Annotated in this window: 55 protein-coding genes (2 of these 55 cut by a window edge); 13 read left to right on the top strand and 42 right to left on the bottom strand. The window is 44.2% G+C overall.

Annotated features, from left to right (window positions below):
• From OEV42_02395 to OEV42_02305, 19 genes are all read right to left on the bottom strand, one after another.
• Window positions 1-870: the 5' portion of an ATP-binding protein gene (locus OEV42_02395; GenBank protein MDH3973106.1), read on the bottom strand. The gene continues 516 nt to the left of window position 1, outside the view; 870 of the gene's 1,386 nt are visible here — the first part of the coding sequence; its start codon is at window positions 868-870; the stop codon falls past the left edge of the window.
• Window positions 871-877: 7 nt separating this feature from the next.
• Window positions 878-1,549, bottom strand: coding sequence for a response regulator transcription factor (locus tag OEV42_02390; GenBank protein MDH3973105.1), 672 nt, complete (start codon window positions 1,547-1,549; stop codon window positions 878-880).
• A 105-nt stretch (window positions 1,550-1,654) separates the two neighbouring features.
• Window positions 1,655-2,998 carry a Na+/H+ antiporter NhaA gene (gene nhaA / locus OEV42_02385; protein ID MDH3973104.1) on the bottom strand — a complete coding sequence of 448 codons (1,344 nt, stop codon included), beginning with the start codon at window positions 2,996-2,998 and terminating at the stop codon, window positions 1,655-1,657.
• A gap of 268 nt (window positions 2,999-3,266) precedes the next feature.
• A complete protein-coding gene (locus OEV42_02380) occupies window positions 3,267-3,668 on the bottom strand; it encodes a carboxymuconolactone decarboxylase family protein (GenBank protein MDH3973103.1) in 402 nt (133 codons plus the stop codon).
• A gap of 62 nt (window positions 3,669-3,730) precedes the next feature.
• Window positions 3,731-3,898 (bottom strand): hypothetical protein, encoded by a 168-nt coding sequence (locus OEV42_02375; GenBank protein MDH3973102.1) that lies wholly within the window; start codon window positions 3,896-3,898, stop codon window positions 3,731-3,733.
• A gap of 22 nt (window positions 3,899-3,920) precedes the next feature.
• A complete protein-coding gene (locus OEV42_02370) occupies window positions 3,921-4,748 on the bottom strand; it encodes an arsenite methyltransferase (protein ID MDH3973101.1) in 828 nt (275 codons plus the stop codon).
• A gap of 143 nt (window positions 4,749-4,891) precedes the next feature.
• Complete coding sequence (locus tag OEV42_02365; GenBank protein ID MDH3973100.1) at window positions 4,892-6,091, bottom strand: hypothetical protein; 1,200 nt, start codon at window positions 6,089-6,091, stop codon at window positions 4,892-4,894.
• On the bottom strand, window positions 6,088-6,876 hold the full coding sequence (locus tag OEV42_02360) for an outer membrane lipoprotein-sorting protein (GenBank protein MDH3973099.1): 789 nt from the start codon (window positions 6,874-6,876) through the stop codon (window positions 6,088-6,090). The genes OEV42_02365 and OEV42_02360 overlap by 4 nt, the downstream gene beginning before the upstream one ends.
• Entirely contained in the window at window positions 6,812-9,184 is a 2,373-nt protein-coding gene (locus OEV42_02355) for an MMPL family transporter (protein ID MDH3973098.1), read from the bottom strand. Before OEV42_02355 ends, OEV42_02360 begins: the two co-directional genes overlap by 65 nt.
• Before the next feature lie 243 nt (window positions 9,185-9,427).
• Window positions 9,428-9,973, bottom strand: coding sequence for an iron transporter (locus OEV42_02350; protein ID MDH3973097.1), 546 nt, complete (start codon window positions 9,971-9,973; stop codon window positions 9,428-9,430).
• A gap of 82 nt (window positions 9,974-10,055) precedes the next feature.
• Window positions 10,056-10,817: a hypothetical protein gene (locus tag OEV42_02345; GenBank protein MDH3973096.1), complete on the bottom strand. Its 762-nt coding sequence runs from the start codon at window positions 10,815-10,817 to the stop codon at window positions 10,056-10,058.
• Entirely contained in the window at window positions 10,807-11,346 is a 540-nt protein-coding gene (locus OEV42_02340; protein MDH3973095.1) for an FMN-binding protein, read from the bottom strand. Before OEV42_02340 ends, OEV42_02345 begins: the two co-directional genes overlap by 11 nt.
• Entirely contained in the window at window positions 11,346-12,527 is a 1,182-nt protein-coding gene (locus tag OEV42_02335; protein ID MDH3973094.1) for a porin, read from the bottom strand. The genes OEV42_02340 and OEV42_02335 overlap by 1 nt, the downstream gene beginning before the upstream one ends.
• A gap of 162 nt (window positions 12,528-12,689) precedes the next feature.
• Window positions 12,690-13,130: a hypothetical protein gene (locus OEV42_02330; GenBank protein MDH3973093.1), complete on the bottom strand. Its 441-nt coding sequence runs from the start codon at window positions 13,128-13,130 to the stop codon at window positions 12,690-12,692.
• A gap of 73 nt (window positions 13,131-13,203) precedes the next feature.
• On the bottom strand, window positions 13,204-14,613 hold the full coding sequence (locus tag OEV42_02325; GenBank protein ID MDH3973092.1) for a 4Fe-4S binding protein: 1,410 nt from the start codon (window positions 14,611-14,613) through the stop codon (window positions 13,204-13,206).
• Window positions 14,614-14,746: 133 nt separating this feature from the next.
• On the bottom strand, window positions 14,747-15,970 hold the full coding sequence (locus OEV42_02320) for an FTR1 family iron permease (protein ID MDH3973091.1): 1,224 nt from the start codon (window positions 15,968-15,970) through the stop codon (window positions 14,747-14,749).
• Window positions 15,971-16,101: 131 nt separating this feature from the next.
• Complete coding sequence (yaaA, locus tag OEV42_02315; protein MDH3973090.1) at window positions 16,102-16,872, bottom strand: peroxide stress protein YaaA; 771 nt, start codon at window positions 16,870-16,872, stop codon at window positions 16,102-16,104.
• 17 nt (window positions 16,873-16,889) lie between these two features.
• Window positions 16,890-17,291 (bottom strand): hypothetical protein, encoded by a 402-nt coding sequence (locus OEV42_02310; GenBank protein ID MDH3973089.1) that lies wholly within the window; start codon window positions 17,289-17,291, stop codon window positions 16,890-16,892.
• An 18-nt stretch (window positions 17,292-17,309) separates the two neighbouring features.
• Entirely contained in the window at window positions 17,310-17,486 is a 177-nt protein-coding gene (locus OEV42_02305) for a PCP reductase family protein (protein MDH3973088.1), read from the bottom strand.
• Between the two features lie 209 nt (window positions 17,487-17,695).
• On the opposite strand from OEV42_02305, the gene OEV42_02300 reads away from it, so the two are divergent.
• From OEV42_02300 to OEV42_02290, 3 genes are all read left to right on the top strand, one after another.
• Window positions 17,696-18,355: an SDR family oxidoreductase gene (locus OEV42_02300; protein ID MDH3973087.1), complete on the top strand. Its 660-nt coding sequence runs from the start codon at window positions 17,696-17,698 to the stop codon at window positions 18,353-18,355.
• A 1-nt stretch (window position 18,356) separates the two neighbouring features.
• Window positions 18,357-18,872: a hypothetical protein gene (locus OEV42_02295; protein ID MDH3973086.1), complete on the top strand. Its 516-nt coding sequence runs from the start codon at window positions 18,357-18,359 to the stop codon at window positions 18,870-18,872.
• 216 nt (window positions 18,873-19,088) lie between these two features.
• Window positions 19,089-19,526 carry a nucleoside 2-deoxyribosyltransferase gene (locus OEV42_02290; GenBank protein MDH3973085.1) on the top strand — a complete coding sequence of 146 codons (438 nt, stop codon included), beginning with the start codon at window positions 19,089-19,091 and terminating at the stop codon, window positions 19,524-19,526.
• An 86-nt stretch (window positions 19,527-19,612) separates the two neighbouring features.
• Here the strand turns inward: OEV42_02290 and recQ are convergent, their stop codons facing one another.
• Window positions 19,613-21,418: a DNA helicase RecQ gene (gene recQ / locus OEV42_02285; GenBank protein MDH3973084.1), complete on the bottom strand. Its 1,806-nt coding sequence runs from the start codon at window positions 21,416-21,418 to the stop codon at window positions 19,613-19,615.
• Window positions 21,419-21,835: 417 nt separating this feature from the next.
• On the opposite strand from recQ, the gene OEV42_02280 reads away from it, so the two are divergent.
• Together OEV42_02280 and OEV42_02275 are read left to right on the top strand one after the other, a co-directional pair.
• Complete coding sequence (locus OEV42_02280; protein ID MDH3973083.1) at window positions 21,836-22,888, top strand: L,D-transpeptidase family protein; 1,053 nt, start codon at window positions 21,836-21,838, stop codon at window positions 22,886-22,888.
• An 81-nt stretch (window positions 22,889-22,969) separates the two neighbouring features.
• Complete coding sequence (locus OEV42_02275) at window positions 22,970-23,368, top strand: hypothetical protein (GenBank protein MDH3973082.1); 399 nt, start codon at window positions 22,970-22,972, stop codon at window positions 23,366-23,368.
• A gap of 58 nt (window positions 23,369-23,426) precedes the next feature.
• Here OEV42_02275 and OEV42_02270 read toward each other — a convergent pair whose 3' ends face one another.
• Entirely contained in the window at window positions 23,427-23,804 is a 378-nt protein-coding gene (locus OEV42_02270; GenBank protein MDH3973081.1) for a response regulator, read from the bottom strand.
• A gap of 251 nt (window positions 23,805-24,055) precedes the next feature.
• Here OEV42_02270 and OEV42_02265 point away from each other — a divergent pair, with 251 nt between their 5' ends.
• Window positions 24,056-25,321: a diguanylate cyclase gene (locus tag OEV42_02265; protein MDH3973080.1), complete on the top strand. Its 1,266-nt coding sequence runs from the start codon at window positions 24,056-24,058 to the stop codon at window positions 25,319-25,321.
• Between the two features lie 37 nt (window positions 25,322-25,358).
• On the opposite strand, the gene OEV42_02260 is transcribed toward OEV42_02265, so the two are convergent.
• The 4 genes from OEV42_02260 to OEV42_02245 form a co-directional block, all read right to left on the bottom strand.
• Entirely contained in the window at window positions 25,359-26,114 is a 756-nt protein-coding gene (locus tag OEV42_02260) for a cytochrome b/b6 domain-containing protein (protein MDH3973079.1), read from the bottom strand.
• 69 nt (window positions 26,115-26,183) lie between these two features.
• Window positions 26,184-27,407 (bottom strand): cytochrome c3 family protein, encoded by a 1,224-nt coding sequence (locus tag OEV42_02255; protein MDH3973078.1) that lies wholly within the window; start codon window positions 27,405-27,407, stop codon window positions 26,184-26,186.
• Window positions 27,408-27,417: 10 nt separating this feature from the next.
• Entirely contained in the window at window positions 27,418-27,990 is a 573-nt protein-coding gene (locus OEV42_02250; GenBank protein ID MDH3973077.1) for a hypothetical protein, read from the bottom strand.
• Window positions 27,991-28,033: 43 nt separating this feature from the next.
• Window positions 28,034-28,468, bottom strand: coding sequence for a PepSY domain-containing protein (locus OEV42_02245; protein ID MDH3973076.1), 435 nt, complete (start codon window positions 28,466-28,468; stop codon window positions 28,034-28,036).
• A gap of 647 nt (window positions 28,469-29,115) precedes the next feature.
• Between OEV42_02245 and OEV42_02240 the strand changes: the two genes are divergently transcribed.
• A complete protein-coding gene (locus OEV42_02240; GenBank protein ID MDH3973075.1) occupies window positions 29,116-30,000 on the top strand; it encodes a response regulator in 885 nt (294 codons plus the stop codon).
• A gap of 357 nt (window positions 30,001-30,357) precedes the next feature.
• Here the strand turns inward: OEV42_02240 and OEV42_02235 are convergent, their stop codons facing one another.
• From OEV42_02235 to OEV42_02160, 16 genes are all read right to left on the bottom strand, one after another.
• Window positions 30,358-30,627 (bottom strand): diheme cytochrome c, encoded by a 270-nt coding sequence (locus OEV42_02235; GenBank protein MDH3973074.1) that lies wholly within the window; start codon window positions 30,625-30,627, stop codon window positions 30,358-30,360.
• A complete protein-coding gene (locus OEV42_02230; protein ID MDH3973073.1) occupies window positions 30,624-31,136 on the bottom strand; it encodes a peroxiredoxin family protein in 513 nt (170 codons plus the stop codon). Before OEV42_02230 ends, OEV42_02235 begins: the two co-directional genes overlap by 4 nt.
• Complete coding sequence (locus OEV42_02225) at window positions 31,123-32,091, bottom strand: hypothetical protein (protein ID MDH3973072.1); 969 nt, start codon at window positions 32,089-32,091, stop codon at window positions 31,123-31,125. Before OEV42_02225 ends, OEV42_02230 begins: the two co-directional genes overlap by 14 nt.
• A 43-nt stretch (window positions 32,092-32,134) precedes the next feature.
• A complete protein-coding gene (locus OEV42_02220) occupies window positions 32,135-33,808 on the bottom strand; it encodes a hypothetical protein (protein MDH3973071.1) in 1,674 nt (557 codons plus the stop codon).
• A 202-nt stretch (window positions 33,809-34,010) separates the two neighbouring features.
• Window positions 34,011-36,620: a cytochrome c3 family protein gene (locus OEV42_02215; protein MDH3973070.1), complete on the bottom strand. Its 2,610-nt coding sequence runs from the start codon at window positions 36,618-36,620 to the stop codon at window positions 34,011-34,013.
• A 436-nt stretch (window positions 36,621-37,056) separates the two neighbouring features.
• A complete protein-coding gene (locus OEV42_02210) occupies window positions 37,057-39,963 on the bottom strand; it encodes a 4Fe-4S binding protein (protein ID MDH3973069.1) in 2,907 nt (968 codons plus the stop codon).
• Between the two features lie 172 nt (window positions 39,964-40,135).
• Entirely contained in the window at window positions 40,136-41,065 is a 930-nt protein-coding gene (locus tag OEV42_02205) for a hypothetical protein (protein ID MDH3973068.1), read from the bottom strand.
• A gap of 167 nt (window positions 41,066-41,232) precedes the next feature.
• Complete coding sequence (locus OEV42_02200) at window positions 41,233-42,225, bottom strand: hypothetical protein (protein ID MDH3973067.1); 993 nt, start codon at window positions 42,223-42,225, stop codon at window positions 41,233-41,235.
• 1 nt (window position 42,226) lies between these two features.
• Window positions 42,227-42,817: a hypothetical protein gene (locus OEV42_02195; protein ID MDH3973066.1), complete on the bottom strand. Its 591-nt coding sequence runs from the start codon at window positions 42,815-42,817 to the stop codon at window positions 42,227-42,229.
• Window positions 42,814-44,064 (bottom strand): hypothetical protein, encoded by a 1,251-nt coding sequence (locus tag OEV42_02190; GenBank protein ID MDH3973065.1) that lies wholly within the window; start codon window positions 44,062-44,064, stop codon window positions 42,814-42,816. Before OEV42_02190 ends, OEV42_02195 begins: the two co-directional genes overlap by 4 nt.
• Window positions 44,061-44,297 (bottom strand): hypothetical protein, encoded by a 237-nt coding sequence (locus OEV42_02185; GenBank protein ID MDH3973064.1) that lies wholly within the window; start codon window positions 44,295-44,297, stop codon window positions 44,061-44,063. Before OEV42_02185 ends, OEV42_02190 begins: the two co-directional genes overlap by 4 nt.
• A gap of 299 nt (window positions 44,298-44,596) precedes the next feature.
• Window positions 44,597-47,707: a cytochrome C gene (locus OEV42_02180; GenBank protein ID MDH3973063.1), complete on the bottom strand. Its 3,111-nt coding sequence runs from the start codon at window positions 47,705-47,707 to the stop codon at window positions 44,597-44,599.
• 276 nt (window positions 47,708-47,983) lie between these two features.
• Window positions 47,984-49,120 carry a DNA/RNA nuclease SfsA gene (gene sfsA, locus OEV42_02175; protein ID MDH3973062.1) on the bottom strand — a complete coding sequence of 379 codons (1,137 nt, stop codon included), beginning with the start codon at window positions 49,118-49,120 and terminating at the stop codon, window positions 47,984-47,986.
• A gap of 267 nt (window positions 49,121-49,387) precedes the next feature.
• The gene (locus OEV42_02170; GenBank protein MDH3973061.1) at window positions 49,388-49,990 is read right to left on the bottom strand and encodes a hypothetical protein; all 603 of its coding nucleotides are present in this window, start codon (window positions 49,988-49,990) and stop codon (window positions 49,388-49,390) included.
• A 164-nt stretch (window positions 49,991-50,154) separates the two neighbouring features.
• Window positions 50,155-50,781, bottom strand: coding sequence for an endonuclease III (gene nth, locus OEV42_02165; protein MDH3973060.1), 627 nt, complete (start codon window positions 50,779-50,781; stop codon window positions 50,155-50,157).
• 14 nt (window positions 50,782-50,795) lie between these two features.
• Window positions 50,796-51,572 (bottom strand): DUF481 domain-containing protein, encoded by a 777-nt coding sequence (locus OEV42_02160; GenBank protein MDH3973059.1) that lies wholly within the window; start codon window positions 51,570-51,572, stop codon window positions 50,796-50,798.
• A 90-nt stretch (window positions 51,573-51,662) separates the two neighbouring features.
• On the opposite strand from OEV42_02160, the gene OEV42_02155 reads away from it, so the two are divergent.
• From OEV42_02155 to OEV42_02145, 3 genes are all read left to right on the top strand, one after another.
• On the top strand, window positions 51,663-52,310 hold the full coding sequence (locus OEV42_02155; GenBank protein ID MDH3973058.1) for an HAD-IA family hydrolase: 648 nt from the start codon (window positions 51,663-51,665) through the stop codon (window positions 52,308-52,310).
• 117 nt (window positions 52,311-52,427) lie between these two features.
• Complete coding sequence (locus tag OEV42_02150) at window positions 52,428-52,634, top strand: AbrB/MazE/SpoVT family DNA-binding domain-containing protein (protein ID MDH3973057.1); 207 nt, start codon at window positions 52,428-52,430, stop codon at window positions 52,632-52,634.
• Entirely contained in the window at window positions 52,631-53,011 is a 381-nt protein-coding gene (locus tag OEV42_02145; GenBank protein ID MDH3973056.1) for a type II toxin-antitoxin system VapC family toxin, read from the top strand. Before OEV42_02150 ends, OEV42_02145 begins: the two co-directional genes overlap by 4 nt.
• A 30-nt stretch (window positions 53,012-53,041) precedes the next feature.
• Here the strand turns inward: OEV42_02145 and OEV42_02140 are convergent, their stop codons facing one another.
• Entirely contained in the window at window positions 53,042-53,749 is a 708-nt protein-coding gene (locus tag OEV42_02140; GenBank protein MDH3973055.1) for a 16S rRNA (uracil(1498)-N(3))-methyltransferase, read from the bottom strand.
• A 344-nt stretch (window positions 53,750-54,093) separates the two neighbouring features.
• On the opposite strand from OEV42_02140, the gene OEV42_02135 reads away from it, so the two are divergent.
• From OEV42_02135 to lepB, 3 genes are all read left to right on the top strand, one after another.
• Window positions 54,094-54,954, top strand: coding sequence for a DMT family transporter (locus tag OEV42_02135; GenBank protein ID MDH3973054.1), 861 nt, complete (start codon window positions 54,094-54,096; stop codon window positions 54,952-54,954).
• Between the two features lie 93 nt (window positions 54,955-55,047).
• Window positions 55,048-56,886, top strand: coding sequence for a translation elongation factor 4 (gene lepA / locus OEV42_02130; GenBank protein ID MDH3973053.1), 1,839 nt, complete (start codon window positions 55,048-55,050; stop codon window positions 56,884-56,886).
• Between the two features lie 243 nt (window positions 56,887-57,129).
• Window positions 57,130-57,671: the 5' portion of a signal peptidase I gene (gene lepB / locus OEV42_02125; protein MDH3973052.1), read on the top strand. 73 nt of this gene lie beyond the right edge of the window; only the first 542 of its 615 coding nucleotides appear in the window; it begins with the start codon at window positions 57,130-57,132; its stop codon lies beyond the right edge, outside the window.

The following is a 57,671-nucleotide window of genomic DNA, read 5'->3' as shown; positions in this document are numbered from 1 at the left end:
TTTTCCCATTTTTTCAGAAGTCTGCTCAATGGTTTGCAATGTCTCAATATATTCACCGACTGTTCTTTCCCTCCCCAGGGTAACGTCGCAGTGGCTTTTGATGACTGAGGCAGGAGTTCTCAAATCATGTGAAGCATCGGCAAGAAAGCGTCTCTGCTTTTCGAATGATTCTTCAATTCTTTCAAGCATGGTATTAAAGCTTGACGCCAGGGGTTTGAGTTCACTCTCTACAGCCTCTTCATGGAGTCTTTCATTGAGGCTCTTTTCCGTAATGGTTTCCACCTTTTCAGAGAATTTGTCGATCTTTTTTAGTGAAAGCATCGTTATTATTATAATCCCCGTTAGTGAGAGAAGAAAGAAGGCGGGAAAGAAAATAAAGATGATTGTCCTGAATCTTTCCAGCAAAAACCAGGTCTCTTCCAGTGATTCTCCCGCCTGAATAATTATATCCCCTGATGGAGTCGGGAAAGATTGTACCAGTATCCTGATCGGTCCTCTGTCAGGACCGGTGGATGTTAGATAGAGCGCAGCCTGCGAGCCCTCACGTATGGGGAGCGCTGTATCGACGATAGAGAGGGAAGGGGAGCGGGTGATAATTTCACCGTCGGGCCTGTTGAGTTGGTAATAGTGGCCTGACAGAGGTCTGGCGTATTCGCCGATGGCCGCCTCCGACAATTCTCTGCCGCTTTCCTCCTTTTCAAGAGTAAGAAGGCCTGCAATAAGCTGAACTTCCGAATGAAGGTGACTGTCGACGGACCCCATAAGAATACTTTCAAGACTTTCGTAGAGGAAGTAGCCGAAGGTTGTAAAAAGCAGGGAAAAGATGAAGAAAAACCATATGGCGAGTTTTGATTTAATGGAAGAAAACATTTTTCATCTACTCCTCTTTCAGGATGTAGCCTGCGCCGCGTACGGTATGAATAAGTTTGCTATGGAAATCCTTGTCGATTTTTTTTCTCAAAAAATTGATGTACACGTCGATTACATTGGAGTCGAGATCGAAATCCTCGTTATAAATATGCTCGGTAATATCGAAGCGGCTTACTACATGCTCCTTGCGGTAAGCAAGATATTCGAGCAATGCATACTCTTTGGCTGAAAGGAGAATAATCTTTCCGGCTCTCCTTACTTCATGGGTGGCAGTGTCTATCTCCAGGTCTGCAATTTGTATGATTGCTTCCCTGACTTCCCCTGACCTCCTCATGAGGGCCCGTATTCTGGCGAGCAGTTCCGTAAAATCAAAAGGCTTGGTCAGGTAGTCGTCGGCGCCCGTATCAAGACCCTTTATCTTGTCGGGCACCGTATCTTTAGCTGTGAGCATGAGAACAGGCGTTTTGATTTCCTGGGCCCTTAATTTTTTAAGGATAGTAAGGCCATCCATGAGGGGGAGCATGATGTCGAGAACAATTACATCTGCCGGATAATTTTCCGCCATGTAGAGACCTTCTTCTCCGTCATGGGCCATATCGACACTATAGCCGTTCTCTTCAAGGCCCTTTTTGATAATGGAAGCCAGGTCTTTTTCGTCTTCTACAATGATGATTCGCATGGTTGTAAGTATATTACAGTAAATGAATTTGTAAATAAATTTCTCATGGCGAGGGACCATGCCGGTAATGCAAGTGACAGTAAGGCAGAAAGCTTAAGCTTGCTCTCATGTAACTTTTTTCAATACAAGCATGCCTAAAATGCCGGAAAGAATAGACGCAACCAGGATGCCCAGCTTTGCCGTCTCAAGCATGGCCTGATTATCATGGAAGGCGAGGTTGCCTATAAAGAGGGACATGGTAAAACCGATACCGGCCAGTATGCTGACGCCGTAAATATGGCTCCACCGAACCCCTTCGGGAAGACTGGCAATGCCCGATTTAACGGTAAGCCATGAAAAGAGAAATATACCTATCTGTTTTCCTGCGACAAGACCGAGAATGGTGCCTAAAAATACAGGGTGAGCAAGTGAGCCGGTTAGGCTTTCCATGTCGAGTTTAAGTCCCGCATTGGCAAAAGCAAAAAGGGGCATAATGAGGTAAATCACCCAGGGGTGAAGGGAGTGTTCGATGTGTTCCAGTGGCGCTTCTGCATCGGATATAGCTTGCTCGAGGGATTGAATGACCGATTGTTTCTCTGCCTCATCAAGTTCGAGGGCACAGTATGAAGCATTTTCATCCTTTCCCTGAAGAAAGCAAAGTTGCTCTTCAATTTTCCTGATGAACTCGGAATGTCTGATTGCAGTAGATGCCGGGATAGTCATGGCTAGGAGTATGCCTGCAACCGTAGCGTGTATGCCTGATTTTAAAAGCGCAAGCCAGAGGAAAAGGCCCACAAGCACATAGGGGAAGGTTTTTCTCACGCCAAAGCGGTTCATCATAAAAGAGAGGGCAAGGAGAATAAGGGCTTCAATGAGGGCCGAGATCGAAAGCTGGTCAGTATAAAAAAGAGCGATAACGAGGATACCGCCCAGGTCGTCAACAATGGCAAGGGCTGTCAGGAAGATCAGTATGCCAGAGGGAATTCCCTTGCCAAGGAGTGCAAGGCAGCCAAGAGCAAAGGCAATGTCGGTTGCCATAGGGATGGCCCACCCCGGGGCACCTGCTTTACCGGTATTAAGGAAAATATAGAAGGCGGCAGGCATGACCATTCCTCCAATGGCCGCTGCAATGGGCAGGGCTGCCTTGCGGGGAGATGCCAGTTCCCCTATAAGGATTTCCCGTTTGATTTCAAGGCCCACAACAAAAAAGAAAATGGCCATAAGACCGTCGTTGATCCAGTGATGAAGACTTTTTTCAAGTGTAAAAGAGCCTAAAGAAAAGCCGAGAGACGTTTCCCATAGATGGTGATAGGCATCATGCAGTGGTGAGTTGGCAATAATCATGGCAGCAGCGGCAGCCAGTATGAGGATAATACCGCTTGTGGCCTCTCTTTTAAAGAATCGTTCAAAGGGCCTGATAACGGATTCAGTGATTTTTTTAATTAATTCGTCCTGAGAATTTCTGTTCACCGGTGACTTTACTCCTTTTTTTGATGTTTTATGAGTGACTTTTATCCGGCTATGGATAGCAATCTCTGGAATATAAGATAAAATAATGAATGGAAGGTTGCAGGGATTATGGAAAAAATTAATGATTTCAGCTGAATAAGCGTGCTATAAAGTAAGTTGCCTGATGACATAAGGGAGTATGATGTTAAAGTTATTACCTTCCTTTAACTTTTAACCTTCCTCTAGTGCAATATTGGATGAATGCTCACGGCATTCATAGCTTTTACCCTCAGCCATACCATGGTTTTTCATCGGGTTCTACCTGAAGGCCGTCCATGAGCTTGTTAAAACCGGCAAAGAGGTCGACAACGGCCATTAGTTCCAGTATTGCTTCATCATCCAGCCCTAACTTCCGCACCGCGGAAGTATGAACCTCCAGTCAGTAATCGCAGGCATTGACAGCTGAGACTGCGACGGCGATAACTTCTTTCGTCAGCCGGTCCAGCTTTCCCTCTTTGCCCATGATCTCTTTGCTTCGCTGCCAGTTGAGTTCAAGGTAAGCCGGTTTTGCAGCCATTACTTTATAGAGATTGGGAACAAAGTCAATACCGAGTTCAGATTTTATCTCTTCGTATATCTCCTTGACCCTGCCTGTGGCTTCCTCTTCGGGAACCATCTTGATGGTAGCCATGATCATCACCTCCTTTCATTTTAATTAACCTTTGAGATTTCCTCCTCTGGTCTGGGTCAGAGTTAAAAGGCTGAAATGGCATGCATCCTGTGATCACATCCAAAGAGGTAGTGACACACGGGTATGATGTCATGCAGCGTACAGGAGACCAACACAGCAAGAATGATTGTTGTCTCTACGATAATGATGAGTTTGTGGTTCTTTTCAACTGTTTTACTTAGTGAAGCCATAACAATACCCCCAATTAAATATTTAAGGTTTTACAGCCTCTATAGAGGCCGAAAGGATGTAGTCCTCGATCTTACTGCCAGGTACCCAATACCTTATAAATTCCTTACTCTCATCCCTTGATTTGATCTTTATTTTACTAAACCCGACTCTTTCCAGTATTTTCTTTAAATGATCCATCTGTGTTGCCCCAGCAACGCAGCCTGTAAAGAGGGCAATATTCTTCCTTAACTTTTCAGGAAGTTCCGCTGTGACGACAATATCCATAATTGCCAGTCGTCCTCCCCCTTTCAAGATACGGAAGGCCTCACTGTAGACCTTCTCCTTATCAGTTGCCAGGTTGATAACGCAATTGGAGATAATAACATCGACAGAACTGTCATGGACGGGGAGGTTCTCCATCTCCCCCAGACGAAATTCCACGTTATCAAAGCCGCTCTTGATTACATTTTCTCTTGCCTTGCTTACCATCTCAGGTGTCATGTCGACGCCGATGACCTTGCCCTTTTTACCGACGGCCCTTGCAGCCAGAAAGCAGTCAAAGCCACCACCACTTCCCAGATCGACAACGGTTTCTCCTTTTTTGATCGCTGCAATGGCCTGAGGATTTCCACAGCCGAGCCCCATATTGGCTCCGATAGGAGCGCTTTTAAGCTCTTCCTCGGAATAACCGAGCCGGGCCGATGCACCTTCAGCTGTGGAGGTGGGCGCTGTGGACACCCCGGGAGCACAGCAGGAGGAGTTTTGTGACGTAGAGGGATGCCAGCAGGCGCAGGAATCCTCCGCCTCTGCGATCTTTCCGTAGGTCTTACGTACCGCCTCTTTGATTTCTTCGTCATTCAAATCTTTCATTTTTCCCCTTATATTTAAAAGATAGAAAAATATTATATGTCTGTCATTTCGAACGAAGCGAGAAATCTTAAAGATCTCTCATTGCATTGGAAACAAGGATTTCTCCCTCTGGTCGAAATGACAAGATAATAGTGAAAGGAGTACTAGAAATAGTAAGCCAGTTCAAGCTTCATATAATCATCATCACGCAGGCTGTAGACCGGATCGTCAGCAGGGATTGACGAAAAACTCCTTCCTTTAAGGCTTATTTTCACGTGCTCTCCAAAACGACGGCTTGCCTCTATACTGATAATATGAGCCGAACTCTCCAGATCATCCATATAACCGGCTAGAATCTCCGAGCCGGCGGCATCATTAAAGGCTATTCTCAACCCCACCATGGCGTCATTTTCATAAGCTGTTGTCGCCTCATCACCGCGATCATCGTAGGCATATTCGACAATGACACCTAAATCAAGGGGACCGTCGGCAATACCATAAAAGGTATATTCAAAACCTCCGATACTTGCATAAAAGGCTTCTCCCTGGCCTGATCGATGGAGGGTCTCCAGCTTCCAGAGCCACTCTCCAGCTACGAACTGGATATCAAGGCCTGTTTGTTCGATCTGCTCGTAAAAAGGGATGAGAACCAGCTTTCCTGATTTATTTATTCCGGGATGCAGAGCAGGTTCACGACCTGTTCCCATAAAATGATAGATCCCCATATCCATATCCCCCAAAGTGTGACTGTATCGGAGCGCGTAATCAATATGACGCTCCCTGGAAGAACTCTCATACACCACTTCATCGGTATCGACCATAAGCCCTGTTCTGAGACGACCTTCCTCGCCGGGAAAAGTTCGTTCACGGAAATAGGGAAGAAGAAAGAATTCTGCCGTTCCCCAGCTTTTAGGCATCGTTAGCTGAAGCATAGGCTGGCCCAGTTTCTCTTCTTCATCCATATTCTCCACAAGGTCCGTTTGGTTTATTATGTCAACAAGGTGGACAAACTCCGTTGCCCCCCAGAAGACCTTTCCCAACCCTATGCGGAGTTCATAATTGTCTGATAGGAAAAGGTAGTTCAGCTCACGAATGTCAACATGGCTCCGCTCTTCATCTGCACTGTCCAGCCTTCCGAAGGGAACAAAGGTAAAGCTGGAGCCATTCTCCCACTCGTGATAAAACTCGGGCTGCAGGGCGATGGATGCGGTATTTCTTTCCTGTTTGTCAAAGAGCGGCTTCTTAAAAAAGTAAATCCCTTCTGTAGAGAGGTAGCCTGAGAACTCTGCTGAAAAAGATGCCGGAGTCAATATGATCAGGTTACAGAGAATAAGTGTTTCTATGACAAGGAAGTTCCTTTTCATCTGGCCCGTTTAAGACTGCTCTTGTTAAAATCACTATCTTTCAGGCCTGTACGAAATTGATAATTGTTAAAGAGAAGCTGTGTGCTTTTACCGTTCTGGTGGTTGATCATGTTCATTTCATCGGGCCGCCAGTATCTATCGAGGTACTTTTTATATGCCCTGAAGGTGAGTGTTTTGAGATGTGATTCCTTACGGTCGTAATATTCCACTTTTAAAGTACGAAATTGGGCCTTATCGATCCAGTTGACCATACGCGTATATCCTGAGTTCTTTTTATCAACGGGATAAGACTCGGTAACGAAGCAGTCCTTACCGTCGTAGCTTTCATCTTTAATCCACTTATAGGAATACTTTTCCACCTCCTGGCTGGAGATGTCTTCATAGGAAAATTCGCTTCCCATGAAGGAACCCGACTTGTTCCTGGAACTGATTCGTTTGACCCTTTTGAGCGCCGGCAGGTAGAGCCATTGGTCATCGTCACCCTTCTTATGGGTAAAATTAAGAAATGCTGTTCCTTTCACATCTTTCGGCGTGTCGAAAATGGTTAATGATTTGTCGCCATCGCCTGGTACTTCAAGAGATCGTCCCCGGATTTCCCTTTTGCTCTCCTCACCGTGGCGGTTTCTCAGGATCATGGTAAATTCCTGTTTTGAGTCACCCCAGCCGGAATCCCTTTTGTCCGCCTCTATGGCAATTTTAAGGCCCTTCTCTGCAGGTGTCTCAGCCTTTGCCGGCAGGGGAAAGAGTGTTGCAAGCAGGATCATCACAAGTATTATTCTTCTCATATTTTGAACCCTCCACTTTAATGAGTAATGTTGGTAAGAGTAAAAAGTCCATGGCCAGCGCAAGGACGATGGTAATGGCCGACATGAGTCCCATGTCGGCATTCATTTTATAGCCCGACAGGCTTAAGATCATAAATCCGACAACTAGGGAAAGCGTCGTAATCCACATGGCCGTACCTACTGTGTTAAAGGAATAGCGAACAGCGGCAATGGATCCTAAATTCTTTTCTCTCCTCGCCCGCAGGTAGCTGCTCAGAAAATGGATCGTATCATCGACGACAATACCGAGTGTCATGGAAACAATAACGGAAAGACCGAGACCGACACGTCCTACGAGGAGACCCCAGAGACCGAAGGCCATTGTTGCCGGCGCCAGGTTGGGCAGGAGACTGATTACGCCCATTTTAAAGCTTCTAAGGGCAAAAATGAGGGCAACGGAAATGAGGATGAGGGCCCCGAAAGAGGCGATGAGCATGCTCTTAATATTGCGGTCCGACAGGTGGGCCCAGATGATGGTCAATCCCGAACCGACGGTGAGCATCTCTTTGGGTGCATTGGCCTTCAGCCAGGCCACGGCCCGTTCATCCATGGCCCGCTGTTCCTGAGTTGTCATAGCCTTGAGACTAACTATGAGGCGTGTTGCCGATTTATCGACGTTGATCATGTTATTCAGATCGAGACCGAAGGGGAGGGACATTTCATAAAGAAGCAGGTACTGAGCTGCCAGATCGCGCCTGTCAGGAATACGGTACCAAGCAGGATCATTGTTATGCATGTTTTTATTGAGACGTTTCATGGTGTCTGTAATGGCACTGACATGGACAACATTGGGTTGTTTGCGGTACCAGTTAGCAAAATCCTCCACTATTTTCAGGTACTCGGGATCATTAATTCCTCCCGATTCACCTGCTTTCAGAGAATATTCGATAACATCCATACCGGTCAGGTTTTCATCCATAAAATCCATGGCATTACGGATCTCGTAACTATCATCAAAATATTTGGAAAAATTGTCGTTTAACTCAATGCGAAAAACCCCGGCTGTAACGATCCCCACGGCAATGAGAATTCCCCAGAAAAGGGGATTGCGGTACCTGGTAACTATATCTGCCAGCCTATCGCAGGAACAGCATTCATAGTCGTATTCACAGCCTGGCTCTACACGTGCTTTTACCCCGATGGGAAGAACGGTTACAAGAGGAGGGAGGAAGAGGATGGAATAGAAAAATGCCGCCGTTACACCGAGGGCGACCATGTTTCCAAGGTCTCGAAATGGCGGGGCATCGGAAAAATTCATTGTCAGAAATCCAATGACCGTTGTTATGCTTGTTAAGAAGACAGGCTTTAAATTCTCTGCCAGTGCATTGGCAATAGCCTCTTCTTTTGACTTGCTGAGATGGATCTGGTGGAACATGGAGGTGAGAAGGTGAACGCTGTCGGCAACGGCCAGCGTGAGTATAATGGTTGGAGCATTAGCAGAGGCGGCATTAAAGGAGATGCCCAGCCAACCGGCCAAACCCATTCCGGTAAGTGTGGAAAAGAGGATAATGATGAGCGTAACAAAAGTCCCCGTTAATGACCTCAGTGCCAGACCGGTAATCACTATGAGAGCAAGGAACATAATAGGAACGAGCGTCCCCATATCGTCTTGTGCCACTTCACCGTATGCGTTGTCCATCATGACCATACCTGTCAGGTAAAGGTCGATTTGAGGATGTTCCTGCCGGAAATTATGGGCCAGGTCACGAACAAAGTTACCTACCTCAACCACTTCATTATTTGACTTGCCCGGTTTGAGAATATTGACATTGATTCCCGTTACATGTCCTGATGGCGAGATAAGCCTGTTAACCAGTTGAGGTTCGGAAAGGGCAATATTTTTAATGCGGGAAAAATCCTCTTTTGAAAGGGATTTTGCATCTGCCACAAGGTCTTCCACAATCAGGTCATCCTCTTCGACGGTTGTATGCTGGAAGTTGCTAATGGAATCGACACGGCTTGAATAGGGTGTTTTCCATAAAGCCTCGGTCAAGGTTTCCACTGCTGAGAGAGTGTCAGAGGTAAAGACTTTACCATCTTTGGGAGCGAGGATAAAGAGTACGTTATCGGCTTTGGTATAGGTGTTTTCCAGTGCCTCCAGGGCTTGTAGTTGGGGGTTTTCGGGGCTAAAAAAAATGCGGAGATCGTTGTTGACGACTAAGCGGGAAATGCCCAAGGCTGATGCAATTAGAAAGAGCATGTTGGCAGCAATGAGCCAAAAGCGGTATTTTACAACCCACTGACCTATCCCGGTTTCGTAGCTATGCATGGATAGCTCCCCATTAAAGCGTTATCGTGGAATTTATGCGTTTTTCTGGAAGTAGAGAATATATTCAATAACTTATTTCTATTTATAACTCTACTATGCAATAGGGTTATGTCAAGTCAGGCAGGAGTATGATGTTCTTATTATAAATGGACATTCGGTCAATGTGTGGCATTACATTTATCATCCCCGACCTTATGGAAAGAAGGCCGGGGATGATTTGAAAAGAGGGGAGGTGAAAAGGGCTCAGTACCCCCCTTTTTTTCCTGCACCAAGAAAGTTAAAGGTCCACTCTAACTGAAAGGGCTCAAACCAGGGACCAACACCTGTCTCCCTGTCCGTATGCCTGCCAAAACCGTTAGCCATAGGATTAACGATATTTAAGACGAGTTTGTATTTGCCAAGCCCCGGCATTTTTACGTTGTCACCGTAGTGAGGGCCGTCATTTGCTATCATGGGCATCATCATTCCTTCTATCTTTTCATTGGTTGAAAGGTTAATGAGGGTATACCCGATGGAGAGGTAGGGAATCCATTCGCCTGTAGCAAAACCGTTAGGATTGTTCTCGTCTGCACTAATATCTGCTTCGATGTGAATATCCGAACCTTTCCTGGGAGACATGGCGTGAGGCCCTGAGGCAGGTTCCATTTCAATCGGTTGCAGATAGACGGCGGCAATCTCCATACCGCTATTCGTCTGAGGTAATCCTATGGGAGTTTCTATGGCGGCAGCCGGTAAGAAAGATAGGAATATTAAAGATATTGATGCCGTGACTGTTTGTATTGTTTTCATTTTTTATCTCCTTTTTACTTAATTTAATGGTTTATATTAGTTTCTTAAGTATTGATAAAGATTGCTGAAAATGGCGATTACGCTATGCCTTTCTTTTTATCCCTCTTGCCCATATACAGATACCAAAGAGGGAAAGGAGGAGAAAGAGGGCTGCAAAGGTATCCATAATGAATACGCCCCATTTACCCATAAATCGACCGCTGTGCAGATCGAGCAGGAATCGTTCATAGCTGGGACCCCTGCCCCGATAATTATGGAGGACATTTTTCCTGATATCTTCAGGTAATATTCGGGGTGAAGCCCAAAGGATTTTGCCCCCTGAAAGAGGGTCCCACTTAAGGAGGTTCATGTCCGATTTAAAGATACCCTTCTTCCCCTTAACTGCGATATATAGATCTTCAAAGATGCCGATCTTTACAATTCCTTCGGGCAGCCCATGTACCTCGTCCAGTTTCTCAATCAATTCTCCATCTAAACTGACAAGCAAGAGAGAATTATCATCAATTAAAAAGATAATATCCTTGAAAAGAAGTGCAGCCCCAAGTTTTCTGATTTCGAATTTTAGCTTCTCTTTTCCAAAATAGAGATCACTCCCGGCCTGATAAAGCCACTCCCCATTTACTTTAAACCCTTTTATGACTGGAGCTTCCTTAATGCCGTACCAGGTGAGGATGCTTTTAGAGCTTACATGCTTTGCCGCAAGTTTAAGGTCCTCACTATGATTAAGCAAAAAGGCCGTTATAAGCATAAGGAGGATAAAAGGCGCAATCATGAGCCCTATGTATCGATGCCAGATAAAGAGAGGACGCATCCTGAGTGATCTGCTTTTATTCTTATTTTTCATAACTGCCTGCTATCGCTCCATCAAGGTAAAGGGCGAGTTTTGCTATTTTTTTTAGGGCTCTAACGGAAAGCGTTGCCCCTGTAATTCCATCGATAGAGTGGGAAAGCTCTTTCCTTTTATCTAAAAAGAGCCCTTTAAACTGGTTTGTAAAAAAAGGATATTGAACTTCTCCTCCACGACTTTCACGATAGACAAGCACCTTTACCTGCTCAATCTTCCCCTCATTGATAATCACTGCTGTTGTAATCGGTTCCTCTTTTCCAATCTCTTCAAGAATCCAGGCCGTTCGCTCTCCTTTTTGCCAGTAGCGAACTCTTAAGACACCAAGATCACGCCCCAGTATCTTTTTGATACCGGAGCGGAGATCTTTGGTAATCCACATGGCTTTTCTTTGGGCTGTGGCACCGTCAAAGGCTTCTTTAATAAAGTTAGCCTGAGGTTGAAGTGTTTCCTGAGCAAAAGCCGTTAAGGCTATAAGGCAGAAGAAACCCGAAAGAAGGGCAATATATGTTTTTCTGCAAGGCACCATTAAAACTGGTAACCTACACCGATGTTATAACCATCTGTTTCATTACTGTCAGTGTCCTGGTTCTGTATATCAAATTTAATAACAACGTTCTCATCAGGCCAGATGTTGATACCGAAGTCTGTTTGCTTCATCTCGGAATCGACAACAGAGTTTCCAGCTTGATTGTCCCACTCACTGCGGCGGGCAAAAATGCCAATATGCTTGCCGAATTTATATGAGGCTTCCAGGTAACCACCTTTCTGCTCGTCATATCCGTCGGTTTCAAAGCTGTCATTATCAATATCCCACTTTGCATAGAGCGCTCTAAGTCCAAAGCCGCCTTTATTGATGACAGTGTGAACTTCTGTAAGCAGTGCTCCGGCAGAAGAGCTTGCTTCTCCTTGAGTAATATCTTCCTGATGTTGAAGGGTTGCCGCAACTTCTACACCGGGGATGCCTAGCCACTTGATACGACCTGTAATAGCTTCATTTTCAGCTTTGGCCTTTGCAACCTTTTGACGACCATCACGAACTTTGGCTGGTGAAGCACCTACATTGAGACCGCTTGTAAGCGCTAAATCATACTTAAGCCCTTTTACTATATTTCCTGTAAGGGCAAAACCACCCTCCCACCAGGTAGAAGGAACAATATTTTTCTCAACGGGATTTCTTTCTGTACCATAAAATGTAGGAGGCTCATGAGTTTCATTCAAAATACCTACAGGAACGAGGAAAAGACCGGCTCGGAGAGTATGGTTATCGACGTATTCCATATCGATATAAGCCTGCTCCAGTTCAACTTCACCCTTATGAGCCTTACTGGCAAGTGCATGCTCCAACTCAAATTCAGTGAAGAGTTTGATTTTTTCCGAGTAGCGATGACCGATAAAAAGAACAAAACGGTGAAAATCTAATTCTTTTTTATCGGCATCATCTTCAACATCCAGATTATTGTAATGAAGTTCTCCGTAACCACCGAGTGTCGTTTTGTTGGAACTGCCTCTGCCGGCACCTGCATCAACCATATCAGCTGTTGCATCCATTTGATTTTTGAGTTGATCAATTTCTCTTTCCTGCTGTTTTACGCGAGAGGAAAGTTCCTCCAGTGTCATGCTGCTTGCTGCTGCCGTAAAGGGCAGGGTAAATAAAAACAGGGTGACGAGATATAGGGTAATAGATAATATTGCTTTTCTTGATTTCATTTGATTATGACTCCTAGTGGGTGCTTTACCTGAAGTTTACTGCTATAGAGTTTTAACGCTGACATGGCGCTTATACCCCGGCAGCTTGCTGCGGTGTAATTTATTTTAAGTATGTTATCAGATCTCTTTCGGCTTTTAGCCGGTGTCCGAAAATATCTGTTTTTACCGGTTAAATTTCATATTCATTCCCACCCCCTTTCTATCCAGTTTAAGTGCAGCTTCCTTTACGTCGGCGATAAGGGTGGCTGTACGTGCTTCAATGTCTTTTATATCCTCTTTTCCGTGCATGGCCTTACGGAGTTTGTTAAAATTCTTTTCAATCTTTATTGCCACCTTGAAGGATATAAAGCGCCTTACAGCAATTTCCATATTCGCCTTTTCGCTTTCAAATATCGCGAAATAGGCATCTGCCACCATTTCTGTTGCTTCCTCACTTTTACCCTCACGGAAAGTTGTAAGGGCACCCTTTAACGCTTTTTCTATGGTCGTTGCAGCGCCAGTCCAATTTTCCGGGTTGCTCCCTGCCAAGCCGGGGCTGGAATAAAAGAGGGTGACGAGACAAAGTAGGGTAGTGATGGTCTTCTTTCTTTTTTTCATGTTCATATTTTCCTCCTGCAAATGATATTCAATTTCAAAATAGTGATAAATTTTTTTATTAACTCTATGAATCAGCTTCCTAGATTACGGGATACCATGCGCCCATGACAAGCAGGGCTCCAACAGAATTAGGCAGGGTTGGTAATATCCTTTTTCCTGTCAGTTTGTAATGGAGGTATATACTCCAGGTGACTGCTACTGTGAGGATTGAAATCCTGATATTCCTTACAAATCCTGAACTTACATTAAAAACTTCCATTAGTGCAAAAAGCTCTGCACCGAGACCGAGTATGAGAGAGAGCAGGGCAACAGGTGCATAGGCATATCCCAGTATGGTGACTTTCTCCATGACGGTCTTCCCCTTCTCTTCCATTAAGAGAGACGACAAGGTGGTAAGCATGAAGAGGGCGAGCCCTGTAATGATCATAAAGAGGATCATAAACGATGAAATGGCAATAACATCGAGCCAGTTAAAAACGTCTCCCGCTTCAGGATAATTGACTCCTAACCACCAGGGAGGATTTTGGCCGATTAAGGAGACAAGGCCGGTCTGGAGCATAAGTCCGCCCATGAAACCTTTGAATTGTACAAAAAGAGGACTTGTTATCCAGTAAAAGCCCCCCAGGGCGAGCCCTGTTGCGAGGAAGAGAAAGGCAACTTCGTAGATATGGGGTTCATAGCTTCTAATTTGTTCTATTTCTTTTCCCGGACTTCTCAGCTTGAAATGCAATGTCCCCTTCGATTCCGGATTAACGCATCGCATGCACTCGATACAGTGCCTTGCGCTGCTTTTTGTTGAAAGATTGATGTAGGTGGGGCATGCCGTTTTAAGGCCGCCCAAGTCCCCTTTTTTAATCTCTACCATGCCAAGTCTCGAAAAAATGCCGAGAAGAATCCCGACGGGACAAAGGTGCCTGCACCAGCCCCTGAACCCTTTTGTATAACGGTAGCCTATAAAGGCAGCAATGACGGTTGTTCCACCGAAAAGGAGAAGCATGGGCTTGGGGTAGTCTCTTACGCCGATAGTCTGTCCCAGTATGGTAATAATAATAAAACTGGCAATGGGCGTCCCTTCCCACTTGATCCATTTTGGCAGGGACCTGCTTTTCCCGTTCCTTTTGTTGAAATATTCACCGGCTGCTCCCTGGGGGCAGAAGATACCGCACCATGCCCTGCCGAAAAAAATGATTGATAAAAGGAGGAGGGGAAACCAGAGCCCCCATACGGCAAATTTGACAAAAAGGAAGTAATTGTCAAGCGGTGTGGCATCTTCTGCCGGAAGAGGCAGAAAGGGCGGCACAAGGTAGAAGAGAAGAAAAACAATAAACATGGCAAAGTGAATGTAAGCGAATTTGTCCCTGTTTTTCACGAGAAATTTTTCGAGACCTTTTTCAATGGGGCCTCTTTTTTCTTCATCATTAACAAGGGCCAATGGCGATGAATTCCCAGAACCAAATCGCCCTAATTTATCTATCTTAATATGTTCCATATTTGCACTTCTCCTGATGGATTGCTTCGCTTCGCACGCAAAGAGGCTCTCTTTTTTGTCATTACGAGGGAAGCAATCTATATTGCGCTCTGTTCAATATATCTGCCGTCACTTTTTCCGGCGCTTTCCTTACTCACCCATTACCCGCAAGCATTCTCTTCTCTTTCTGTGAAAGGAAAAATTTTGTTAATCCTGCAATGATCGCAGCCATGAGCAGAATTCCCTGCAGGGTAAGACCTTCCAGCGAAGGGTAGATGCCAAGCAGATGAATGGTCGGAAAGTTTACCGCCCTGTCTGAAATCCACCCTGCTTCCTGCAACTCCAGCACTCCTTTTCCTGCAAAGCTGAATGCCAGATAATAAAGGAGGGCGCTCGTTACGGCAAAGAAAGGACCCATGGGAATTCTTACGGTCGTGTATTTAAATATATAGTAGATAAGCACGAGGACAATTGAACCTGCAATGAAGCCGTAGTAAACGTTTGCTTTACCTTCTTCTCCGGCGCCGGAAAGTAGGGCCTGGTAGAAGATGATCGTCTCCGCCCCTTCGCGGTAGACAGCCAGAAATGCCGTGGCGCCAAGAGCAAAGAGACTGTTTTTACTTAAAGAGTCTTCAACCTTGTCTTTAATAAAGGACTGCCACCTCGTCGATTCGGCTTTGCTGATTAGCCAATAGCTTACATAGAAGAGCAAAGCCGTTGCTATAAGCATGGTTATACCTTCCATACCTTCTCTCGCCTCGCCGGAAAGGGAAAAAGCGCTATTCAGTACGATTGCAGTAATAACACTGGCCACAAGTGCACTGACAGCCCCGAGATATATCCTGTTAACTTTCTCTTTATGCCCCGATCTGACAAGATAGGCGATGAGTGCGCTTATAATGAGGATGGCTTCAAAACCTTCTCTTACGATGATAATGAATGAGTCGACAAAGCTTGAAAGGGGTGAATAATTCGGGGTATCTTTTCCCGTTTTTTCATTGAGGTAAGCAGCACTCTCGTAAATCTGCCTCATTCCCTCGACTATCATATCTTTTATTTGGGAAGAGTGGAGGCCTCTGTCGATGCCCCTTCTAAGCGAACCGAATAAGGACTCCAACTGGTAGGTACGTTCTTCTGAAATATACAGGCTCACGGCACTTTCCATTCCAAGCCCCTCAAAGAGATCAAAATAGGCGTCACTGACTTTTCTTTTGGCGCTGCGGTGATCTCCCTGCTCATAGACTGTTTTTGCCTCATACAGTTTGGCTTCAATCTGATTTGCGACACCATTCCAGTCTTTTTTTTCTATGGTGTCGGCCAAGGAGAAAGATGGCGCCAGGAGAAAGAATAAAATTAGTGCTGTGAATTTGATATTCATTATCAGTACTCCCATAAAAATTTTTTGGTTTAAGGGATATTGAAATTCAATTTCAATAAGAATATCTTTTCATGGTTTGTATGTCAAGATATTTTTTTATGTGGCTTGAGGTGACGGGAAAAGAGGCTTATCTATCTTTCCCTTGTAAAAATCCATTCATCACCCGAAGAGATTGATTCTTTAAAGGAGTAGCTACCGGCATGGAATGATTTTATATGATCTGCATCAGTTAAGCGGTTCTTGATGATATAGTTTGCCATAAGACCGCGTGCCTTTTTGGCTGAAAAGGAAATTATCCTGTATTTTCCATCCCTTAGTTCCTTGAAAACGGGAGTAATCAACCTGGCCCTGAGCGCATTCTTGTTTACAGCTTTAAAATACTCCTGCGATGCAAGGTTTATAAGGACAGGTTCTTCCTCGCCTTTTACAGAATCATTAATTGCATCGGTTATTGTATTGCCCCAGAAGCTGTAGAGATTTTTCCCCGCAAATGTGCACAGAGATAGTCCTATTTCGAGACGATAGGGCTGGATCAGGTCAAGTGGCTTTAGAATTCCATAAAGACCCGAAAGGATTCGAAGGTGGTTTTGAGTAAAGTCAAAATCTTCATCGTTAAATTCCCTGGCATTAAGGCCTTCATAGACATCTCCTGTAAAGGCCATAATGGCAGCCTTTGCATTTTCAGGAGTAAAGGGTATAGACCAGTCCTGGAATCGTTCGTAATTGAGGTCAGCCAGTTTTTCGCCAAGCTTCATTAGGGATGAAATATCGTCGGGAGTCATCTCCCTCAATTTCTCAATAAGGAGTGCTGACTTATGGAGAAAGAGAGGCAATGTATAGTTTTTGAAGGTTCTTTCCTTTTCGAAGTTAAGGGTTTTGGCAGGGGAGAGGAGAACAAGCATGAATGGAGAGTCCTTTTCTATTTTATAATTTCATTGATTTGGACAGCTATTTTTTTTGATGTGCCTACGCTAACAGCCTTTACAATTCCCTGTAAATCTCCAATGGAAGGCACGGCCTTTCCTGATTTTGAGACCCTCGCTATAACATTGACTTGCTTAAAGTTGGAAAGCCTGAAGGCAGGCGCCATTGCCATGGAATCATTGAGAGTAAATGATGCAGGGAGGTCTTTTGCCTGAAGGCGTACAATAGCAAGAGGCATCTTCGGCCCCCGGGCGGCCTGGGCAAAAATAAAAAGCGTATCAGTGGGGGAAACCTTTTTTAAAAGGGCGGGAGTAATCGTTACATTTCCTCTCAGATCATTTGCAGCCATAACCGGCGCTGCTGAAAATAGTACTAGTGCTATCAGTAAAGTTCGCATTTAAATCTCCTTGTTATTTTAGTGTTGACTCTTTTCCATCATTGCTGCTTTTATTTCTTTAACCAGGTCGACTTCTATTGTCGTAAAACCTTTCTCCCCGGCAATTTTTTCTATTTTCTTTTTTACCATGGGTCTTATAAACAGGGGGGCTTTATTAATAAGTTCTTCCGCATCAGGGGTCCATGTAATAGTCATATCTTTTCATCTGCTCCTTATAATTTATATTTTTTTTTTGCTTGCTTGTCATAAAAGGATGATTGGCAGATAAATCGGTTGCAAAAAAATATCTCCTTTTGACATTAGAAGAGCTGAAGGCTAACATTAGCCGTAGCAGGGAAAAAAATTGAATCGCCTTTACTGTTTTTTAATCATAAAAACATTTTGATTAAAAGGAAAAATCTACTATGTTAAATGTTTTAATTACCGGCGCCAACCGTGGAATAGGCCTTGAACTGAGCCGTCAATTTTCGGAAAGGGGAGATCAGGTAATTGCAGTATGCCGGAATTCATCGCCCGGGCTTGATGAACTTCATGTAGGCGTCATTTCCGGTATTGACGTGAGGGATGATTCCTCTGTAAAGTCACTGGCTAAAAAATTAAGTGGCAGGCGAATCGATATTTTGATCAATAATGCGGGCATTCTGCAAAGCGACAGTCTTGATAAACTCGATTTTGAAAGTATGAAAAGCCAGTTCGATGTCAATGCCCTTGGTCCGCTCCGGGTAAGCTCGGCGCTGCTTCCTAATCTCAAAAAAGGTTCCAAATTGATCGTTATTACAAGCAGGATGGGCTCTATAGCTGATAACTCTTCAGGTGCTTACTATGGGTACAGGATGTCGAAGGCTGCCCTTAACATGGCCGCCATGAATCTGGCCAGGGACCTTTATAAAAAAAGTATTTCCGTTGGAATACTCCACCCCGGCATGGTAGCAACTAAGATGACGGGAGGGCAGGGAATATCTCCCGTCGAGTCGGTAAGAGGTCTTATCAACCGGATTGAAGCCCTGGGCCTTAAAAAGAGCGGCACTTTCTGGCATGCTAATGGCGAGGAGCTCCCCTGGTAGCATGGAACCATTGACCAAGCGGAATAAATCTGCCGGGGAAGTAAAAAAGGGACTCCTGGCTCTCGTTGCTGCTTTTGTTCTCCTTATTCCTTCTGTAATTAATTTTATGGAAAGCCTGGACTTCTCTCGCAGTGCAATAAAAGGGGAAGCAAGGATTAAGGAATACGTCCCTGAAATTATGGGTAAGGCCGGCGGCAGAAGGGAGATCAAAGATAATTACCTCATTCACTACCAGGGAATAGAAAAGAAAGTTCAGCTAGGTTCCCGAATGGTCACGTCAAAAGAAAAGGTAACATTACCCGAAAAGGATGCTCCCTTTAAGGCAGGTGACTTCCTTCCTATTATATATATCCCAAAAAATCCTCAAAAAATGATGATAAACCATGAGAAAGATCTACTTGTTGCTGCCTACCATTCACATAACAGCATTGCTTTTTTATATCTCTTGAAATTAATATCCTTTCTTTTTTTATTCATGAGTATAAGACTGTTTACCCAATCTTCATCCCGCCAATAAGATAAGTTTTTTAAATTTATTATAATCCCGGACAAAGTTTGTAAAATATTGTTTTTTTGTCAAAATTTAAATAAATGGCAAAAAAATGAAAAAGAGCAATATATGTCGCACATTTCGCAATATATGTCGCGTATTTAAAAATTAAATGTGCTATAAAAAAGCTGTTTGAATTTTACTTTTATTTTTTTTTACTTTTATATAGGAGCGAGGAAAAAAATGGTAAGAAGGAGAACAGTTTTTACGTTAATACCGAAAGATGAGGATTTTAAAGAGATTTACAATGACAGTATTAAGGAAACCTGCAATGAGCTTGGCGCAAAATGTGAGAGGTTGGATGAGGCCCTCTTTGATGATGCGTCAAAGTGTAACACTCTTTCGAAAATTTCGGGAGCCGATCTTGTCATTGCCCATATGTCAGGCTCTAATCCTGATGTAGCCTTTAAAGCGGGCTATGCCAAGGGACTTAATAAAAAAATGATTCTGCTTTCCTCCAAAGAGGGTGATATTCCGCAAGATCTATCAGACTCAAAGCACATTGTTTATTCCGGTGATGTTGAAAGTTTGAAAAAAGAACTGGAGAAGGAAATTTCAGAAAGCCTGGAAGAGAAAGATAAAAGAGATGATGAAATTCTCTGGAATAAGTTAATGATGTAATAAATTTTTGAAGGCGGAAGAAATATATTGATCACAGAAGGGGAAGCATTGAGCTTCCCCTTCTTCATTTAGCATTCTGCATAGCTTCATTCCTCACAATGCTCCTTAATAATTTTTAAAAATACCTCCCCGTACTTGGCCAGTTTTTTTTCGCCGACACCGGAAAGCTCTCTCATCTCATTAATGTTTTGAGGAAGATGTTTAACCATTTCGGACAGGGTCATGTCGTGAAATATGACGTAAGGGGGGACACCTTCATTTTTTGCAATAGAAAGCCGTGCTGCCCGCAGTAATTCAAAGAAGCGTCTTTCTTCGGGGTCAAATATACGTGTTTTGGGGGATGGCCGTGGCGCTCTTTTTTCACGTTTTAACTCTTTTCTCAGATAAAGCTTTTCCTGCCCCTTTAAAATGGGCCGGGCTGCTTCTGTTAAAAGCAGAGAGCCATGTCCCTCCATATCGACGGCAAGGTAGCTTCCGGCTACCAGTTGCCGGAAGATGGAGCGCCACTGGTGAGATTCTATATCGGCACCAATGCCGAAAGTGCTCAAATTGTGGTGACCGAATCTTCTTATTCGTTCATTCTCTTTTCCAAGAAGAATATCGATAATGTAGTTAACACCGAAGCGTTGGTCAGTGCGATAGATACAGGACATGGCCTTGCGGGCCGCCTCTGTACCATCCCAGGTTTCAACGGGAGACAGACAGGTGTCACAGTTGCCGCAGGGTTCTTCCATTGTTTCACCGAAATATGCCAGCAGCGCCTGGCGTCGGCAGGAAGTCATTTCACAAAAGCCGAGTATTGCTTCCAGCTTATGCCGCTCTATTCGCCGGTGCTTTTCCTCGGCTTCAGACATTTCCATCATCTGGCGAAGCATTATGACGTCCTGCAGGCCGTAGTTCATCCAGGCATTGGCAGGCAGTCCGTCACGTCCGGCGCGGCCTGTTTCCTGGTAGTAGGCTTCCATGCTTTTGGGGAGATTAAGGTGAGCTACAAAACGGACGTTTGGTTTGTCGATACCCATACCGAAGGCGATTGTTGCCACAATGATGATTCCCTCCTCGTTAATAAAGCGGTCCTGGTTGGCCTGGCGTATATCAGTTGAAAGACCGGCGTGGTAGGGGAGGGCGGTACGTCCCTTTTTCGTAAGCCATCTGACTGTATCTTCCACTCTTTTTCGTGAAAGGCAATAAACGATCCCTGCATCGCCGCTATGTTCATCTTCAATGAAGCGAAATAGATGGTCCCGTGGATTTTGCCTGCTCGAGATCCGGTAACGTATGTTGGGGCGGTCAAAACCGCTTATAAAGAGTTTTGCTTTTTCAAGGGAGAGCCGCTTAATAATATCTTTACGTGTCGTATCATCTGCCGTTGCGGTGAGGGCAATCCGGGGAATAAGGGGGTATTTTTCATGAAGAATTGAGAGCTTCAGGTATTCAGGTCTGAAATCATGCCCCCATTGGGAGACACAGTGGGCCTCATCAATGGCAAAGAGGGAAATTTTTGATTTATCAAGAATTTGGAGCATGCGCGGCATCATAAGACGTTCAGGCGCAACATAGAGAAGATCGAGACTGCCGGTTACAAGCTGCTCCTCGGCATGAAAGGCTTCTTTGGCAGAAAGGGTCGAATTGAGAAAGGCGGCTTTTACGCCTGATTCTTTTAATGCCGTTACCTGGTCCTGCATAAGTGAAATAAGAGGTGAGATAACGATCCCCGTTCCTTCTCTTAACATGGATGGTATCTGATAGCAAAGTGATTTGCCGCCCCCCGTCGGCATAAGTACAAGGGCGTCACTACCATTGATGATCTCATTGATGATCTCTCCCTGATGCCCCCTGAAAGAGGGATAACCGAAGGTAGTTTTTAATATTTCAAGGGCTTTTTGATTCATGAATTTGCAGCCTTTAAGCTCTTTAATTAAGTAACAAATGAGTCGAAAGGTTAACACATTGAAACAGGACTTGGCAATGGCGGTAAATAATGTTTACTTATAATTTTTTTCAATTTCATTAGTGTGTTATCTCGAGTGTGCCCGAACAAAGTGACAAGCGCCCCTGGGGTGAAAGGAGACATCTTTACCCAGGGTATCTCCTCGTACTGCGTTGAAATGACATCTTTTTGGATGACTCACTTTCAATTAATGAGCGCAAATTTCTAAGCGGACCGCATTGATATTGTGCTATGTTTTACGTTGCAGTGAAGGATGGAAATATTGAGGAGATATTTCCATTAGGGGAAACAGGGGAGACAGTGGCGATGGTCACTCACTGCAAGAGGAGTATTAAAAGTACATAATAAGGAGACTCAAATGAGAGTCATTGGAACGGCCATATTTATCATTTTCACATCACTGGTGTTAGCATTCCAGGCTTTATCAGATACATTTACAATTGATACTGAACTGGACAGGGGCGCTTTTGCGGTAAAATTTCAAGCTAATATACCTGACGGAAGGGATGTAAAAGAATTTACCCTTTATCGAAGCACAAATTACCTGGAAGTATTTGGTGAAGGGGAATTAATTAAATATCCTGTTACGGTTATTAAAATAGCGGCGGAAAAAGCAGGGAATTCATACCTCGACAGGTATGTAGCGCATAATACTGCCTATTATTACAAGGTAAAGATGGTTGATACCCATGGGAATGTCACATGGAGTAATACCTCTGAAGTGAAAGTCCCCGACGTAAATCCCGAAATCAACGGCAAGGTATCAATACTGGTTGATAAAGTACATTACATTCTTGAAATCAGCGATGGCTCAAAGATGATAAAACGTTATCCCATCGCTCTTGGTGCAAATCCTAATGATCGCAAGCTGCACCAGGACAATGCGACGACACCCGAAGGAACTTACCACATCTACGGAGTGAAACCACAAGCGACATATTATCGGGCCTATGATATAAACTATCCAAATGCTGTGGATAGGGCAAGATACAGGATATGGAAAGAAAGAGGGTTAATAAAAGTACGAAACGGAAGTATTCCCACTATTGGCGGTTCCATACAGATACACGGAATGGGTATAGAAAAGAACTGGACCTGGGGCTGTATAGCCATGCGAAATAGAGATATTGATGAACTTTTTGAAAATAAACATATTGGAAAAGGGACGACGGTAACAATCATTGGTAAGGAAGTAAACCGGAAAGATGTTGAACAATGGACGGAAAACCATGGCGAAAATATGATCAGGTCCATTCAGGAGAAATTGATTAAATATAATGCAGGAGCCATAGATGGCGAGTTTGGCTTTAAAACCAGCCTGGCTATCGGACGTTTTCAATTTGAAAGGGGATTGCCGCTAACATGCGATGTTGATTCTCTTACGATAAGTGAAATTTTAAATCAACTTTAAAGGGAATTTTCAATATGAAATTGTCCTTGCTTTTGATAGAATTACCGGCATTATAAACCAGGAATATGAGGGATTTTAAAAATGTCCGTTTTTTTTAAAAGTAAAAAAATTGAAGTTCATTTGATGGATTACAGGAAGGCTGTCAATAAAATCCTTAAGGAGGACGGTTTTAATCCAATATGGCTAAATTCCCTCTTACCTGAAAATGCCGCTAAACTGGATAGACTTTACGGTATGCTTCAGGCAAAGGAACTGGAGCCTTCAGAGGCGGCAAAAGCGATTGAAGTGGGTACACACTTTTTTAATGAGCATAAGGATGATGCCGGGAAAGCTGACTGGCCCTTAAAATATACCGATAAAATCCCTGATGAGTATTCAAAAAAGGAATGTTTCTATTTAGAACAGGTAACGGAAGCGGTTACCAAAATTATCAAAAAGAGGAAAAAATCAGTTTTTGCCTGCCTGGGCTTCGGTAAATGAGCGCTATCTGATGCATAGGATTATCCTTTAAGCAGCAGTTGGATTATGGCTTCCGGAGCTATGGGGGAGAGCATAACCTGATGACCTTTTTAAGGTCAGCCGGTTCAAAGGGCTTTAATAGTAAATCCGTTGCGCCTGCCTTAACGCACTCCTCTACTCTTTGTTTCTCAAAATTGTCAGCCATGGCTATGATGGGGATTTTTTTGTGTCTCAATTCATTCCTTGTCATTCTTATCAAATTGAGACCGCCCGTACCGGGTAGATTGACTTCCGTTATAACGAGATCAAAGAAATTATTTTTGTTGTAAAGTTTAGTCAGACCTTCTTTTCCATTAAGCGCAAATTTAACGCTATAACCGGCATCAATAAGTATTTTGGTAATAATATCTCTTGTCTGGGTAGAATTATCCACCAGCAGGGCCTGTTTGGGTTCCATAGTTAAAACCTCCTGACAGAAATCATTTCCTCCTATTTGCAGAGTATAGTCAGCATAATTGGGTAGATCAAATTTGTGCTGAAAAAAAGTGCTTGACTTATAGCAGTTCGTGGCACAACAATAGTATCGTTACTCAACTATAGTAGCGTTTGTTCTGCCTCAAACTGTGGGGACATTAATAAGAGGCTATTCCTTCCTTCTTCCATGAGAAGCAGGCAAAACTTTACAAGAGATTCAACCGACGGCGGGCTATGAATCATAATCCTGATGTTGAAATAAAATCGTCTTCAATTTCTGTCAAGAATCATTTAAAAGTTATTTCTCTTACTTTTCTATTCATCTTACTCCTTATTTTCGGCGGCTATTATTACCGCTGTGAAAATTTAATCAAGGAACAGCTTTTAAACCAGGCCAGGGCCTTTTTCCAGGAAATTGTACTGACGCGGGACTGGATTGCCAATCATGGCGGCGTTTACGTAAAGATGAGAGAAGGTATTGAGGTCAACCCTTTTCTTGAGACCATTCCCGGTCTGAAGGTGGTAATCAGGGATGAAGAGGGACAAAAATATACCCTGAAAAATCCGGCTCTCGTTACAAGAGAAATTTCAGAACTGGGTCAGCATGAAAGAATCCTTAAATTTCATATAACAAGCCTGACACCGTTAAATTCTAAAAATACGCCTGATTCCTTTGAGGAAGAGAGCCTTAACAAGTTCAGAGAGGGCCTTAAAGAGGTTTATATATTTGAAGAGAAAGGTGATGAACATTATTTCCGGTATATGGCGCCTCTCATTACAAAAGGGGCCTGTTTAAAATGTCACGGCTTTCAGGGCTACCAGGTAGGTGACATCCGTGGAGGAATCAGCGTTTCCATTCCGGCCACAAAGACCTATCATGAGTTGAATGAAAATAAAGTTATTACTTTTTTCACCGCCAGCGCAATTTTTATTTCCGTGCTTATCGTCATTGTTTCCACTTCCAGGAAGAGCCTCGCCAAGCTCCATGAGAGCCAGGAAAAACTTTATAAACTTGCAACAAGAGATTCACTTACGGGTGTGCTGAACCGGAGAGAAGGCTTTCGCCGTTTCAGTGAAGAACTTTCCAGAACAAAGAGAACGGGAGATTCTCTTTCTCTCATGATGATAGATATCGACCATTTTAAAAGCGTTAATGATAACTACGGGCATCAGAAGGGAGATGATATTTTGAAAGAGGTCGTATCGACTATACTGAAGACGCTCAGAGATTATGACCTGATGATGAGATATGGTGGGGAAGAGTTTGCCCTTTTGCTTCCATCGACGGCAATGGAGAAAGCTATTGAAGTTGCTGAAAGGGCCAGGGAAAGCATTGAAAATATGGACAGCTTTTCTGAAGTTGGTCTTGAAAGAATAACAGTCAGCATCGGCGTTTCACAACTGATTCTCGATGATACGCTTGATATATTGATCTCAAAAGCTGATACGGCCCTCTATATTGCCAAGGAGAGAGGGCGTAACAGAGTTTATACGAATTAAGAGGGGGAATTGCAAAATCCCCCCTTGATTTATTTTCTTACTCTTCCTCCGCATCGACAGGCTTTTCTTTAAAAAATTTCCTCCCTGAAAACATGGCTGAAATGATGCCGTTTCTTTCCCTCATATCCGATACTACTGCTGCTGCAATATGGATAGCTATGAGGATGAGAAGTGCGTAGTAGAGGTTTTTATGGGTCCAGATGTAGGGTGATCTGAATTTCTTCATCTCCTTGTATTTTGCTGCATCTACATTCTCTTTTGAGTAGGGTTTTATGAGATCCAGCTTTGACTGGTCTTTGGCAATCCATTCCTTCATTTTGTTTCCAATGGGTGGGTAGTAGATATCTGTTCCGGCAATAATGAGCCCTGTGCCACCCTGAATGAGGAGCAGGGCCAGAAGGACCGCTACCATGAGCCTGCCTATGGGATTATGGCCGAGCCAGCCCGGAGCATCTCCTGAAATGAATCCCTTTGCATATTCACCAAGAGCACACATATAACCTTTGCCTCCCGGAAGAATAGCTTTAAACCGGGCATAGCGGTTTCCAATGAAACCCCAGACGAGACGCCAGGTCAGGTTTATGCAGAATATATAGCCTATGTATACGTGTATCGTCTTTAGCAGTATCTTACCGTCGGTGCTGATGCCGAGCTTCTTGTTATAAAGAATGACTGTTCCCACAGCTATGAGCCCGAGTACGCTTAAGAAGTTTATCCAGTGAAACCAGCGTGTCGTCCTGTCCCAAACCTTGTATTCCCTAAATCTTTTAATTTCTCTGCTGTTATCATTCATGTTGTCCTCCATGTTTGCGTTTGGATAGGGTAACCACGGGGGGTTACCCCTACGTTAATAAATCATCATTTAATCATCATCATCGTCATCATCATTGTCGCCGAACCATTTCCTGAATATGCCTCTGCGGTCTTTATGGTCATCGTCATCATCGTCGTCGTCATGATCACCTTTTCCCCTGCGGCCTTTACGGTAGTCATCATCAATCATGCTTTCATTTTCACCGGTTTTATCGGTACCGTAGGTACGCCCTTTCATATAGACCCTGTGGCATCTCAAACAGTCACGATATTCTCTTATTCCTTCTTCACGGTGTTCCGAAATAATTCCCCTGGTGGCATGGACATGACAGTTCATGCAGGTATAGACTTTGTAGTTCTTTGTTTCGTGGCATTTGTTACAGGCCACCCTGTGCTCTTTGTCGAGCGGGAAGTATCTGTCGTGATCGATGGTGGCCGGTTTCCACTTTTTCGTGCTGTGACAGGCTTTGCAGTCATTTCCAGCGGTGGTGTGAAGCTCATCTTTCGGTCCTTTGTGACAGTCCGCACAAGGTGTAGCCGTGACATTTTTGTGGCTGAAAGTGATCTTCTTCCAATTCTTGGTATTGTGGCAATTTTCGCAAGCATCGCCGTATTTGCGGGGGTGTGCTTTGTCTGCTGCCGACCTGTGACAATCAACGCAGGGAGTAGCACTTACCTTGTCATGACTGAAAGTAATGGCCTTCCAGTCTTTTGTGGTATGACATCCTTTGCAGGCGTTACCATATTTACCGGGATGTGCTTTTTCTCCTGCCCCTTTGTGGCAGTCTGCGCAAGCTATAGCTCTTACTTTTTCATGCTTGAAGGTAATTTCCTTCCAGTTCTTTGTTGTATGGCATGAACGGCAATCATTACCGTACTTACCCTTATGCGCCTTTTCCCCTTCCGTTACATGACAGTCCTTACACCGGGCCTTTGTTGGAAGCTGTTTATGGTCAAATTGATGAGTTACTTTTCCCTTACGTCCCTTATGGTCCGTATGGCAGACGAGGCAATCTTCTTTTTTCAGTTTTTCGTGTAAATCTTTTATAGCGTCCTTTTTGCCGATACTCTTACTATGGCAATCAGCAGCGAAGCATGATTCAGCAGGAACACGCTTAAAAGGCGCATGGCAGTCCTTACATCTCAGCTTGGAATGCTTTTCGATAACATCTCCCGGAGAGTAGAGGGGGGCAGGGTACTTCATGCCAAGCAGAATGAGTAGAGACGCTACCAATGCCCCGATCATCATATAGAATGAATAACTCTTTTTCATAATAACTCCTTCAAAATCCAGAATAGTAAAGGGCTGAAATGGCATGGTAGATAACCATAATGCCCAGAAATGAAATAATCGGCATATGGGCGCTTCTCCATTTTGACAGGGCATCAGATGCAACAGTCAAGGCCCAGAGCCGCTGTTCAATTTCATCATGGTCAAGGCCGCTTTCCTCAAGTTTTTTCTTTTTTGTCTTTAATTCCGCCTTGGCGTTATTGTAAACATAGCGCCCAATCAGACCACTTATGAAGGCGACGCACATAAAGATAAGGGTAATGACAGGTACTATTGCCGTGAAGTGTGTCCCCGTATGAACGAAGATGATAAAGGTGCCGAAGATAGAGAGCCACTCATGCCCCTGCAGCCAGTTTTTTGCTTTGCCGAAGGTAATCAGTTTTTTTCGTTTTCTCATTGAATAAAGAAAGGAGAAAATAATAAGTGATGTTCCAGCTATTCCTGTTATGAGCCTGTGCTTTACCACACCGAATAGGTCAAGAATAATCTCGATGAGTATGGCATTTGCCACGACGAGAAATATGGTCAGAAAAAGCCCCGACATCCTGGTAACGACTATTTTCATAATTTCATCCTCTCAGATTAAATTGACCCTGCAAAATAGTGTCTTAATAATCATCGTTTTCAACTTTCAGAACTTTACCGCTTCGGGAATCGATATAGACTTCCTTTTTTTCTCCTTTTGATGTTCTTATCTTAAATTCATACTTACCTCTTTCAAATTCAACCTTTATTACTTCTCCAGGCACCCTCTCAAGAGCGACTTTAGTTGCTTCATCAAGGGATAGACCTGCTTTTTCAATAACCTTTCCCTCTATGGCATCGATGTAGACCTTTTCTTCCTTTCCCTCTTTTGTGATGATGTTTACCTCATAGAGACCCTGCTTAAGCTCTGCCTTAATAACCTTGCCCGGCACTTTAGTCGTTGCCAGTGTCAAAATGTCGCTTAAAGGTAATATTGATCCTTTTTCTTCTCCCAAAAGGCTGCTTGTTGGGAAGAGCAGGGTAATGGTTGCTATTAATAAAAATAATCTTCTTTTCATTGTTAAGTCCCCCTATTTATTTATCAGTTTAATCATCCTATCGAAAAGTATAGCAAAGGAAAAATTAAAGAAAGATTAAAGGATTATTTGTATTTCATTTATTAGCTTATGTATCGATTATATTAATTTGTATATTAAAGAAAGATTAAAGAATCCACGCCCAGAGAACGTTGCCTTGCTTGAGCCCTAAAAGGGCTTGCTTTTCCTTCCCGTTAAAAGGCAGCCGAGTGTAGCCGTTGACTGAGGATGAAGGGCACAAACTGTCTGCCAGAATCTCTGGTCGCTGCGAGTTTTGTGCCCAACCAAGGCAACGGTGGAAGGAGGGGAGTCCCGCCTTGGCGGGACCAAGTTTTAGGGCGGCCTTTCTTTTGTTACTTTTCTTTGTACCCTCAAGGGGCATAAATCCAGCAAAAGAAAAGTAACAATTATTATGGCATAGCCTTTTAACTCTAATTTCGCCCAAAGGACGGGGATTTCAAAGATTAATTAAAAATCTTCTTATATGCTTGCCCGGTATTAATAAAGCTTCCCTAAAGGCTTTAAAAATAGTTAGTGAGGAATTTTATTGAATAATTTTTTGACAATGCTACTTCATAAGTTATTCTTTTTATAAGGTCATTGATTACTAATAAAAAGGAGCAGTCATTTTGGTAAATAATTTGAATGACTATGTGGGCTGGGTTGCTTCTATGGAGGCAAAGGCGGCCAATATTTACAGGAAGTTGGCCCTTACCGCTACCGATGATGAAGACATGGTAGCCTTTGCCAGAAAACTATCTGAAGAGGAGGAGTGGCACTACAGGGCGATAAGAAGTGTGGACAAGGAAATTATCAATATTGTTGCCAGGAAAGAGAATTCCAGCCTCATAGATAATAAGGCAATAAGGCGTATTGAAAGCGCTCTTGAAGAACTGGAAGAAGTGGTTGATTCGGGAGATCTTTCTATTGAAGATCTTCTGGAAAGCATTCTTTCTCTTGAACTCTCAGAACTGAACACTGTTTTTATAGAGGTTGTTGATCTCTTTACGGAATATAAAGTGGAATTGCAAGCCCTCAGGTCTCATGTAAGAAGGCATCAAAACAGTATCGAGGCCTTTGCCGGTAAGAGGGGTATTGCAAAAAAGAAAGAGCCTAAAAGGGGGGAAGATATGGATCCGGCAGGTAATTCTATTCTTATTATAGAAGATGAAAGTGCTATAAGGGATATTCTGGTACTGGCTCTTAAAAAGTTTGGTACTGTTGAAACGGCGCCAAATGGGATGGAAGCGCTATGTATGGTAAAAAAGAAGCATTATGATCTTATCTTTTCAGATATTGACATGCCCGTCATGACAGGCATAGAATTTTACAATTCATTTATCAGTGCCGATCCTTATTTAAACAGGCGGATTCTCTTTTTTTCCGGAGCTATCGGTAGTGATGAAAGAGATTTTATTAATAAAAATAATATGAAATGTCTTGAAAAGCCGTCGACACTGGCTGAGATCAGGGAAAGGGCACTAAATATATTAGAGAGGGAGCCTGAGAAGTAGGGTCTTCATCGTTACAATTATTTCAGATGCCGAGGAGTCTGTCGGACTTAAGAAATTACAGCGAGAAAAAGTCATTTTGAGTCAGATTTTTTGATTAAATGAGGCGAAATTGAACATATTTAACGAATTTGTCCAGGCTAAAGGTATTTTATAAGGCTGGAAAAGAGAAATACAAGGAAGATTATCCAGAAGGTTCTGAAAAGGTTTTTGAATATTTTCATTTGCTATTCCTGCTATCTGTAAAAAGAGAATTTCATAATAAAGACAAAGTTGTCATAATTCAACAGAATAATTATTACAGCTAAGAATATGTCCTTAAATCTACATTGTAGATTTTTTCAGATATTGATTATGGCGCTATTTCCTGGAATTCTTCTTGAGGTAAGAAAAGATTTTTTCAAACTCCGCTTCTGTTAACTGATCGATTCCCTTCTGTTTCATCCTGTCCTGCATGACAGTCATAATCATGCGCCACTGCTTTGCCTTAAGCATGGAAGGTTCGGGAAGCTGATGGCAGAAACCTGCACACCTGATGGTAAAAAGCTCTTTTCCTTCATCTTCCGCATAAACGGGAGAAGTGCTTAAGAGAATAAGCAGTAATACAAAAGGAAATAATAACTTCATCATAATGATCCCAGGACTGTTCGCAGTCTCGACCCGTCAAGGTAATCCTCATTCATCCTGATAATCCCTGTGGCATCAATAACGACGGTCGCTCCCATGGCGCCGTCATAATAGTTTTCCAGAAAATCATTAATGTCGGCCAGGGTAGTGAAGGATGTGCCATAACCTCCTCCCAGTTCGTTACTCCTTACCTGAGCAACGGAAGAAGAGACATAATCAACGAGGAAAAATTCAACACCGGGAAAGTTGGGTACCGTGTTGTTTAGCATATCTGTGGTATGCTGGTCACAGACAGGACACCACATGGTGAAGTAGAGTACGACAGGAGTGCCGATATAATCTGATGGAACGTTAATCGTATTACCGAGGGAATCGAGAACGGTAATATCTGCTGCCGGCTGAGATAAGGATGAACTCTTATCGGTGCCGACAGGGTTTAAATCATCCATCATGTCGCTGCAACCTGAAAGGAGAAGTAATGAGGCAATTATTGTGGCTCTAACGATAGACATGGCTTACTCCAATGCTGATAATGTCCGTTTTTGGAAAGTTTTCCCCTTCATAACCATGGCTCCATGTCGCTTTATATACCCAGTTTCGATTCATTGTCGAAAAGGCTACCGTAGCTGAAACAGACTTTTTACTCATTCCTGATGCATCATTCTTATGTCCATCAATGGTCTCCTTCTCTTCAGTAAGATCAGTGTAAGCTGCCGTAAAGGTGAGTGAATCCATAGATTCAAGAAAATGGGTGTAACCAAGAGAAAATGTCCCAACATACCTATCGCCGAGTTTGAGGTCGTAGGGTTCGATATATTTGCCGTTTTTCCTGTTAACAGGCCTGGCTGCATGTGTCCCGTAAGTAAATTGAGCAGAAATATTCCAGGGATAGATGGTTTTATCGAGAAGCATGGTACCGTCAAGGCGATAAACTCCACGTCCCGTTATATCTTCTGTCTTGTCGATATCATCATAAGGAGAGATACCTGTTGGTATGGTGAGCGTTGCGCCAAAGTAGGCAGCAGGGATAAGGTCAGCGGCACTTCTTACCTTCCAGACGCACTTGATATCATCGAAGTTCTCATACCAGAATCCGAGTGCAACATCACCGAGGCCGTTCGTCCTTTCCCTTCCGTCTGCATATTTATTATCATTGTAGACGTAGGGCAGGGAGATACTCCCCTGCCACCGGTCGGCAAGCCTCAGCCCATAGCCGAGGTTAAGGCGGTATTGCTTGTAGTTTGCTCCCTCTGGGTCATCCTGATGACTTCCACTCTTATCCCAATATCCCTTATACTGCTCATAATCAAAGGTCGCATTGGACATGGCCTTTGAAATTTTGGGCAAAAGGAGTGATGCAGCAGAACCACCGCCGCAGCATGAAGCCGCCAGGGCAGATGTGGCAGTAAGTAATACGGCCCCAGCTATGAGGGCCGCAGATATGAGTTTAAAATGTGAGTGATTCATAGCGTTTGTGCCTTATGCAAATATCTGGTTAGGAAAGTAATCATTACATTTGCATTCCGGCACCGGTTGAGGCCATTATAGTGGCATACTCAGTGACACCATCTGCCGCAACTTTAACAGAATCGTTAACTGTCAGGCTAATCTGAAACTCATATGTCATTTCTGCCATTAAGGGCAGACCGGAAATAATCCAGTGTCCATCTCCATTGTCTAGGGCTGGATAATCAACACTATTATAAGTAACTACGACGGAAGTACCTGCTCCTACTGTCCAGGTAGCATCACTTTCATCAGTAAGTGTAATACCATCAGTAAGCGGCTTATTGGCCATAAGCATTGCCATGTTTTCAGCGGCTATAAAAAGATCCAGGCTATAGGTATTATCCATTGCTTTTGTCAAACCGTCATTAAAGAGAAGGTATTTACGGGCAAGGGGATCTCCCGCCATCATCATGCCTTCCATCATCATTCCAGCAATCATGTCAGTTTGACCACCATTGAGGGTTGCTCTAAAAGTATCGCTACCCATTTTCATCATCACAGGTGGGTAGAAGTAGGCCTTGTCTGATGTTGCGCCACTCTTTTCTATTGATACCTCTATCTCCCAGAATCCCATGGAAGAACCATCCATCATGACACTTCCCATGGCAAAGTAAACGTTGAAAGTATAAGTACCGTCACCGTTATCGGTCTGACTTTCAATAGGCGTTCCATGAGTGTGACCGCTGCCCATATACATTTTCGGTTTTAGTTTAAGGTCAAGGCCGGAAAGGGGAGCACCTTCACTGTCGGTTATGCTCAGATCAAAAGTTGTTCTGCCGGCCGTTGGAGGCATCATTCCTTCGATAAATTCTACCCTGTAGCCTGATATATTAGTAAAGGCAACATAGGAAAAGGGGAGGGTACCCAGTTCGGCTGAATTCAGATCTGTTTTATCGTTTCCCCCGGTCCTGAACTTGAGGAGAGCATTAACAAAAAGCCTCTTAATATCTTCGGGGATTTCCGTTGTTGATGTTCCGTTAAAGTATGTGACGGGAGATGCACTGTTGAGCCCGTTAAGAGTACCATCGGCCAGATCCTGAGCCAAAGCGGTAAACATTGCAAACTGTTGCTCGGGATTGGCAGAAGCACCGAATTCTTTGGATAACTGGCTGAAAGTAGCGGCTCTAAGTCCTGCCAGTCTTTGCTCTACAGAAAAGGTTGATGCATTGGCAAAGGTAGCGTCCACCGGTTTAACTGTTATATCCGGAAGGTAACCAAATGCACCCTCAAAGGCAGTTTCTGCTTCAGTGATTGTCAAACCATGATTAACAACAAGATTATGTATAATAGTTGAGGCAGGTGTCAGGTGGGCTGAAGAACCAAGAGCTCCCGCCTTAATATAGGCAGCCATTGGGCCTGCCGCTACTCCGGCAAGTCCTGTTGCTTCGTCTGTAAATGTACCGCCCGTTGATTCGATAATGATGTAGTCACTATTTGAGCCGGCCGGGATAGTAACGTTAAAGCTGCCATCGGCTGAAGTCGTAACGGGGCCTGCAATTATATTGCCGTCTTTATCTTTCACTGTAATGATGGCGCCATCTATATGTGAAGCAAAGGCAGAGCCTGTTGTTGAAGATACTCCGCTTGAACCTCCACTGCTTCCGCCACAGGCATAAAGTATTGTCATCGATATCGCCATTAATAGGGCGTATTGTGCAGCCTCAACTATCTTCATAAAAATTCTCCTTGGTAGTAAAATTTGTAAGTTGTTTTATTAAACCGCTTCCTTAATACAATTGCCGTGCCAAAAAGTTACGGACTGAAAATTACCGATAAAACAGGTAGTTACCTTGATGGCTGTCAGTCTTGCGTTTAAAAGATGTGCTTGAAATAAAACGTTGTTGTTTGATATGCAGCAGTGATTTGCTCTTGAGGCTTTACTTTAAGTAGTCAATTCCGGCGTCTCTTCCCAGCTTGTCATGGTAATACTTATATTTAATCCTTGTTTCCAGACCATGACATTCTACGCAAAAAGTTCCTTTTGCTCCTTTACGCCTCAAAAAGCTGTTGAGAACGTCTCCCTCGATATTATTTCCGGGAGGGCCATAGACTACTTGTTTCTTTTTACCGGGAGACCAGCTATGGGGATTATGGCAGGTGACGCATCTTATTTCACCGAATTCGCTTTTTTCATCATTTTTATCAAAGAGTGGCAAAATGGTGGTTTTTGAGCGAAGGACAATATCTTTGTAGGGGTGATCGAATTCCTTGATTACTTTCTTCCCGGCATTGCCTTTGTCTGTATGGCACTCAAAGCAGAGAATATCCTTGTTGGTAACTTTTAAAGTACTGCTATAGATACCGAGTCTGCCTGAGTAGAGAAAGGATGCTTCCCTTTTGCCGCGATGCATGGAGTGACAGCTTCCGCAAAGGCCAGCCTCCAGGGGTGTCTCCTTGAGGCCATTTTTGCTCTCTTTGGCGGTAATACGAAGATCATGGTCCATGCCCGGCATATCCTTCATCCTTTCATGGCAATTAAGGCATAGCTCTCCGTTTTTGTATTCCTCTATAAGGGCAGGAGTACCTTCCTTGCCGTCATGGACTGAATGACAGGTGAGGCAGTCCATCTCTTTAATTTCTCTTTTCCCTATGGTGATTGCCTTTTTAAACTTCAGTTTTACGGGATGAACTCCCTTTTTGCTTGCTTCCTCTTTATTTTTTGCATAAACCCTTTCATGACAATCGATGCAGGGAAGGTCATTTTGAATCTTCCTTGAAATAAGGGGAGAATCCTTTTTCCCATTATGGACTGAATGGCAGGTATTGCAACGGATGGATTTAATCTCTATATCCCCAAGTTTAAGAGGTTTTTCGAGATCGAGGGTTACAGGGTGAACCCCTTTTTTTCTTGCTTCTTTCCATGTTGTATTGTAGAGCCTTTCATGACAGGCAGCGCAAAGTTCACCCTTGCTGTTTTTCATGAGGACAAGTTTCTTTTCTTCTGTTCCGTGGGCTCTGTGGCAACTATTGCAGCTTATTCGTTTTCTGGAATCTATTTTTGCACCATGATCTTTAAGTATTTTGGGGAGCCCTTTTTGCAGAGCTTTGGTTGATGCATACAGCTTTTCATCGGCTCCCTGGGGAGGTTTTTTAAGGATAATACCTGCAGGATGGTTGACTCCTTTAAATAGGCGATTCTTTACCCCTACTTTATCTTCTTTTGACTTGTGACAGGGGAGGCAGTCACCCGTTCCTTTTTCACCCCCTCTTATCCACCGGTTTTTCGTCTTTCCCAGGTACCCTTCATCTTCACGTCCAATTTCATGGGGCGTGTGGCAACTTCCGCAGTAGAGCTGTTTATCAGCTATGAGTGGATAATGGTCGGGAACATTGTCTTTCCTTTCAGTTTTCTTATTGGGTTTCATTCTCTTCTCACCTGACGGGTGCTGGTGTCCTGTGCCGATGGATGGCCTCGACTCTATAACGGCACCGTGATGGCAGCTGTAGCACATAGGGGAAGAAGCAACGGGGAGTTCGCCGCCTTTGTCTTCTTCCGCTTCATAATCCGGTGACCAGGAAAGGTGGCAGGTAATGCAGTCTCTTCCAGAAGCTGTACTGCCTGAGCTGTTAACGCTATGGGAGGATTTGTGACTCTCTGATATACTTAATACTTCGATGCTGTTGCTGCCCATTTGAGCGACGTAAAGCCTGTTACCTTGAATTTTGATGCCGACAGGGGTATTGAAAATGAGGGCTTTACCTGATTTGTCCTTGATGTATCCCGAAAAAAGGCCTCCCTTAAAGACCGATATCTTTCCTGAATAGGCATCAGAGATGAAAATATTATCGTCCTCTATAGAGATACCGTTTGGCCTGTAAAGAGTACCCTCACTTGTCCCAAATGAGGAAATATCACCAAAATAGTTACCACGGGCATTAAAATATTTTATTCTTCCATTTAATACATCGACTACATGAAGGTAATCATCCTTGTCGAAGGCGAGCATGAAGGGAAAGTGGAATTCCTCCTCACCTTCGCCTTTTTTGCCGAAACATTTGATTCTCTTACCGCTGGCAATCTCGGTAATGCATATTCTGTGATTTGCCCTGTCGCTCCAGAAAATGTCTCCTTTGCTCACCGCTATACCTGTCGGTTCCGGTGGGGTAGGGCTGTCATGATCTGAAGTGAGAACGATGTTTTTAATGTGGGAACCATTAGTATTAAATATAGCTATGCGGTGGTTAAGGGTGTCGGCAAGGTAGAGGTATTTACCTTCAATGGCCATAGCCATGGGGAGCTTAAAGCTTTTCTCTCCCTTGATCGTTGTCAGTTGTTTTCCCTTGTTACTGAATACTTTTATTCTTCCCTTGACTCCGTCCAATACATAGATTTTGCCTTCTTCAGAGATGGCGATGTCACTAGGTTGGTTGAAGTTCCCTTTTATTGACAGGAGTGGCTCTGCAACAAAGGGTGCAGCTATAGATGCAGATGGCCATAGGAGGGAGAGGAAGAGGAACGTATATAATGTTTTTGAAAATAACGACATATATTTGAAATGGGTTGCGTTAAATTTAAATATAATTCTGATACTTTTTTCCAAAGGGGCCAGCCATAACTCTCCTTGTCGTTTCACTCCTCGCAAAGACAAATCCTGTCTTCGCGAACGAAGTGACGCGATCTCAAACCTAGTAATGCGAGATTGCCGTGTCGCTGCGCTCCTCGCAAAGACAAATCCTGTCTTCGCGAACGAAGTGACGCGAGCTCAAACCTAGTAATGCAAGATTGCCGCGTCGCTGTGCTCCTCGCAAAGACAAATCCTGTCTTCGCGAACGAAGTGACGCGATCTCAAACCTAGTAATGCGAGATTGCCGCGTCGCTGTGCTCCTCGTAAAGACGATCCAAATTTTTTTACAATCCAAGGGGAGGCTGGGAGGGGTTATGATGAGCCTATCGAGTATGAAACAGCTTTAACTTATCAACCGCTACCTCCCCAGCACCTTCAGATTTATCGGCCCATTCTTTTTAAGCCTCTCCACAAACTTTGCAATGCTGCTCTGCTCAATTTTCTTTCTTTTCGCATCGTCATAGCCCAGGTCTTCCAGTTCAAGAAACTTCTGGTCCTTGCTGTGGCATGTGCTGCACCCCAGTTTCTTTTTTGAAAGTGGGCTATGCAATTTGAGGATCAGGCTGGCTTTATCATCAATAGAGAGTGTTTTAAGATTCTTTGCAGTCTCCATGGCGAAGGGATGATCCTCCAGGAGTGTCTGTGGCTTACCCTTGATAAAAGAGGCGATTTTCTTATTACCACTCCTTGTTGTTTCTTTATAAGAAATACCGGACATGTATCCGCTCTCCATATCGATCCACCTCTTTTTTACTTCCACTCCTTTGGGGGTGAAGTGACAGCCGTCACAGGTAATGAAGTCTGAATGCATGTTAAGGAATGTCCTGGTCTTTACCTCTTTTTTATGAGGAAGGTTGCCGTGGCATGAAGAGCAGAGTGTCTTCGGGTCATCATTAGAAAATGACCGTCTCTTGTGGTAAGGCTTTAGCGTCAGGGTAACAGGTTCAACCTTTTTATGTTTTTTAAGCTTCTCTTTAAGTTTGTCAGCATCACTCTGCTTAACTTGAGCCCTGTCAAACATGTCAAGGTAGAGATTGTCAGCCTTTGTTATGGCCGGTGTGAGGAGGAATAGCAGGAAAATAAGGCTGCTGAGCTTTTTTCCCTTGTCGCTCCCGGCCTTCTTCTTGCCCTTAGGCGTCCGTTTTAGCATTTTTATCTGAAAACTGTCTCCACCGAGAATGGGCCATTGCTTTCCTTTCTTTTTAATCACCGTTGACCAGCCAAAATTCAGGAGTAGGGTGAGCAGGGCAAGGGGTACAAGTACTGCCGCTATCCTGAACCAGTTTGAGCTGAGTCGCCTTGAATCGATGGGTGCAATTTCTTTATCTGCCGGGGGCAGATCCAGTGAATGCATGGCTGTCCTCACAAAACCTTCGTTAAGGGGTGATGTGGCATAGCTGTGGCATTTGTCCTGTCCGCAGGTAGCGGCAAGATTGTCCTTATGAGTTGATGCTTTTAAATCAGAACCTTGCCGAACATTATGCTTGAAACCGTCAGGTGAGTGACAATCAATGCAGGAAGCCCCCATTTCGTCTTTCATCATAACCATCTTGGCGTGGAGCGTCATATTGTAGCTTTTAGTGGCCAGGATAAAAGGCGCTTCAGACTTCTTCTTTTTACCGCTTTTCCAATCAGTAATCTTAGCTTTAGTCATTTTTTCTATATCACCGTGACAGTCGTTGCAGAGCTTGTTTCCATTCTCTTTGTCCCACCTGCCGCCCATAAAGCGCCTGAAAATATGTCCGCCGAACTGCCCGCGCCAGGCAACGCCCTGGTGGCATCTGCCGCACTCCCTGTCACAGTTGACAAAGAGCTCCTTGAACCTGGCCATATTTTCTTCCTCAATATAGAGGCTGTTGCTGTGACAGCCCCTGCATGAGGGGGATTGGGTCTCTTTTTCTTCTTTCAAACGGTTTCCGCCGGTGAGTCCTTTTGACCATCCCTCTTTATGAACGGAGCCCTTGTATTCTTCACTTACTTTTTTGTGGGAATACTTGTCTCCTTTGGAGGGTTCCTTCACGTGACATGTTGCGGCACAGTCAACTTCACCATTTTTAACTTTGTGGGGGTATTTTTCTATTTTTCTGTGGCAGTCCTTACAGGGGACGGAACCATGCAGTGAGGCATAATAGTGTGATTCGTCGATGGTTGCCGTTCTTAAGATTCCCTGCTTGTCTATATAGTCGAGGCCTTTAATGGCATGACAGCTGAGGCATCCGTCGGGATCGATCTTTCTTGGCGCGGCGCCTGCCCAGGTAGCGATAATGAAAATGAGAGACATTGCCAGCACGGAGACCATAATGATCCTCTGCCATCTAATGCCTGCCAGACCCTGACCCTCTCCGGGATTATAGAGGGCCGTCCACTCAGGAAGAGGTGGGAGCACCTCATCCCTTTTTCTTCTGTGCCTTCTCGTATCGGGCGGGATAGAGAGATACTCGATGGCGCCGTGGTGGCAGACGTCTACACACTCATGGCAGGACATGCAGGAAAGCTGGTCTACAAGGGCTATTTTATCATCCATTTCAATGGCGCCTGTCATACAGGCCTGTGCACAGGCCATGCAGCCGGTACAGCGGTCTCTTTCCACCCTGATGTGCCGTGTAAACTTAAATGCTGCGCCTATCCTGTTGACGATACCGTCTATGGCCCCCACAGGACAGAGGAATGCGCAAAAAGCCCGTCCCTTGCTGGCAAAAAAGCCGAGAAGTGCAACAAGGGCTACATTGGCAATACCGATGGATGAGAGAATATAGTTCATACCCATCTGTCCACCGCCGATAGCATCAAAGATTCTCGGTATGGTCATGAAGTTGCAAAGGGTGCAGGCGCTTATGCCGATCATGGGCATCATGACGAGGTAAAAACCGAAGTAGCCATACCTTATGGCTACCTGGGGTAGTGCGCGGTATTCGATCTTTATCCTGTTGTTTAGGCTGCGGCTCACAAGTTCAGGAAAGCCTCCCACAGGGCAGATGAAGGAGCACCACAAACGCCCAAAAAAGAAGGTAACGATGAGTATGGCCAGAAGGAGGAAGACGCCGGCAATGGAGACTTTCAGCTGTATCGTCAGGTCATCGAGGCCCATGCCGGGGAAGTAGAGATAAAAACGCCTTATGCAGAGCGTCCCGCAAAAGTCGTTACTGTTGAAGAGTCCGGGGATAATAAGGAAGGGAGCAAAGAAGAGGGCACAGGATAGGATGATCGTTGAATATCGCACCTTCTGCCAGTTATGGATTCTTATGAGTCGTTCCAGTATATTCATGTGATTTTACCTTTGTAAATTTCTAGTCATCTTGAAGACAATATTTCCCTCCCCCTTGATGGGGGAGGGCTAGGGTGGGGGTGAAAAATCCCAAAGTTTCGACTAGTTCAAGTAGTTTCTCCCCCTCCCCTTAATCCCCTCCCACCAAGGGAGGGGAGACTATAGATAGTTCCTACCTTTCAAATGTATGGCATGCCAGGCATAATGTGCCGTCCTTTGCAGGCAGCCTGAGCAGTACTTCCTTGGTTACCTTTTCATATTCCAGAGAAAACTCTTTTCCCTCTTTTTTTGAATACTTTTCCAGTCGTTTTTTCTTGTCTTCAGCAAAGACCTTTCCCCACTCTGTTTCAACATATTCAATCCCCTCTGCAACATCATGATCTTCCACCTGTGTTCCGGCAGGTTTGTCTTTACTGACAACGCTTTTTTCATGCGGTGAGTGACAGGTGATGCAGCTTATCTCTCCGGCTTCAGATAAAGGAAGTATGATGTTTTTCTTTTTTTCTGATTTAGTCATGAATTTTTTCATCTCTTCCGATGGCTTTTTGAGATGATTGAGGGCATTCATGTGTGGAGTTTTCAAATGACAGCCGAGGCAGAGCTTTTCAACAGGAAGACGGAATTGAACTTCATCCATACTCTTGACCTTTTCAGGGTCCGGCCTTGACCTATGACAAAAGGTACAGTTGTCTTTTATAAGTTTCCCTTCTTTATCGATCATTTTATGAATATTTGGCCGCTCGTAGTCTTCTTTCTCATGACATCGGTAGCAGAAGTCATTCAGTTTGGAATAGGGGCCACCTATAAGGAAAAGATTGTCTTTCTTATCGATGTCGTCATAGTTCATATCCATTATTCCCTTTATCCCATGACATGTCTTGCAGGTGATCAGTCTTTTCTCTCTTAAGACAAACTCTTTGGCTACTTTCATAGATTTTGGCGCTTCAATGTCATAGGGGTGGAGGTGCAGTTCACCCAGTTTTTCCATGTCGATGGCATGAGAGTTAACTGAAGTGATTAACCACAGAGACAGGGAGGCACAGAAGGTGAATAGTAGTTTCTTTGGTTTTTCATTTATCATTGTTGAATCTTTCAAAATCATAAATAAATCAGTGTCCAATTAATTCCTAAACTTCCCCTCTCCCTTGATGGGAGAGGGCTAGGGTGAGGGTGAAGACATTTAGAAATTGCAACTGCCTACTATTCCCCCTCCCCTCAATCCCCTCCCACCAGGGGAGGGGAAGCATTTTTTTCAAAGTAATACCAACTCTACAAGCCCGACTGCACCGCCTCCCCATGGGTATGGCAGGGCCTGCAGTCGACACCGACATCATGGACACCTGCAAGGCCGTTCCCCGTATCGACGTCACCAGAATCAAGTATCGTATCCATGCTGTGACAAAGGACGCAGAGCTGTGAATAATTGCCTCCCGTTACATTGGCAGAGTAAGGGGTATCCCTTAAAGCTTCAGGAAGATACTTTGCCCCGGCCTGCGAACTGTCGATAATGAGCAGGTCATTTTTTGTGCCATGCAGGGAGTGGCAGTCACTGCAATCAACAACGGTGCTGTAGTTATAACCGGTCCTCAGTCCTGCATAGGTTCCAGAACCGACGCTATTTATCTCTCCGTGAGAATCGATAAGGGTATAGTCGTCTTCAATAGCAATAAGTGGATCGTCGTAAGAGGAGCCCGTCATTTCATAGCCCGGCTGCTGCTGGTCGCGGTTGTGGCAGCGGATGCAGAAGTCATACTCCTTTGTGTAAGGCCTGTTAAAACCGCTTGCATCAGGGTAGATGCTAAGATCCCTGTTGAAATCAAAGTTGCCGTTCATATCCGATGCCTCATGGCAGACGATACAATTTTCATCACTTATAGCATTTGAGCTTCCCTTGATGAAATTGTGGGAAAAGCTGCCCTTCATGTAGGGAGCATTGGGCATATCTAAGGTGTTATGGCAGATGATGCATTCCCTCTTTGTATCCGTCCCGTTTGTCCCGTGGCAGCCGGTACAGGTATTGTATCCTTTTGCATTAACCATGTTTTTAATGAGATTATTGCTTTCATGAATCACATCAAGCAGGTGGCAGCTCCGGCAACTTGAAAATCCCCAGGCTGAACCATTGCCGCCATGTTTTTCGGTAAGGATAAGGTTTCCCGATTCAATGGATGCATAGTCGCTATTATCCAGGTCGCCGCAGGCTGAAAAAAAAGACAGTATGAATATGAAGTAAGCTATCTTGATAAGCTCATTTTTCATCATATCACCGTATACTCCTGTGACAATTATCGCAGTATCGGCCCTTATGGCATTTGCCGCACTTGCCTGGAGATGTCCTTGCCTCTATGCCGTGACTTCCCATATAGGCAGGGTTATGGACTCTGCTTTTGCCGCTGTCTCTCCTGAAGTGGCAGTCAGTGCAGAAGGCATTGCTCATATGGCATTTCTTACATGCCGTCTCATCGATAGCGGAGTCATTGCCGTGGTTTTCTATGTAGTTGTAGCGATGGTCTTCGGGCCATATGGTGTCCGGCTTTTTGTGGCAAAGAGTGCATTCCGAAGGCGCTTTTAATGAGTCTACATGGCATTCGTGGCATATGACCTCCAGAGGTTCATTGGCTATGATGGTAAGCGCTTCCAGCTTTTTAAGGTCTGTTACGCTATTTTTTGTAAATATATGACAGGACATGCAGGGATCTTCATCCTTCATTGCTTTAAAGTGTTCATTATGGGGGAAATAGAGATCTTCCATTCCCTCCCGCTTTTCCCACCATCGCTTTTCTTCGCTTTTATCTGCGGCAAGGGAGGGCAGGGCAGGTAAAATTAATAAGATCAGAAAAATGAATGCTTTCATAGTTTGTCCTCACTGAATGTGAGGCTTAGCCTCGTTCCAATCCTGTACTCATCATCGTAATCACTATTGATAATGTTCATACCGTAGAGTGAGAAAAAGAGGTCGCTATCAATCATCCTGTCTATGGCTATATCCATACCGTAGCCCTTGTTTTCACCGGTTGTTCGTTTATCTAGAATCTGGTATATGGCCGTGAGCTTCATTTTTGTTTTAGCGTCAATTGAGCTTTTTGAAGAAAGAAAGATGGTATGTGCCTTTTCTTTATCCAGATAGAGGTAGTCCGCCTCCAGATTGAGATCGATACCTTTCTTTGTTCTCAGCATCGCTCCCGCTCTTGTTCCGTAACCCTTTTGTCCCATATGGTGATTAACTTCTTTTCCTGTGACATAAAGGTCGAGTCTTTTCATTGGAAAGTAAAAAAGCTCACCACTGATGACTTCTTCTTTCCCCTTTGCGTAGAGTCTGTAAAAACGGTCCCTCAGGGAAAAATCTTTATCGCCCGGTTCATAGATGTTGTAAGCAATCCGGACAAAGCTTTTTTCCAGAAGCTTTATGCCAAAGGCCGTACTCATTGTTTCGATCGTTCCATCTTCCATGATGAAATCGCCGCCCGTTTGAAACTCCCAAAAGCCTGTCTCTTTCATCTCAGCAGCGGATGCTTTGGCAAGGCCCCAGGTTAATCTAGACAACTTATCTTCATCGTATATCTGCTGATATCCCATTTCAACAAAGAGATTAATAAAAAAAGGAGAGGCCTTGGCCGCCTTATCTCCCCTGAAAGTAAGCTCCATACCGCCTGTAGAACCGGCACTCAGCTGCTTATCAGATTCAACCCGTAAGAGCTTACCTCCATAGAAAGAAAATGAAAGTGCGCCGGTACCTTTTTTAAGATAAACTCCATCTATAGCGTAGTAGCCGCTCTGGTCCGACCTTTCAAAGCGTCCTCCTTTTATGAGGAGTGATAACTCCTTTAATTCTCTTTCACCATAGAACTGGTATATTTCACCATGCCATTCTTCTTCACGATAGGTGCTGCTGAAGGTCAGGCCATAAGTACTTGCCTGCTCCCTTTTTTTAATAAGAAGGTCTCCCCATCCTTCAATATAGGTGAGGTCCTTGTTGTACCTGTTGTCTGCCTCGATGAGGGCCTCCAGTCTTCCTTCAACTCCGCCATAAAGAGGGAAGGGTAAAAGGAGGAAGATAAAAGCAATAAGGGCAAGAACATGATTTGATATTGTTCCTGTCACGGATTTGATCTGTTATCCCTCGAATATATTGAATCACCCTTTTTGTTTTTCATGACCGCCCAGCCTCCCAGGGAAAAAAGGGCAACGAAACAGCTGCCGCAGGTGGAGCAGATGCCTGTTTTTGGGACTGTACAGGCAACGGAGAGAAGTGCAGTACCGGAGGCTATTCCGCTGCCGGCCAGCCAGGGGGCCACTTTATTTGTCTTTTCTGTAATTCTCTTTTTGTTATCCATGAGAGTTTTTCCTGTTTGTAACTATTTGGTATATGAAATTTGTTAAGGTTTATCCTTAAATCCCAATATTTCCCTCCCCCTTGATGGGGTCTTGATGCCCCTTGAGGGTAGAGGGTTAGGGTGGGGGTGAAAAATATATGGTATTTTGAGTAGTAAAAACAGTTCTTCCCCCTCCCCTTAGTCCCCTCCCACCAGGGGAGGGGAGATCTGCTGTGGGGTTATGAAAAGTAACCTACCTTCCCCTCCAATAAAAAAGAGGCAGGAAAGCTTCCTGCCTCTTTTAAGTTCACATTACCTTATCAGTAAAGGCCCGCTTTTTTCCTGTACAAAGATAAACCTGCCGACGCTGCAGACAGGAAAAGCAGTGTGAACACAAGCTGCTGCACCATGTTCATTTTCACGAGAAAGTATGCCACGGCAAAGAGTGGCCAGAGCAAAACCCTTACGATAGATCTCATGGTTTCATGTTTTGCAATCCAGTCCGCCATGGGTGGGCTGTGCTTGTAGTAGAAGTCTACAAAAGCCGTACCCGGTGCATTGGTAAGGAGGATCTGGTCACGGAAATCGCGAAGAACCTGAACATGGCCCTCTTCATAGGAACCATAGGCTGCCGTTGCGATAAAACAGAAGCCCTTTCCACCACTGCTGCTTCCACCGGACAGGGTACTGGCTCCCGATGCCGCTTCAACGGTACTATCGGCCACCGTATAGTAGCTCAGATGGTTAGTTGCAAAGAGGACATAGCCCGGGCCATCCAGTTCGCTTGCAGGTTGAATGGCGACTATCTGTGAACTATCGATAGCTGACCATGTTGACCCATCGGCAGATGTGAGAATTTTGACTTCTTCCTTATTTGTATTTGTGCCTCTATAGGGAAGCTTAATAACTATATATTCATTATTAAAGGTGGTGATATCATCGCCCTGGCTGTTAAGAAGGTCTATGGAGTATACCTCTGCAAGAAGACCTCCGAAACCGGCATCTGAAGCAGAATTGCTGATTGTCTCATCTGAAATGGCAATCTCCATGCGGGCTGATGAAAAAATGAAATCACTCAGGCCACCATCGTTGAACTGTTCGGCAATAATGGCTATTTTTCTGACTGCCTCATCACCGTAGTTAGGCTTGAAAAGGAATACGTCAGTCACTGTCAGGTAGCTCGCTTTTAAGGCAGAGACTTCATCCATGTTATATATACCGCTTGTTCCAAATGCCTCGGCATCTCCTATTTCCCTTGCTTCCAGTTCAGCAGCCGTAGCTATTTCAGCATTGAAACGGGTCATAGAGGGATTTATCTTTGACGCATAGAGAACATCGGAGACATTTTCCGTAACCTTACCTGCTTCATCGACCTTCATATAGGGAAGATCAAAGAGCACAATTCCTTCATCAACGAGTCGCTTGTCAACGAGTTGGGTTACGGTCTTAACATTTCCCGCGCCAAGCAATCCATCAGTAGATATGAGGGCGCTAATGGTAGTTCCATCACCTTTGTATGGATGACACTCTGAACACTGTACTGAAGATACACCGGGCCTTGTATTGTGAGATATGACGTACTGGTTGGATTCCGTCCATACCAGAGCCGTATCGGGATTTGTAACACCCTTAAGCTTGAGCAGACTGTCGTAGGCCTTCTTCAATCCTACAAATCCGGCATAATCGCCAGGATCACCGAACCTGAGAGAACCGTGAGATATCCTGGCTGTTACGGTACCGTATTCGGTGCCGGTCATGGGGTCGGTGATAATACCGATGGTATTACCACTTTCATCTTTACTCTGGACAAAGACGGCATTTCTCTCGGTCTGAACGAGGATACGACCGCTGTTCTTGTCTTTCCAGTAGTAACGGATTCTGGGATTATAGGGGGAGATCTTTAAAAGGCCGTCTTCACCTCTCCTGTAACGATACATGATCTGAATAGCTCTGCCCCTGGATATTTTGTCAGTAATATGACATGCCTGGCAGGAGACAACATCGAGGTGGGTCTTTGTTATCCTGTCAAGGGTGTCTGTCGGGTAGCCTGACATATCCCCGTTGAAACGCCATATATCGAGATGAACAGACTGCATTGATGAGTAACCGCCGTAAGTGGGGCGATTGGCCGCTCGGTCGTGACAGTATTCACAGGACTTTGCATTGGGGTTATAGTCAAGGTCGTTTCTCACGTCCATATCGCCATTACCCTTAAGAAAGTTGTGGTCGGCGTCAAGGTCCGTATTTGCTTCATTGGATCTGAAGTAATGTCTTCCGTGACAGGAACTGCAGTTGTCTATGAGCCTGGTTACGCCATTTTCGGTCCAGTTTTTTCCTTTATGGATGTCGTCCTGGTAGTCTTCTATCATGGTGCCGTCGCTGCTGTAATCGATAAAGGCTGAATCACCGAAACCATAGAAACCACGTCTCGAGTTGCTTGTGAGATGACAAGCCATACAGTTATCATTTTCCGGGAAACGAAGCATGGGGATTGTTAATTGCCTGTTTTCATCAAATACAGAGGCATTCCATGTGAGAACAGGCTGTCCGTCTTCACCTAATACAAGATGCCCTGAATCATCCCGGTTAAAAAGGACGGCGCTTGAATCGGGAATCTCCACTGAAGCAGGTTGCATGTTCAGGAATCCAAAGATGGCCGTACCCATGTACCTGAAATATCCTGCCGAGGCAAGGTCATGACCTCTTAATCCACTTCTGTATGCACCTGCAAGAGCAGATGCAGCCATGCCATCTTTAAGATTGGAAAAGTCACCGTGGCAGCGCATACAATCGCCTTCTACGACGCCACTCTTTTTCCAGTTCCACTGTGAGATAGTATCGATGGAGGCCATTGTGTTGTTCGTCGTCGTTCCCCTGTTGAAGTAGTCACCGTCAAGGTAAGTAACAGATTCCGGATCTTTCTCATCGTATCTTGTTCCATTCCTGTCTTTCTCCATCCATCCACCGCCCATATGGCAGCCGTTACAGCGCTGTATCCAACCGGCAGAACCTTTATCGGCAAAGTCGCCAACGCTGGCGTTGTCTTTTTTTGCCAGTACATCCTGGTTGCTACCGCCCATGCAGTTGTAACCGCCAAAATAGCCGGGAGATACGAAGTGTGGAAGTCCCCTCTTTTTACCGTAGTCATCGCTTGCCTCATCACGACCCATTTCGAAGTGATAGGCGTGAGTAATTGCTTCATAGTCATGGCATCCTCCTCCATCGCCATTGCCGCAGCTCTTTCTCGGACTGTAGGGTTTTGCGCTATCCAGAACATGAGCACCATCTTCATCATAGAGTGGAATGGCCGGGTGAAGTTCCGCAGTGGCTGCCTGCAAGTTCCCGGCAACTACGAGTAATAAAATTATAGAAATGGCAAGGGCCCTTTCTGCCCCCTGCATTAGTTTTTGCAGAGCTTTGTAGATCTTCATTAACTACCTCCAAGAAAATATTTAAAAATCAAAAAAAAGTCCCCAAACTTTATTGGGGACGGAATAGGAGGATGGAATAATAATTCCATCGCTACAGGAGGCAATAGCAAAGGGTGTGCCAAAGTTTTTTAGCTTGTCTAAGTATAAGAATATAAAGGAAATATCATGTCTTGCCTCTTGGTATGGCAGGCGTAAGATATTATTTTATTTTTTTTATTTCAAACAGTGATGTTGTATTTGCAACAGGATAAGCTTGTCTGAATTAGGATGGATTTATTAAGGGAGATCGATCAATCTTTCCATTCTGTATTGTTGAAGAAAATCATGAAAAACAAGTGAACGCAGGGGGTCTTCATTCATTCCGAAGAGATGTGATCCGCAGTTGCAGTCCGTTGAACCAAAAGAGGGAACCTGCCAGTGGACAAGCTCCTTAAGAGAGTTGGCTAGTTGACACTCTATTCTATTAGCCGTACGAAGGGGGAGGGCAGCATGGAAATGGGCATGTTGTCTCAGGTAATCTATATGCCAGTGCATGTTTTTCCTGAGCCTTTTGTGGCGCTCGATTCGTTTTGTCAGGTTTTTCATGGCTGAACCGACGTAAATATAAAAGCCTTTCTTATATTGGATATGACCGAGGCTCCCCGTTTCTATTGAAACATCTTTATCAAGTTTCATCATGAAGAGATAAGCTCCTCTGTCAGAAGCCTCTCTTTCTATTTTCTCCCAGGGAATGGATACCTGTCTGACTTTATTATGGAGGGAAAGATCATCCCGCCAGCCGATGGATAGTGGGATAATATCGATCTTGTCTTTAGCCTTGATAAGTGTTAAGGCAAAGTTGAGGTCCGTATGGTATTCAGGGCTGAAAACCTCTACATGGGGTGAGCTTATTACGAACAGGACGACACAACGCGTCTTGCCTGAGGAAAGGTGGACAAGTTCCTCTACATGCCTCTTTCCTCTCTCGGTAATGGCATCGGGAAACATGGCGACCCTTTCACTGAAGAGGGTACAGGACTTTACTTCAAGGTAAATGTCTTCATCACCTCTTTTAAGGAGAAAATCAAATCGGCTATTGCCGTACTTGACTTCACTTCTTACTATCTCAGCATCTTCCAGACCCGGCACGAGTCCCCTTTCCAGGAGGTGCCTTGCCGCATCATTTGTCTTATGAGTATGAAGCATGACAGGCCTTCCTCTGCTTTCCACGGCGACTACCGTCCAGGGGATCTTTCTCTCCTCGTTGTTACTCCTTTCGATATAGAGAGTAACGCCGGGGAAGAGAAGTTCCCAGAGTCTGCCGGGATTAGGGAGGTAGGTTTTTGTCTCCTTGCCGTTAAGGTCGCAGATGATGATGAAGCGGTTGGGCCGGGAGATGAATTTTGCTTTGCTGATGTTGTTGAAGAGTTGCATGAATATTTCTGTTTTTTGTTTTGGAAAACCTTCCCTTCCCTTTCCTGAACCTCTCCTTATTGAGGGGAGAAAGATAGTGATGGTTCTCAGATTTCCCCTCCTTGATAAGGAGCACCCGAGGGCATAAAGGGATTAAGGGGTGGTTGAAGAATAAACTATTTTCATTTGATTTTTTAGAAGTTGAGTTTTTACCACCCCCGGCCCCTCCTAAAATAGGAGGGGAGCTTAAAATCCCCCTCCTTGATAAGGAGAGGCTGGGGGTTGAAACTACTTCCCCTTATCTCCAACAAAGCCATCCTTCTTGTCTGCAAAGAGGATGTTGAAAGTAGTCAAACTCCCGTAACTCCGGGTTATGTATTGCTGTATATCCACCTTTTCCTCATCGCTAAGTCCGTTGTGTGAATTAATCTTCTGCTCCAGTACCCTCAGGCGGTCTCTCACCATGACGATCTTGTGAAAAAAGGCATCCATGGGGATCGATTTTTCCTGTAAGCCTTCGGTACCGGGTTTTAGTATCATTTCACCGTCAACCCATTTATCTCCCAGCTTGACCTGGGTAATGCCGAGTGTTTCATCAAGTACTTCCTTCAATATATCTTTCAGTTCATCTTTATCCATTTCCAATACCTCCAGTTGTTCACTCATTTTCTTTAAAGTTCCACGCAAAATATACTTATCGCACATCTCGTCTTTGCAACTGATGAGTCCGTCAGCAGGTTTTTTACGGCACCGGCCTGTAAGAAGTCCTTTGGCCTCCTTTACGACCACATAATATTCACATCTGCCGCATATGGTTTCGTAGGGACAGATTTCTGTTATATCTTCCGGTGCTTCGAGACAATCTTCTACATCTGGACAGGGAGTTTTCATTTTCTATTCCTTAATAAATGTATGAGATTAAAATATCATATCACCACAAAGGCACAAAGGTCACAAAGTTGTTCATTTATTTTGATTTTTTAAGAGGCTTTATCCTAAAAATAAAAATCTTTTCTTTTTGTTCTTAGTGTCTTTGAGGTTAAAAAATATTCTATTTAATTCCCTTTTTCCGGCCAGTCGCATTCATCATAAATTACACACTCACTGCACAGAGGCTTTCTTGCCTTGCACACCCTGCGGCCATGGAGGATAAGGGCTGTTGCAAACCTGCTCCAGCTATCTTTGGGAATAGCCGCCATAAGGTCTTGTTCTATGATGTCGGGATTTTTTGATTTAGTGAGACCGAGGCGGTTACTTAAACGGATGACATGAGTGTCGACAGGGATGGCCTGCTTACCGTATGCACCTGCCAGGATGACATTTGCTGTTTTACGGCCCACACCGGGAAGCTTTACAAGCTTCTCCATTGTTTGTGGGATTTCTCCACCAAAATCGTTAAGAATCATAGTGCAGCAGTTAATAATGGATTTTGTCTTGTTCTTAAAAAAGCCGGTCTGCCTGATTTCTTCTTCCAATGTTTCAGGAATTGCCCTGGCGTAATCTTCGGCACTTTTGTACTTTTTAAAGAGCGGCCTGGTTACCATATTGACACGCTTATCCGTACACTGGGCCGACAATATGGTAGCAATGAGAAGCTCCAGGGGATTTGTGAAGTCCAGTTCTATTTCAGGTTCAGGATTACTATCAAGAAGTATTTGGGCGATTTTATTTCCGTCAGCCATCGCTTACAATATTCCTAAAAGTTAAGACTAATGCCATTGGTAATCTCAAGGTCATCTCTTTCGACACCTATGGGTGGTTCACTGTCGTAACGGTAGTTTATGTCGAAAGTGAAAGAGAGTTGCTTTGTGATGACGAAAGCGATTGTTCCATCAAAGAGGATGCGGTAATCATCGGGACCCTTCAGGCTTGGCTGATAGTAAGCGGTGGCTGAAAGGGATGCCTTTTCTTTTGCTTCCCATCTGAAGGAAAGGTAGTTGGTGGCACGGTAAAGCTTTTCCTCCTCATCAGGTGTGTAATCGATAACCTCTTCTTCCCACATCACTCCAAGACCGAGGAATAATCTGAGTTGGGATGTTTGATTTACTCCATTAAGTGCCCTGATACGTGCTCCGGTACCGATGAGCTTTCTGTCTTTAAGAAGGGTAAAGTCGTTATATTCTCTCTGTATAAAGAATTCACCCGCAAGAGGTTTGCTTGTCGCCATAATCCCCCTTATATGAGCAAAGCCCTTGTCCATGTATTCCTTCTTGTCTTTCTCTCCACGCTTGAAAGAGGCCGAAATGAAAGCATGATTGTTTTTTGTAATATGGTCAGAACGAAGCTTCAGCTTTCTGCTGGAAATATCCGTATTTCCTTCGCTATGGGTGAGGCTAAGTGATATGTTGTTGTATAGTCCCTCGTCACGGTCACTCTGTCTGATAGCCTCTATGTTTACCGTTGCGATTGCGTTTGTTTTGATTAAAAGGATCAGCAGAAGAGCAGATGGCAGTTTTAGTATGATGTTTTTCATGGGCTAAATGATAAGACATCAGACCCCAAAGGGCAACCCCTTTATCTCCTTTTTTCTTGACTCTCATAAAGTGATGGGTAATATGTAGCCATGTCCATTAAGCTTGTTATATTCGATCTCGACGGAACGCTTGTTGATTCCATTATAGACCTGACCCATGCCCTCAATTATGCGACTAAACCCTTTGGTATTCGAGAAAGATCCGTTGATGAAATGCGTGACCTTGTCGGTACGGGCATATCTATAGTCATAGATAAGGTGCTTGCTGAAAAGGGGGAGCTCAAGGAAAAAGTACTTGCCCGCTTTCTCGATTACTATTGGGAGCATCTTGTCGATTATACGCCGCTTTATCCGGGTGTAGAGGAAACTCTTCAGTCCCTTGAAGGATATAAAAAGGCGGTAGTAACGAACAAGCGCGAAAAGTTTGCCAAAAAAGGGCTTAATGAATTAGGTGTTGGCCATTACTTTGATGCCATCCTTGGAAGCGATAGCGTCGGTAAAAAGAAGCCTTCACCGGAGCCTATTCTTCACCTGCTTAAAATGTTTGATCTTGTTCCCGGGGAGGCCGTCATGGTTGGTGACAGTGAAATTGATATGGCGGCAGGAAAGGCCGCAGGGGTGAGAACGGTGGGTGTGACTTACGGCTACAGGGGAAGGAAGTCGCTTATTGATGCTGATTTTGTTATTGACGACTTACTGGAGCTATCAGGGCTGATAGAGCGTAGTTTGTCGGATTGATAATTTTACTATTATGAACACTCTTTATATTCTCCACTTTAAACGGTTTTTATTGACAGCAGGCTGTTTTTTCGATAGGCTTTAAGTAAAACGCAAGCCTTATCGATGGAGGTTGTTATGGAAACAGTAACCGTTTCACCTAAATTTCAGGTTGTTATTCCGCTCTCAGTCAGGGAGGCGCTGGACATCCATCCGGGAGAAAAAATTAAGGTCCTTCAGTATGAAAATCGAATTGAATATATTCCCATGAGGGATATGAAGGAGATGCGGGGATTTCTAAAGGGTATTGATACTACAGTAATTCGTGAGAAAGATCGCTTATGAACCTTGTTGATTCCTGTGGCTGGCTAGAGTATTTTGCAGACGGCCCTAATGCCGACTTCTTTGCTCCACATATCGAGAAAACGGAAAACCTGATAGTTCCTACCATTTGTATCCTGGAAGTGTTTAAGGTCGTTTTAAAACAGCGTAATGAAAATGCAGCCTTACAGGCAGTTGCCTTGATGGAACAGGGAAAAGTTGTAGCGTTGAGTGATTCTATTGCTATAAGTGCTGCACGATTAGGAATAGATAACAAACTTCCCCTTGCAGATAGTGTTATCCTCTCAACGGCACGTGTTAACCGTGCCGTTATCTGGACCCAGGATGCTGATTTTAAGGGGATTGATGGTATTGAATATATTGAAAAGAGCAAGTTGTAACTTTTATACAGTTAATGTTTTCAAATAACGTCAACTCAACTTTGAAAGCAGCACCGGAACAGCTGTTTCCACCCTCAGTATCCTTTCTCCCAGTGTAACCGTCTTAAATCCAATCTCCTCGAATGTTTCGACCTCTCTCGTAATAAATCCCCCTTCAGGCCCGATGGCCAGTGTTACTTTTTCCTGGGATCGCTCAGGAAAAGAATCGGATGCCACCGGATGAGCTACGAGGGGAAGGCTGCCTTTCATTAGCACAGGCAGTTCTTCTCTAATAAAAGGCGTGAAGAGCCTTCGAAGGTGTACTTGCGGCAGGATTGTGTCTTTTGCCTGTTCAAGACCGGCAATGAGGTGTTCGCGTATGTTGCCTTCTTCAAGTTTGGGGCTCAGCCAATAGCTCTTTTCCACACGCCATGAATTGATAATATACATATCCTTTACGCCCATTGAGGTCGCTGATTCAAGTACGCGGCTTAGCATTTTTGGACGGGGCAGGGCTATAATGAGAGTTACCGCAAGTGGGGGAGGGGGATCGGAATGGAGATTAAGCTCCATGTCAAGAAAGCCATTCTCTATGGTCGTAACCCGTCCTTTACCCATTTTTCCATTTAAAAGACCTACCGTCAGTTCGTCTCCTTTAGTCGCTTTAAATACCTCTTTTGCATGTTTGAGAGCCCTGCCTCTAAGACGAACTCTGCTTTTGCCGGCATAGTCTTTTTCTTCTATGAGTATGAGGTTCATGGTTGCATGATTTTATGATGATAATGCGCTCATTGCAATAGGGATTTGAAATGTGTAAAGATTGATTTGAATGAATAGACACAGATTTACACTGATTTTTTATGATAAATATAAAAAATATTGGCAGCCTATTAATGTCATTTCGACCTCAGGGAGAAATCTTTATCTTATTTTACGGTTTAAGAGAAAAATATTTATCGCTACAATTTCCTAAGTCTGTCAGACTCCTAGCTCGAAAAGACAAACCTTTAGAGTTTTTTGATAATCATGATTTCTCATAATCATAATAAAATCAGTGTCAATCTGTGTCCAAATAGCTTTTATATTGTTACTGAGGTAAATCCTTGCTCTGGTTTTTTCTATCATTACTGACGGCGCTGGCTGTCGCTACATCGGATGCCCTTTCCAAGATTGCTCTCAAAGATTGTGATGCAGAGACCATTGCCTGGGTAAGGTGGGCTTTTGCCCTCCCTTTTCTTCTGTGCTTTCTCCCATTTATTGAAATTCCTGAGCTTGACCGGCAATTCTGGTTTATTGTTTTTATTGCCCTGCCCCTGGAAATAACAGCCATTATTTTATACATGAAGGCAATCAAAGTCTCTCCCTTATCTCTTACCATCCCTTTTCTTGCTCTTACGCCCGTCTTTTTAATTATTACCTCATTTGTCTTTCTTGGCGAGTTTCCCGACAGTTCAGGTATAGCCGGTATTATGTTTATTGCGACAGGCGCCTACCTCTTGAATGTAGAGAAATTCAGGGAGGGAATCTGGGCGCCACTAAAGGCTATCAACAATGAAAAAGGCTCTAAATTAATAATACTTGTAGCATTAATCTATAGTATTACTTCAAATCTTGGAAAGATGGCCATTCTACACTCTTCGCCACTTTTTTTCGCCATATCCTATACTTTCCTCCTTACTCTTTTTCTTGCTCCCTTTGTCTGGTCGAGGAGAAGAAAAGAGGGGGTGCTTTTCAAGGTAAAACCTCTTTTGTTTGTCATGATCGGACTTGCTTATGCCGTGATGCTCATCTGTCATTTCTGGGCAATTTCACTCATCGAGGTGGCTTACATGATCTCCATAAAAAGAACGAGTATGATCTTCAGCGTCATCTACGGCTGGCTACTTTTCCGGGAAGAGAATATGAGACAGCGGCTGCTTGGAAGCTCCGTTATGGCAGCCGGTGTTGCTCTTATTCTGCTATGAGGATGCAATATTGAAGAAAGCTTTTTCCTTTGACAAATGAGGCTTATTTAAGATAATCTTTAACGTTTTACAGGGCATTTTTACTTCCTTGAAATGCATCCAAAAATATACCATAAAGACAGGAAAACATTCTTGAGCAAACAGGAACGAATTCGAAACTTCTCCATCATCGCCCATATTGATCACGGTAAGTCGACCCTGGCCGACCGTCTTCTGGAAGTAACAGGAACGGTAACGAAGCGGGAGATGAAGGAGCAGCTTCTCGACAAGATGGACCTTGAAAGGGAGCGTGGTATCACAATCAAGGCCCAGCCTGTAAGACTTACTTACAAAGCAAAAGATGGTAATGAATATACCTTAAACCTTATCGATACACCGGGCCATGTTGATTTTGGTTATGAAGTGTCGAGGAGCCTCTCCGCCTGTGAAGGGGCGCTGCTCATTGTCGACGCATCACAGGGTGTAGAGGCGCAGACACTGGCCAACGTTTATCTCGCCCTCGATAATGATCTTGAGATTATCCCCGTACTTAATAAGATCGATCTTCCGAGCGCGGATCCCGACAGGGTAAAAGCAGACATAGAGGAGATTATCGGTCTTGACGCTTCTGACGCCGTTTTGGCAAGCGCTAAGACGGGTCTCGGTACGGAAGATGTTCTCGAAGCGATCGTTAGCAGGATACCCGCGCCCGGGGGGGATGATGAAAAACAACTTAAAGCGCTTATCTTTGACTCATGGTATGACTCCTACCAGGGAGTAATCATGATGGTCCGGGTATTTAACGGGGTAGCAAAGAAGGGAACAAAGATAAATCTCATGGCAACGGATAAGACCTTCGAAATTATAGAAGTTGGCGCTTTTCATCCCAACATGCGCAAGATGGATTCACTCTCACCGGGTGAGGTTGGTTATGTTATTGCAGGTATCAAGGAACTCAACGACACCAAGATCGGTGATACCATTACCGATGCGGGTAATCCTACCGATGAGGCTTTTCCCGGGTTCAAGGAACTTAAACCGATGGTTTTTAGTGGTCTCTATCCCATCGATACGAACCAATATGAAGATTTAAGGGATGCCCTTGAAAAGCTTAAACTTAATGATTCTTCCTTTACCTATACACCGGAGACCTCCGTTGCCCTGGGTTTTGGTTTCAGGTGTGGATTTCTGGGCCTTCTCCACATGGAGATCATTCAGGAGAGGCTTGAAAGAGAGTTTGAACTTAGCCTTTTAAATACAGCACCCAGCGTTGCCTACAAGGTAACTATGGTCAAGGGTGATGTGCTGAGCATACAAAATCCCGTCGACCTTCCGCCAACACAGGAGATTCAGTACATCGAGGAGCCTTTTATTAATGCCAGCATCCATACCCCCAGTGAATTTGTCGGCTCTATCCTTTCTCTCTGCCAGGAGAGACGCGGTATTCAAAGAGATATTAAGTACCTAAGCAGTGACAGGGTTATTGTTGAGTATGAGCTTCCCCTCAATGAGGTTGTTATGGAGTTTTATGACAGGCTGAAATCCATGTCAAAGGGATACGCATCCTTAGATTATGAAATGGCCGATTTTAGACGTTCCAACCTGGTAAAGCTTGATATACTGATCAATGGTGATCCTGTTGATGCATTATCGCTGATAGTTCATAAAGATAAAGCCTTCTATCGTGGTAAAGACATTGCCGAAAAGATGAAGGAACTTATTCCAAGGCAGATGTTCGAAGTAGCCATACAGGCAGCTATCGGTACCAAGATTATTGCAAGGGCATCGGTGAAGGCCCTTAGAAAGAATGTAACTGCCAAGTGTTATGGTGGTGATATTACGAGAAAGAGAAAACTCTTGGAAAAGCAGAAAGAGGGCAAAAAAAGAATGAAACAGGTAGGCCGGGTAGAGGTTCCACAGGAGGCTTTTCTGGCAGCACTTAAGATTGACTGAGGAGTATTGATATAAATGAGTGAAAAGCATAAGGAAAAAACGGCAGCCAAGATCGTTAAAGAGGCTGAATCAGAGATAAAGCTCACAAAGAGCCTTATCAAGAGAAAAAAGAAGAAGCTCGATAACGAAAAGATCAAGCTTCTTGAAACGGACATTATGGCCCTTGAAAATACCATAGCCCGTGGTGATCTCAAGGATATTCTCGCCAAGGAAGAGCGCCTTGTAAAGGCGAGAGACCGCTCCATGCCCTTTCTTAATAAATCGGTAGTCAGGGAATATGCCGAAGCCATTGCCATTGCTATTGTTCTGGCCCTATTTATAAGGACCTTTGTTGTGCAGGCCTTCAAGATTCCTTCCGGTTCCATGGAGGACACGCTTCTTGTGGGAGATCATTTGCTGGTTAACAAATTTATTTACGGCGTCAAGATACCTTTTGTTAACAAGAATATTATCGATGTAAAGGAGCCTGCCAGGGGGGACATTATTGTTTTCCGCTACCCTGAAGATAAGAGTAAAGACTTTATCAAGAGAGTCATCGGTGTTGGTGGAGACAAGATCGAGGTCAAGAAAAAGCAGGTTTATGTCAATGATAAACCGGTAGAAGAACCTTATGCAGTCTTCAAGGCGGGTGAAACCTCCTTTTTCGGCTTTCAGAAGGGGAGAAATTTCGGTCCCGTTGTCGTACCCGATGGGAATGTCTTTGTCATGGGTGATAACAGAGATAACAGCCATGACAGCCGTTTCTGGGGAACGGTAGAAATCAGCGAGATAAAAGGGAAGGCCTT

This window comes from Deltaproteobacteria bacterium, assembly GCA_029860075.1.
GTDB lineage: Bacteria > Desulfobacterota > JADFVX01 > JADFVX01 > JADFVX01 > JAOUBX01.
This window is presented reverse-complemented; position numbering and strand designations above follow the sequence as displayed.

Excerpts from the sequence above, each read along its gene's own strand:
- OEV42_02155 (MDH3973058.1), top strand. The coding sequence starts at position 51,663 with ATGTCCATTAAGCTTGTTATATTCGATCTCGACGGAACGCTTGTTGAT.
- OEV42_02335 (MDH3973094.1), bottom strand. The coding sequence starts at position 12,527 with ATGAAATCAAGAAAAGCAATATTATCTATTACCCTATATCTCGTCACC.
- OEV42_02270 (MDH3973081.1), bottom strand. The coding sequence starts at position 23,804 with ATGGAACCCAAACAGGCCCTGCTGGTGGATAATTCTACCCAGACAAGA.
- OEV42_02220 (MDH3973071.1), bottom strand. The coding sequence starts at position 33,808 with ATGAAGATAGTTGAGGCTGCACAATACGCCCTATTAATGGCGATATCG.
- OEV42_02235 (MDH3973074.1), bottom strand. The coding sequence starts at position 30,627 with ATGATGAAGTTATTATTTCCTTTTGTATTACTGCTTATTCTCTTAAGC.
- recQ (MDH3973084.1), bottom strand. The coding sequence starts at position 21,418 with ATGAATCAAAAAGCCCTTGAAATATTAAAAACTACCTTCGGTTATCCC.
- OEV42_02145 (MDH3973056.1), top strand. The coding sequence starts at position 52,631 with ATGAACCTTGTTGATTCCTGTGGCTGGCTAGAGTATTTTGCAGACGGC.
- OEV42_02230 (MDH3973073.1), bottom strand. The coding sequence starts at position 31,136 with ATGTCTATCGTTAGAGCCACAATAATTGCCTCATTACTTCTCCTTTCA.
- OEV42_02350 (MDH3973097.1), bottom strand. The coding sequence starts at position 9,973 with ATGAAAACAATACAAACAGTCACGGCATCAATATCTTTAATATTCCTA.
- OEV42_02245 (MDH3973076.1), bottom strand. The coding sequence starts at position 28,468 with ATGAAAAGAAGATTATTTTTATTAATAGCAACCATTACCCTGCTCTTC.
- OEV42_02290 (MDH3973085.1), top strand. The coding sequence starts at position 19,089 with ATGGTAAGAAGGAGAACAGTTTTTACGTTAATACCGAAAGATGAGGAT.
- OEV42_02375 (MDH3973102.1), bottom strand. The coding sequence starts at position 3,898 with ATGGCTTCACTAAGTAAAACAGTTGAAAAGAACCACAAACTCATCATT.
- OEV42_02205 (MDH3973068.1), bottom strand. The coding sequence starts at position 41,065 with ATGATTTTGAAAGATTCAACAATGATAAATGAAAAACCAAAGAAACTA.
- OEV42_02150 (MDH3973057.1), top strand. The coding sequence starts at position 52,428 with ATGGAAACAGTAACCGTTTCACCTAAATTTCAGGTTGTTATTCCGCTC.
- OEV42_02300 (MDH3973087.1), top strand. The coding sequence starts at position 17,696 with ATGTTAAATGTTTTAATTACCGGCGCCAACCGTGGAATAGGCCTTGAA.
- OEV42_02360 (MDH3973099.1), bottom strand. The coding sequence starts at position 6,876 with ATGAGAAGAATAATACTTGTGATGATCCTGCTTGCAACACTCTTTCCC.
- OEV42_02225 (MDH3973072.1), bottom strand. The coding sequence starts at position 32,091 with ATGAATCACTCACATTTTAAACTCATATCTGCGGCCCTCATAGCTGGG.
- OEV42_02185 (MDH3973064.1), bottom strand. The coding sequence starts at position 44,297 with ATGGATAACAAAAAGAGAATTACAGAAAAGACAAATAAAGTGGCCCCC.
- OEV42_02215 (MDH3973070.1), bottom strand. The coding sequence starts at position 36,620 with ATGTCGTTATTTTCAAAAACATTATATACGTTCCTCTTCCTCTCCCTC.
- OEV42_02355 (MDH3973098.1), bottom strand. The coding sequence starts at position 9,184 with ATGCATAGCTACGAAACCGGGATAGGTCAGTGGGTTGTAAAATACCGC.
- OEV42_02255 (MDH3973078.1), bottom strand. The coding sequence starts at position 27,407 with ATGAAAAAGAGTTATTCATTCTATATGATGATCGGGGCATTGGTAGCG.
- OEV42_02140 (MDH3973055.1), bottom strand. The coding sequence starts at position 53,749 with ATGAACCTCATACTCATAGAAGAAAAAGACTATGCCGGCAAAAGCAGA.
- OEV42_02325 (MDH3973092.1), bottom strand. The coding sequence starts at position 14,613 with ATGGAACATATTAAGATAGATAAATTAGGGCGATTTGGTTCTGGGAAT.
- OEV42_02210 (MDH3973069.1), bottom strand. The coding sequence starts at position 39,963 with ATGAATATACTGGAACGACTCATAAGAATCCATAACTGGCAGAAGGTG.
- nth (MDH3973060.1), bottom strand. The coding sequence starts at position 50,781 with ATGGCTGACGGAAATAAAATCGCCCAAATACTTCTTGATAGTAATCCT.
- OEV42_02295 (MDH3973086.1), top strand. The coding sequence starts at position 18,357 with ATGGAACCATTGACCAAGCGGAATAAATCTGCCGGGGAAGTAAAAAAG.
- OEV42_02365 (MDH3973100.1), bottom strand. The coding sequence starts at position 6,091 with ATGAAAAGGAACTTCCTTGTCATAGAAACACTTATTCTCTGTAACCTG.
- OEV42_02320 (MDH3973091.1), bottom strand. The coding sequence starts at position 15,970 with ATGAATATCAAATTCACAGCACTAATTTTATTCTTTCTCCTGGCGCCA.
- sfsA (MDH3973062.1), bottom strand. The coding sequence starts at position 49,120 with ATGCAACTCTTCAACAACATCAGCAAAGCAAAATTCATCTCCCGGCCC.
- OEV42_02310 (MDH3973089.1), bottom strand. The coding sequence starts at position 17,291 with ATGCGAACTTTACTGATAGCACTAGTACTATTTTCAGCAGCGCCGGTT.
- OEV42_02280 (MDH3973083.1), top strand. The coding sequence starts at position 21,836 with ATGAGAGTCATTGGAACGGCCATATTTATCATTTTCACATCACTGGTG.
- OEV42_02390 (MDH3973105.1), bottom strand. The coding sequence starts at position 1,549 with ATGCGAATCATCATTGTAGAAGACGAAAAAGACCTGGCTTCCATTATC.
- OEV42_02250 (MDH3973077.1), bottom strand. The coding sequence starts at position 27,990 with ATGAAAATAGTCGTTACCAGGATGTCGGGGCTTTTTCTGACCATATTT.
- yaaA (MDH3973090.1), bottom strand. The coding sequence starts at position 16,872 with ATGCTTGTTCTCCTCTCCCCTGCCAAAACCCTTAACTTCGAAAAGGAA.
- OEV42_02330 (MDH3973093.1), bottom strand. The coding sequence starts at position 13,130 with ATGAACATGAAAAAAAGAAAGAAGACCATCACTACCCTACTTTGTCTC.
- OEV42_02170 (MDH3973061.1), bottom strand. The coding sequence starts at position 49,990 with ATGAAAACTCCCTGTCCAGATGTAGAAGATTGTCTCGAAGCACCGGAA.
- OEV42_02275 (MDH3973082.1), top strand. The coding sequence starts at position 22,970 with ATGTCCGTTTTTTTTAAAAGTAAAAAAATTGAAGTTCATTTGATGGAT.
- OEV42_02265 (MDH3973080.1), top strand. The coding sequence starts at position 24,056 with ATGAATCATAATCCTGATGTTGAAATAAAATCGTCTTCAATTTCTGTC.
- lepA (MDH3973053.1), top strand. The coding sequence starts at position 55,048 with ATGCATCCAAAAATATACCATAAAGACAGGAAAACATTCTTGAGCAAA.
- OEV42_02305 (MDH3973088.1), bottom strand. The coding sequence starts at position 17,486 with ATGACTATTACATGGACCCCTGATGCGGAAGAACTTATTAATAAAGCC.
- OEV42_02260 (MDH3973079.1), bottom strand. The coding sequence starts at position 26,114 with ATGAATGATAACAGCAGAGAAATTAAAAGATTTAGGGAATACAAGGTT.
- OEV42_02180 (MDH3973063.1), bottom strand. The coding sequence starts at position 47,707 with ATGAAGATCTACAAAGCTCTGCAAAAACTAATGCAGGGGGCAGAAAGG.
- OEV42_02160 (MDH3973059.1), bottom strand. The coding sequence starts at position 51,572 with ATGAAAAACATCATACTAAAACTGCCATCTGCTCTTCTGCTGATCCTT.
- OEV42_02200 (MDH3973067.1), bottom strand. The coding sequence starts at position 42,225 with ATGATGAAAAATGAGCTTATCAAGATAGCTTACTTCATATTCATACTG.
- OEV42_02345 (MDH3973096.1), bottom strand. The coding sequence starts at position 10,817 with ATGAAAAATAAGAATAAAAGCAGATCACTCAGGATGCGTCCTCTCTTT.
- OEV42_02340 (MDH3973095.1), bottom strand. The coding sequence starts at position 11,346 with ATGGTGCCTTGCAGAAAAACATATATTGCCCTTCTTTCGGGTTTCTTC.
- OEV42_02370 (MDH3973101.1), bottom strand. The coding sequence starts at position 4,748 with ATGAAAGATTTGAATGACGAAGAAATCAAAGAGGCGGTACGTAAGACC.
- OEV42_02195 (MDH3973066.1), bottom strand. The coding sequence starts at position 42,817 with ATGAAAGCATTCATTTTTCTGATCTTATTAATTTTACCTGCCCTGCCC.